This window comes from Nonomuraea sp. NPDC051298 (genome assembly GCF_055586305.1).
The window spans coordinates 57,110-112,956 of the sequence record NZ_JBVJIM010000023.1 but is presented as its reverse complement, the minus strand read 5'-3'; the positions used below and the strand labels follow the sequence as shown (position 1 = coordinate 112,956).

The 55,847-nt window shown below is 72.1% G+C and carries 52 protein-coding genes (2 of these 52 running past the window's edge); 30 read left to right on the top strand and 22 right to left on the bottom strand.

The features are described 5' to 3' along the window. The 4 genes from ACZ6S0_RS41895 to ACZ6S0_RS41880 form a co-directional block, all read right to left on the bottom strand. Positions 1–5,525 carry the 5' portion of a SpvB/TcaC N-terminal domain-containing protein gene (locus ACZ6S0_RS41895; RefSeq protein ID WP_465924892.1) on the bottom strand. The gene continues 3,700 nt to the left of window position 1, outside the view, so the window shows 5,525 of its 9,225 coding nt (coding positions 1–5,525); the start codon lies at positions 5,523–5,525; its stop codon lies beyond the left edge, outside the window. Positions 5,526–6,095: 570 nt separating this feature from the next. Beyond that, positions 6,096–6,491: a MerR family transcriptional regulator gene (locus ACZ6S0_RS41890; protein ID WP_465924891.1), complete on the bottom strand. Its 396-nt coding sequence runs from the start codon at positions 6,489–6,491 to the stop codon at positions 6,096–6,098. After that, on the bottom strand, positions 6,488–7,960 hold the full coding sequence (locus tag ACZ6S0_RS41885) for a DHA2 family efflux MFS transporter permease subunit (RefSeq protein WP_465924890.1): 1,473 nt from the start codon (positions 7,958–7,960) through the stop codon (positions 6,488–6,490). The genes ACZ6S0_RS41890 and ACZ6S0_RS41885 overlap by 4 nt, the downstream gene beginning before the upstream one ends. Continuing rightward, complete coding sequence (locus ACZ6S0_RS41880) at positions 7,957–8,541, bottom strand: NADPH-dependent FMN reductase (RefSeq protein WP_465924889.1); 585 nt, start codon at positions 8,539–8,541, stop codon at positions 7,957–7,959. Before ACZ6S0_RS41880 ends, ACZ6S0_RS41885 begins: the two co-directional genes overlap by 4 nt. Positions 8,542–8,899: 358 nt before the next feature. On the opposite strand from ACZ6S0_RS41880, the gene ACZ6S0_RS41875 reads away from it, so the two are divergent. Then, positions 8,900–9,634, top strand: coding sequence for a hypothetical protein (locus ACZ6S0_RS41875; protein WP_465924888.1), 735 nt, complete (start codon positions 8,900–8,902; stop codon positions 9,632–9,634). A 591-nt stretch (positions 9,635–10,225) separates the two neighbouring features. Here the strand turns inward: ACZ6S0_RS41875 and sigJ are convergent. Next, positions 10,226–11,146 carry an RNA polymerase sigma factor SigJ gene (sigJ, locus tag ACZ6S0_RS41870; RefSeq protein ID WP_465924887.1) on the bottom strand — a complete coding sequence of 307 codons (921 nt, stop codon included), beginning with the start codon at positions 11,144–11,146 and terminating at the stop codon, positions 10,226–10,228. A gap of 154 nt (positions 11,147–11,300) precedes the next feature. Between sigJ and ACZ6S0_RS41865 the strand changes: the two genes are divergently transcribed. The 3 genes from ACZ6S0_RS41865 to ACZ6S0_RS41855 all read left to right on the top strand — a co-directional run bounded on the left by ACZ6S0_RS41865 (position 11,301) and on the right by ACZ6S0_RS41855 (position 16,434). Next, the gene (locus ACZ6S0_RS41865) at positions 11,301–12,482 is read left to right on the top strand and encodes an NAD(P)/FAD-dependent oxidoreductase (RefSeq protein ID WP_465924886.1); all 1,182 of its coding nucleotides are present in this window, start codon (positions 11,301–11,303) and stop codon (positions 12,480–12,482) included. Between the two features lie 86 nt (positions 12,483–12,568). Continuing rightward, positions 12,569–13,096 (top strand): DUF6939 family protein, encoded by a 528-nt coding sequence (locus ACZ6S0_RS41860; protein ID WP_465924885.1) that lies wholly within the window; start codon positions 12,569–12,571, stop codon positions 13,094–13,096. Positions 13,097–13,461: 365 nt separating this feature from the next. Then, positions 13,462–16,434, top strand: coding sequence for an AfsR/SARP family transcriptional regulator (locus tag ACZ6S0_RS41855; RefSeq protein ID WP_465924884.1), 2,973 nt, complete (start codon positions 13,462–13,464; stop codon positions 16,432–16,434). Here ACZ6S0_RS41855 and ACZ6S0_RS41850 read toward each other — a convergent pair. Further along, the gene (locus tag ACZ6S0_RS41850) at positions 16,391–17,347 is read right to left on the bottom strand and encodes a helix-turn-helix transcriptional regulator (RefSeq protein ID WP_465924932.1); all 957 of its coding nucleotides are present in this window, start codon (positions 17,345–17,347) and stop codon (positions 16,391–16,393) included. The genes ACZ6S0_RS41855 and ACZ6S0_RS41850 overlap by 44 nt on opposite strands. A gap of 96 nt (positions 17,348–17,443) precedes the next feature. Between ACZ6S0_RS41850 and ACZ6S0_RS41845 the strand changes: the two genes are divergently transcribed. Both ACZ6S0_RS41845 and ACZ6S0_RS41840 read left to right on the top strand, forming a co-directional pair. Further along, positions 17,444–18,805 carry an FAD-binding oxidoreductase gene (locus ACZ6S0_RS41845; protein ID WP_465924883.1) on the top strand — a complete coding sequence of 454 codons (1,362 nt, stop codon included), beginning with the start codon at positions 17,444–17,446 and terminating at the stop codon, positions 18,803–18,805. A gap of 141 nt (positions 18,806–18,946) precedes the next feature. Continuing rightward, the gene (locus ACZ6S0_RS41840) at positions 18,947–19,387 is read left to right on the top strand and encodes a DUF1707 SHOCT-like domain-containing protein (protein WP_465924882.1); all 441 of its coding nucleotides are present in this window, start codon (positions 18,947–18,949) and stop codon (positions 19,385–19,387) included. Between the two features lie 29 nt (positions 19,388–19,416). Here ACZ6S0_RS41840 and ACZ6S0_RS41835 read toward each other — a convergent pair whose 3' ends face one another. Beyond that, positions 19,417–20,358 (bottom strand): phage baseplate protein, encoded by a 942-nt coding sequence (locus tag ACZ6S0_RS41835; protein ID WP_465924881.1) that lies wholly within the window; start codon positions 20,356–20,358, stop codon positions 19,417–19,419. Positions 20,359–20,485: 127 nt separating this feature from the next. Between ACZ6S0_RS41835 and ACZ6S0_RS41830 the strand changes: the two genes are divergently transcribed. Continuing rightward, positions 20,486–21,091, top strand: coding sequence for a nucleotidyltransferase domain-containing protein (locus tag ACZ6S0_RS41830; protein WP_465924880.1), 606 nt, complete (start codon positions 20,486–20,488; stop codon positions 21,089–21,091). Positions 21,092–21,097: 6 nt separating this feature from the next. Here the strand turns inward: ACZ6S0_RS41830 and ACZ6S0_RS41825 are convergent, their stop codons facing one another. Further along, the gene (locus tag ACZ6S0_RS41825) at positions 21,098–22,204 is read right to left on the bottom strand and encodes a quinone oxidoreductase family protein (RefSeq protein WP_465924879.1); all 1,107 of its coding nucleotides are present in this window, start codon (positions 22,202–22,204) and stop codon (positions 21,098–21,100) included. 185 nt (positions 22,205–22,389) lie between these two features. Here ACZ6S0_RS41825 and ACZ6S0_RS41820 point away from each other — a divergent pair, with 185 nt between their 5' ends. After that, positions 22,390–22,674, top strand: coding sequence for a hypothetical protein (locus ACZ6S0_RS41820; RefSeq protein ID WP_465924878.1), 285 nt, complete (start codon positions 22,390–22,392; stop codon positions 22,672–22,674). A gap of 34 nt (positions 22,675–22,708) precedes the next feature. On the opposite strand, the gene ACZ6S0_RS41815 is transcribed toward ACZ6S0_RS41820, so the two are convergent. From ACZ6S0_RS41815 to ACZ6S0_RS41805, 3 genes are read right to left on the bottom strand one after another with little or no spacing between them, the layout of a single operon-like run. Beyond that, positions 22,709–23,947, bottom strand: a complete 1,239-nt coding sequence (locus tag ACZ6S0_RS41815; RefSeq protein WP_465924877.1) for an FAD-dependent oxidoreductase — start codon at positions 23,945–23,947, stop codon at positions 22,709–22,711. Continuing rightward, positions 23,944–24,321, bottom strand: a complete 378-nt coding sequence (locus tag ACZ6S0_RS41810; RefSeq protein ID WP_465924876.1) for a hypothetical protein — start codon at positions 24,319–24,321, stop codon at positions 23,944–23,946. Before ACZ6S0_RS41810 ends, ACZ6S0_RS41815 begins: the two co-directional genes overlap by 4 nt. Then, positions 24,318–24,965: a sulfotransferase family protein gene (locus ACZ6S0_RS41805; RefSeq protein ID WP_465924875.1), complete on the bottom strand. Its 648-nt coding sequence runs from the start codon at positions 24,963–24,965 to the stop codon at positions 24,318–24,320. Before ACZ6S0_RS41805 ends, ACZ6S0_RS41810 begins: the two co-directional genes overlap by 4 nt. Positions 24,966–25,070: 105 nt before the next feature. Between ACZ6S0_RS41805 and ACZ6S0_RS41800 the strand changes: the two genes are divergently transcribed. Further along, the gene (locus ACZ6S0_RS41800) at positions 25,071–25,844 is read left to right on the top strand and encodes a TetR/AcrR family transcriptional regulator (RefSeq protein WP_465924874.1); all 774 of its coding nucleotides are present in this window, start codon (positions 25,071–25,073) and stop codon (positions 25,842–25,844) included. A 151-nt stretch (positions 25,845–25,995) separates the two neighbouring features. On the opposite strand, the gene ACZ6S0_RS41795 is transcribed toward ACZ6S0_RS41800, so the two are convergent. Beyond that, positions 25,996–26,598, bottom strand: a complete 603-nt coding sequence (locus ACZ6S0_RS41795; protein ID WP_465924873.1) for a hypothetical protein — start codon at positions 26,596–26,598, stop codon at positions 25,996–25,998. Positions 26,599–26,647: 49 nt separating this feature from the next. Here ACZ6S0_RS41795 and ACZ6S0_RS41790 point away from each other — a divergent pair, with 49 nt between their 5' ends. Then, complete coding sequence (locus ACZ6S0_RS41790) at positions 26,648–26,941, top strand: hypothetical protein (protein ID WP_465924872.1); 294 nt, start codon at positions 26,648–26,650, stop codon at positions 26,939–26,941. A 398-nt stretch (positions 26,942–27,339) separates the two neighbouring features. Continuing rightward, a complete protein-coding gene (locus ACZ6S0_RS41785; RefSeq protein WP_465924871.1) occupies positions 27,340–27,528 on the top strand; it encodes a hypothetical protein in 189 nt (62 codons plus the stop codon). 69 nt (positions 27,529–27,597) lie between these two features. Here the strand turns inward: ACZ6S0_RS41785 and ACZ6S0_RS41780 are convergent, their stop codons facing one another. Continuing rightward, on the bottom strand, positions 27,598–28,392 hold the full coding sequence (locus tag ACZ6S0_RS41780; RefSeq protein WP_465924870.1) for an IclR family transcriptional regulator: 795 nt from the start codon (positions 28,390–28,392) through the stop codon (positions 27,598–27,600). Between the two features lie 87 nt (positions 28,393–28,479). On the opposite strand from ACZ6S0_RS41780, the gene ACZ6S0_RS41775 reads away from it, so the two are divergent. The 10 genes from ACZ6S0_RS41775 (at position 28,480) to ACZ6S0_RS41730 (ending at position 38,201) form a co-directional block, all read left to right on the top strand. Beyond that, positions 28,480–29,127, top strand: a complete 648-nt coding sequence (locus ACZ6S0_RS41775) for an ABC transporter permease (RefSeq protein WP_465924869.1) — start codon at positions 28,480–28,482, stop codon at positions 29,125–29,127. Beyond that, positions 29,120–30,112 (top strand): ABC transporter ATP-binding protein, encoded by a 993-nt coding sequence (locus ACZ6S0_RS41770; protein ID WP_465924868.1) that lies wholly within the window; start codon positions 29,120–29,122, stop codon positions 30,110–30,112. The genes ACZ6S0_RS41775 and ACZ6S0_RS41770 overlap by 8 nt, the downstream gene beginning before the upstream one ends. Continuing rightward, positions 30,102–30,821, top strand: coding sequence for an ABC transporter permease (locus ACZ6S0_RS41765; RefSeq protein ID WP_465924867.1), 720 nt, complete (start codon positions 30,102–30,104; stop codon positions 30,819–30,821). The genes ACZ6S0_RS41770 and ACZ6S0_RS41765 overlap by 11 nt, the downstream gene beginning before the upstream one ends. Before the next feature lie 11 nt (positions 30,822–30,832). Continuing rightward, positions 30,833–31,750 (top strand): glycine betaine ABC transporter substrate-binding protein, encoded by a 918-nt coding sequence (locus ACZ6S0_RS41760; RefSeq protein ID WP_465924866.1) that lies wholly within the window; start codon positions 30,833–30,835, stop codon positions 31,748–31,750. Further along, positions 31,750–32,235 (top strand): formaldehyde-activating enzyme, encoded by a 486-nt coding sequence (gene fae, locus ACZ6S0_RS41755; RefSeq protein WP_344882887.1) that lies wholly within the window; start codon positions 31,750–31,752, stop codon positions 32,233–32,235. The genes ACZ6S0_RS41760 and fae overlap by 1 nt, the downstream gene beginning before the upstream one ends. Beyond that, positions 32,232–33,338, top strand: coding sequence for a mandelate racemase/muconate lactonizing enzyme family protein (locus tag ACZ6S0_RS41750; protein ID WP_465924865.1), 1,107 nt, complete (start codon positions 32,232–32,234; stop codon positions 33,336–33,338). Before fae ends, ACZ6S0_RS41750 begins: the two co-directional genes overlap by 4 nt. Continuing rightward, positions 33,326–34,747: an aldehyde dehydrogenase gene (locus ACZ6S0_RS41745; protein ID WP_465924864.1), complete on the top strand. Its 1,422-nt coding sequence runs from the start codon at positions 33,326–33,328 to the stop codon at positions 34,745–34,747. Before ACZ6S0_RS41750 ends, ACZ6S0_RS41745 begins: the two co-directional genes overlap by 13 nt. Beyond that, positions 34,744–35,643 (top strand): NAD(P)-dependent oxidoreductase, encoded by a 900-nt coding sequence (locus ACZ6S0_RS41740; protein WP_465924863.1) that lies wholly within the window; start codon positions 34,744–34,746, stop codon positions 35,641–35,643. Before ACZ6S0_RS41745 ends, ACZ6S0_RS41740 begins: the two co-directional genes overlap by 4 nt. A gap of 25 nt (positions 35,644–35,668) precedes the next feature. Continuing rightward, complete coding sequence (locus ACZ6S0_RS41735) at positions 35,669–36,736, top strand: iron-containing alcohol dehydrogenase family protein (RefSeq protein WP_465924931.1); 1,068 nt, start codon at positions 35,669–35,671, stop codon at positions 36,734–36,736. 85 nt (positions 36,737–36,821) lie between these two features. Continuing rightward, entirely contained in the window at positions 36,822–38,201 is a 1,380-nt protein-coding gene (locus tag ACZ6S0_RS41730; protein ID WP_465924862.1) for an NAD-dependent succinate-semialdehyde dehydrogenase, read from the top strand. Positions 38,202–38,349: 148 nt separating this feature from the next. On the opposite strand, the gene ACZ6S0_RS41725 is transcribed toward ACZ6S0_RS41730, so the two are convergent. Then, positions 38,350–38,721: a DoxX family protein gene (locus ACZ6S0_RS41725; protein WP_465924861.1), complete on the bottom strand. Its 372-nt coding sequence runs from the start codon at positions 38,719–38,721 to the stop codon at positions 38,350–38,352. Between the two features lie 47 nt (positions 38,722–38,768). Next, a complete protein-coding gene (locus ACZ6S0_RS41720) occupies positions 38,769–39,476 on the bottom strand; it encodes a class I SAM-dependent methyltransferase (protein ID WP_465924860.1) in 708 nt (235 codons plus the stop codon). A gap of 257 nt (positions 39,477–39,733) precedes the next feature. On the opposite strand from ACZ6S0_RS41720, the gene ACZ6S0_RS41715 reads away from it, so the two are divergent. After that, entirely contained in the window at positions 39,734–39,922 is a 189-nt protein-coding gene (locus tag ACZ6S0_RS41715) for a hypothetical protein (RefSeq protein WP_465924859.1), read from the top strand. 176 nt (positions 39,923–40,098) lie between these two features. On the opposite strand, the gene ACZ6S0_RS41710 is transcribed toward ACZ6S0_RS41715, so the two are convergent. Next, positions 40,099–40,695 carry a YciI family protein gene (locus ACZ6S0_RS41710; RefSeq protein ID WP_465924858.1) on the bottom strand — a complete coding sequence of 199 codons (597 nt, stop codon included), beginning with the start codon at positions 40,693–40,695 and terminating at the stop codon, positions 40,099–40,101. Positions 40,696–40,846: 151 nt separating this feature from the next. Here ACZ6S0_RS41710 and ACZ6S0_RS41705 point away from each other — a divergent pair, with 151 nt between their 5' ends. Further along, positions 40,847–41,962, top strand: a complete 1,116-nt coding sequence (locus ACZ6S0_RS41705; protein ID WP_465924857.1) for a MerR family transcriptional regulator — start codon at positions 40,847–40,849, stop codon at positions 41,960–41,962. A 39-nt stretch (positions 41,963–42,001) separates the two neighbouring features. Here the strand turns inward: ACZ6S0_RS41705 and ACZ6S0_RS41700 are convergent, their stop codons facing one another. Further along, positions 42,002–42,478: a MarR family winged helix-turn-helix transcriptional regulator gene (locus tag ACZ6S0_RS41700; protein ID WP_465924856.1), complete on the bottom strand. Its 477-nt coding sequence runs from the start codon at positions 42,476–42,478 to the stop codon at positions 42,002–42,004. A 109-nt stretch (positions 42,479–42,587) separates the two neighbouring features. On the opposite strand from ACZ6S0_RS41700, the gene ACZ6S0_RS41695 reads away from it, so the two are divergent. Continuing rightward, positions 42,588–44,012, top strand: coding sequence for an FAD-binding oxidoreductase (locus ACZ6S0_RS41695; protein WP_465924855.1), 1,425 nt, complete (start codon positions 42,588–42,590; stop codon positions 44,010–44,012). Here ACZ6S0_RS41695 and ACZ6S0_RS41690 read toward each other — a convergent pair. Together ACZ6S0_RS41690 and ACZ6S0_RS41685 are read right to left on the bottom strand one after the other, a co-directional pair. Then, positions 44,007–44,786: an aminoglycoside phosphotransferase/kinase family protein gene (locus tag ACZ6S0_RS41690; RefSeq protein WP_465924854.1), complete on the bottom strand. Its 780-nt coding sequence runs from the start codon at positions 44,784–44,786 to the stop codon at positions 44,007–44,009. The two genes, ACZ6S0_RS41695 and ACZ6S0_RS41690, sit on opposite strands and share 6 nt — an antisense overlap. Before the next feature lie 66 nt (positions 44,787–44,852). Continuing rightward, entirely contained in the window at positions 44,853–45,890 is a 1,038-nt protein-coding gene (locus ACZ6S0_RS41685) for a M14 family zinc carboxypeptidase (protein ID WP_465924853.1), read from the bottom strand. 480 nt (positions 45,891–46,370) lie between these two features. Here ACZ6S0_RS41685 and ACZ6S0_RS41680 point away from each other — a divergent pair, with 480 nt between their 5' ends. Further along, positions 46,371–47,543 (top strand): M14 family zinc carboxypeptidase, encoded by a 1,173-nt coding sequence (locus tag ACZ6S0_RS41680; protein ID WP_465924852.1) that lies wholly within the window; start codon positions 46,371–46,373, stop codon positions 47,541–47,543. 21 nt (positions 47,544–47,564) lie between these two features. Here ACZ6S0_RS41680 and ACZ6S0_RS41675 read toward each other — a convergent pair whose 3' ends face one another. After that, positions 47,565–48,209, bottom strand: coding sequence for a response regulator (locus tag ACZ6S0_RS41675; RefSeq protein WP_465924851.1), 645 nt, complete (start codon positions 48,207–48,209; stop codon positions 47,565–47,567). Between the two features lie 11 nt (positions 48,210–48,220). Next, the gene (locus ACZ6S0_RS41670; RefSeq protein WP_465924850.1) at positions 48,221–49,489 is read right to left on the bottom strand and encodes a sensor histidine kinase; all 1,269 of its coding nucleotides are present in this window, start codon (positions 49,487–49,489) and stop codon (positions 48,221–48,223) included. A gap of 166 nt (positions 49,490–49,655) precedes the next feature. On the opposite strand from ACZ6S0_RS41670, the gene ACZ6S0_RS41665 reads away from it, so the two are divergent. Beyond that, positions 49,656–51,137, top strand: coding sequence for an alpha/beta fold hydrolase (locus tag ACZ6S0_RS41665; protein WP_465924849.1), 1,482 nt, complete (start codon positions 49,656–49,658; stop codon positions 51,135–51,137). Positions 51,138–51,159: 22 nt separating this feature from the next. On the opposite strand, the gene ACZ6S0_RS41660 is transcribed toward ACZ6S0_RS41665, so the two are convergent. Further along, positions 51,160–52,086, bottom strand: coding sequence for a hypothetical protein (locus tag ACZ6S0_RS41660; RefSeq protein WP_465924848.1), 927 nt, complete (start codon positions 52,084–52,086; stop codon positions 51,160–51,162). A gap of 179 nt (positions 52,087–52,265) precedes the next feature. Between ACZ6S0_RS41660 and ACZ6S0_RS41655 the strand changes: the two genes are divergently transcribed. The 4 genes from ACZ6S0_RS41655 to ACZ6S0_RS41640 all read left to right on the top strand — a co-directional run. Continuing rightward, positions 52,266–53,483, top strand: coding sequence for an FAD-dependent monooxygenase (locus tag ACZ6S0_RS41655; RefSeq protein WP_465924847.1), 1,218 nt, complete (start codon positions 52,266–52,268; stop codon positions 53,481–53,483). Between the two features lie 38 nt (positions 53,484–53,521). Continuing rightward, positions 53,522–54,232 carry a TetR/AcrR family transcriptional regulator gene (locus tag ACZ6S0_RS41650; RefSeq protein ID WP_465924846.1) on the top strand — a complete coding sequence of 237 codons (711 nt, stop codon included), beginning with the start codon at positions 53,522–53,524 and terminating at the stop codon, positions 54,230–54,232. Positions 54,233–54,244: 12 nt separating this feature from the next. Continuing rightward, positions 54,245–55,159 (top strand): alpha/beta fold hydrolase, encoded by a 915-nt coding sequence (locus tag ACZ6S0_RS41645; RefSeq protein WP_465924845.1) that lies wholly within the window; start codon positions 54,245–54,247, stop codon positions 55,157–55,159. Positions 55,160–55,390: 231 nt separating this feature from the next. Next, positions 55,391–55,847, top strand: the 5' portion of a protein-coding gene (locus tag ACZ6S0_RS41640; RefSeq protein WP_465924844.1) for a phospholipase D-like domain-containing protein. It continues 815 nt past the right edge of the window; only the first 457 of its 1,272 coding nucleotides appear in the window; its start codon is at positions 55,391–55,393; the stop codon falls past the right edge of the window.

Sequence of the window (55,847 nt, the reverse complement as noted above, 5' to 3'; positions counted from 1 at the left end):
AAGCTGTCGAGGACCGAGGTGACGTACGTGCCGGTCACGTCGTCGTAGCCGTAGGTCAGCTTGTAGCGCTGCCCCCGGTGGTTGGCCGGCTGGGTCAGCGTGCTGATCATGCCGTCGGCGTTGTACGTCGCGTCGGTCACCGCGTCCGACCCGTCGGCGAGTTCGGCGCGGTGCCGGGTCGCGGTGCCGGTGGCGCAGTCGACGTCGGACGCGCTGCGCCGCATCACCGCGCCGCCGCCGCGCACCTCGGAGGAGTTCGCCGTGCCGATCACGTGGGTGGCGCCGCAGTCGGCGTAGCCCACGGTGGTGACCACGTCGTCGGCCTCGCCGCTCTCGCCGCGGTCGACCGTCCTGGTCACGTTGCCGAACCGGTCGTAGGCCATTTCGGTGCGGGTCTGCTTGCCGGGCTCGGCCTGGCCCTCGTACCAGCGCTGATCGGTGCGGACCAGCATCGGGAAGATGGCCGCGCCGGTGCTGTCGCCGTCGCCGGGTCCGCCGGTGGCGACGTCGCGCAGCTCGTACGCGCTGACCGTCTCGGTGAACAGCCGGTTCTCGGCGTCCGCGGTGGCCGTACGGGTGAGCAGGCCCCGCGTGTAGTGGCCGCCGGTGTCGAACTCGTGGGTGAGCGTCCTGAACACCTGACCGGCGCGGTCGCGGTGCTGGGTGACGACCTTGCCGTAGCCGAGGAACTCCCGCTCCAGCCGGTCGTAGACGCCGCCGGAGTAGGCGAACGTGCTGTGCTGGACGTCCGGCCCGTCCCCGGCCAGGCCGTCGTCCGTCTTGACCGAGCTGAGCACGAACCGCGAGCCCGGCTGGTCGTAGGTGTTGCCGTCGCGGGCGTAGTCCAGCTCGATCGTGGAGCCCAGCGGCCGGGTGACGGTCTTGAGCAGGTTGGTGCGGCCGGTCTGGTTGGCGGCCACCGTGAGCTGGTCGTCCGAGGTGGAGGCCAGGTGGTCGGCGAAGCCGTCGCCGTTGAGGTCGCGCAGCATCTGCTCGGCGCGCGAGGCCCCCGTGGAGGTGTCCGCGCCGGGGTTGATGATGAGGTATCCGCCGATGCCGAACAGCCCGATGCCGATCGCGACCGTGAAGTACGCCCCGCCGCCCAGCTTGGCGTTGGCGTCGCCGTTCAGTCCCGGCAGGCTGCCGCCGAACTCGACCGGCGCGGCGAACCCGTTGCCGGTGTTGACCGCCACCTTGATCGGCGTGCCCGCGAAGACCCGGTCGGCCAGGCCGTCGCCGTTGACGTCCGCCAGCGTGGCGGAGCTGGAGCTGTCGCCCTGGTTGAACGACGCGCCTCCGGCGAAGCCGTAGAAGTCGGTGTTGAAGCCGATGTTCACCCCGGCGTTGTCGTTGCCGGCGTCGTTCAGCGGACCGCCCGGCCACGGCTCCGGCGCGGCGAACCGGTAGCCCAGGTTCAGCGCCGCGCGCCCGTCCTCGTAGACCCGGTCCGGCAGCCCGTCGCCGTTGATGTCGAGCAGGTCCGACCTGGCGTCGGAGGAGCCGGAGCCGAGGTTGCCGCCCACGCCGAGCGGCGGCATGTCGTTGCCCGCCGCCGAGGTGTTGGCCGAAGTGTCCCCGTTCGGGGCGGCCTGGCCGCGGCCGGTGGTGATCGTACGGGCGGGGCTGCCCGCGTTGGCGTTGCCCGCGACGTTGCGCGCCGACCGTACGGCCCCGTCGGGCATGTCGCCGCGGGTCGCGCCCAGCACCCCGGTCGGGTCGGTGTACTGGATGCCGCCCGCGCCGACCACGTCGGGGAACCCGTCGGCGTTCATGTCGAGGTAGTCCAGCTCGCCGCTGGAGGTGCCGGTGGCGACGCTGCCGCCGGCGCTGCCGACCTCCCCGCCGACGCCGCCGGTCAGAGAGATCTGCTGGGAGCGCGACATGCGCGGCACCGCCCGCACGCCGGACACGTCGGCGGCGGTGGGCAGCCCGATCGACTGGCCGCCGAGCCGCGAGCTGGCCGCCGTCCCGGCCGCGATCCAGGACTCCTCGCCCGAGCCCCACCGCCGCTGCGCCGGGTCCGGCGAGAACAGGATCGCGTTGGGCGGGGCGATCCGCGGGTCCCGCTCGAACGCCTCCCGGTCGGCCGCCGGGTCGACCCGCTCCGGCAGTTGCGCCTTGACGTCCTCCAGCCGCTCCAGGTCGGCCTCGCGGACCGGCTGCGTGGCCCGGTCGCCGTTGGCGTTGTAGCCGACCGTCGCCCAGCCGCGGTAGGGCCGCCCGTACACGCCCTCGGCCACCGGGCTGTGCACGGTCGCCGCCGCCTCGGCCCCGTTCACCAGGACCGACGCCCCGGCGACCGCGTCGGGGGCGGCGGCGGTGACGTCGAAGTACAGCTCGTCGCCCGCCGCGGCCTCGACCTGCACCGGCACGGGCTCGGCGCCCAGTTCGACCACGTGCTTGGCCAGCAGGGCGCCCCGCTTCTTGACGGTGAACACCGCCTGGCCGCTGCCGCCCTCCGCCACGCTCACCTGGGGCGTGACCGTGAGGGTCCCGCCCTCGGCCACGGTGTACGGCCGCGGCGGCGCGGTCGCGTTCGAGACCGGGTAGGTGTCGATGTCGTACGGCGCGCTGATCTGCTGCTCGAACCGCTCGTCGGCCGCGGCGGGACCGGCCATCGCGCCCGCCGTCGCGTAGCTCGCCGTGGGGGTCCACTCCACGCCGGCCACGTCGATCGGCGAGTCCACCTTGATCCGCCACGACAGCTCCTGGCCCCGGGTGACCGGCAGCGCCAGGTCCACCGGCACCTCACCGGTGAACGCCGCCGCCACCCGCCGCTCCAGGACCGGCTGCCCGGCCCGGGTGACGACGACGGTGAGGTCGTCGGTGGTGGCGGCCTTCTTGGTGAGCGGGCCGGTCAGGGTGAGGGTGCCGTCCGCCGGGGCGGTCACCTTGGACGTGCGCCCGGCCAGGGTGAAGTCCGCCGAGGCGGTGTAGGAGGTCAGCGACAGGCCGTTGGCGTCGGCCGCCTCCGCCACGTCGGTGTAGGCGATGCTCGGGTCCCAGGCCACCTGGTCGGCCGCGCCGTCCAGGACCGAGCCGACCCGGAAGTACAGGTGCTCGCCCCGCCGGACCCGTACCGCGTCGGTCCCCTCCGGGGTGTGCTCGCCGTGGTCGCCGGCCTGGATCCGGGCCGACCACAGCTCGGTGTCCTCGTGCTGGATCGCCACCCGCACCCCGTCGGGCCTGGCGAAGGCGGGCAGGTCGCCGCCGGGCTCGGCCAGGCGTACCGCGCCGCTGACGCGGACCGTGCCGTCGTACGGCGCGGTCCACCTGCGCAGGCTGTCCACCAGCGGGAACGAGGCGATCCGCCGCTCCCGGTCGGCCGCGTAGTCCGGCAGCAGGCCGTCGCCGTCCACCTCGCTGTCGCCCACGGGGACCGGCGTGTCCGACGCCGCCCCGTACACCGGCGTCCCGTCGGGGCCGACCCGGCCGAACAGCACGCTCTCGCCGTTCACCAGGTCGGTGACGCCGTCGGAGTTGACGTCGCTGAAGTACCGCTCGGTGGTGCTGATCATGTCGACGTAGTCCAGTTGCACCGCGCCGGCCCCGGGGTACGCCTCGGTGCCGACCGTACGGGTGCTCGCGGTCTCACCGAAGATCCCCGGCAGGTTCCGCAGCGGGGTGGTCTGCTCGGCGAACCTGGGCTGGCCGCCCGGCCGCGACAGGTTCTTGCGGAAGACGTGGCCGTCGCCGTCGCTGAAGACCTTGTCCGGCAGGTTGTCGCCGTCCACGTCCACCAGGGCCAGCAGCCCCTCGTCCGAGCTGCGGCTGAAGCCCGCCTTCACGCCGACGGAGCCCGTCTTGCGGGAATTGGGGCCGAAGCCGACGTACAGGTGCCCGCCCGCGCTCGTGGAGGTGTTGGCGTTGAGCGCGCCGGCCTCGCCGGCGCCCGGACGTACGCCGTTGACCAGGCCGTTGCCCAGCCCGTCGTCGGGGGAGGTCCAGTCGAGCCTGGTGAACGCCTCGTACCGGCCGGCGGCGTCGCGGATGTCGTCGAAGTAGCCGAACTCGTGGTCGGCGAACAGCTTCCCGGCGGCGTCGTACTGCTGGATCGTCCTCAGCAGCGTCTTGTGGAACGCCCCTTGCGTGTAGCCGAAGTCGTAGCGGCGGATCAGCTCGTCGTTCAGCCGGACCTCGACCCGGCGCAGCAGGTCGGCCAGCACGTGCTTGAACCCGCCCCGTGCGTCGATCGTCACGTCGCCGCGCCGCTGCTCGCCCAGCTCCCGGTCCCGCACGAACGTCACCGAGTACGGCCCGTCGGTCTCCCCGCGGCCGGTGTAGGTGATCTTCTTGGGGTACAGGGCGCGGCCGGTCACGGAGCCGCCGTTCACCCCGGCGTCCTCGACCAGCGTGTGCTGGTAGCGCATCGTGTTGCCGTTGAGGTCGCGCACCTCGCGCAGCGCCCACTGGTAGACGTTGCCCGCGTCGTCGGCGAGCGTGGCGCCCTCGCCGCCGTACCGCCAGGTCGTGCCGGACTTGTCGGTGACCTCCCAGGTGTAGGTCTTCGGCGAGTCGCCGCGCCGGACGATCCGGGTGAACGCGCCCTCCACCCGGCGGTGGAACACCTTGTCCTCGGCGCGGGCCCGTGGCGCCGCCCGGTGCGCCACCGGGGTGAGCTGCTCCCCGGCCATCAGGTATGTCTCGGTCTCCCGCGCGGCGTCGTACCGCGGCACGCCCCACCGCGTGTCGATGCCGATCGACGGCACGGCCAGGTCCCAGCCCAGCCCCATCCAGCCGCCCGCGGCGGAGGAGGTGTAGCCGACGGCCAGCGACGGCTGCAGGCCCGCCCGGCCCTGCGGCAGCTCGATCGGGTACGCCAGCCGGGCCGCGCCCTGCTCGTTGGCAGTCGGCGTGGCGATCTGGCTCACCCCGGTCGACGGGTCGGCGGACTGGATGCCCTTGATCCGCGTCGGGTCGAACGACGCCTGTTCGGGCGCCTCCGGCGTGCTCAGCACCGCGTTGACCATGATGGTGAAGTGGTCGGTGCGGGAGACGACGACGCCGGTCTGCTCGTCCACGGAGACCCGCTCCAGGGCCCGCCAGCAGGCATTCTGGTCGTCGTAGTAGAAGGTGCGCACGTCCTGCGGGGTGAGCCCGGTGGCGGTCACCTCGTTCGAGTCGTACGGGAGGCTGACCGTGATGTCCTGCTCGAACTCGAACGGCGTCGGGGTGAACCGGTAACCGCTGCGCGGCCCTTCGGTCACGTTCTCCATCCCGGCTCCGAGCGCGGGCAGCTCCGCCTCGGTGAGCGGGGTGATGCCGATCTCGGTCTGCTCGTCCAGCGCGCGGGCGCCGAGGTTCAGCCGCGCCTCGTCATGCGTGATCGTCTTGGGCGCCTCGTCGGCGGCGACCTCGAAGGCGGGCTGCTCGTCCTGCGGCTCCTGGGGCGGGGGACCGGGGACGCAGACGGAGGCCGGCTCGGACGCCTCCGCGGGACTCGGCTGCGTGCCGGAGACGACGAGCGGGATCACCAGGGAGATGGATGCGGCCAGGCATAACCAGGGCATGCGTTTACTGATCACGACGGACTCCGGGGCGAGGGGGTGCACGCGGGGACGTAAAGGCGGCATAAGTGATCAGCAGCCGCGCCCTATGAGTAACATGCGCGATCTTTCGTGTCCAGACTCAAATCCGCGCGATCGGCGGCGGGCCGGGACCGTAATTCTTCTTTTCTCCTGCCGCGTTCCCGGAATGCGCCCGTCCCGAACGAATAGCGGCGGCCACGGAATTCTCTTTCGGATTTACCGGAAGGCGGGACGCCTGCGGGACGCCGCTTACTCGATTTCCTCATATCCGAAAGTGTTCCTTTCGGATATACCGTGACCGGGCCGTGGTGGGGTGTTCGCGGCCCCGCGAGACTCTCGTGCCGTGGCGGTTCCGCGCGGTACACGCGACGTTCACCAGGCGAGAGGGCGGTGCCTGGTGGATCGGCGTACGATTCCGCCAGATTCAGCGAGATTTCGGCCCCATGGCAGTCGGCCACCGGGCCCGCGGGATTCGGCCGGGGCGATGATTTCTCCCAGCACCGCCCAGGAGGAGAACGCGCCCCGCAGGTGCTCGAACGCGATCACGGCCGAGCACCCGAGCCCAGCTCACCCCCGCGGGCGGCCCTCCGAGACCTCCGACTGGAGGAAGTCGAGCGTGGCCAGCTCGTTCACGGTCGCCTGCAGCTCGCTGATACGGGTACGGCCGATCCGGACCAGCTCTTCACCCGCCTCCGCCCACTGGCCCAGATCGCGTGAGAGCTGCGGGATGCCGGACAGGATGCCGGCGCTCTCCTTGAGCGTGATGCCCACGCGCTGCGCGGCGAGCGCGAGCCTGATCCTGCAGACCGCGTCGACGGTGAAGCGGCGGGCGTTGCCGCTGCTCCGGTGACCGCTGATCACCCCGTAGCGCTCGTAGAAGCGGACGGCGTTGGCCGTCACCCCGGCGGCCCTGGCCACCTCCCCGACCGTGAGTGAGGGGGCCAGGTGTTCGGTGGTGGTCATGGTGTACGTCCCGCGTTCGCCGATGGTTCGTTCCGGTCCAGTATCGCCGGGGTCCGGCGTGGCGAGCGCAGCCGTACTACCAGGGCGAGCGCCATCACCATGAGGGCCGCCACCTGGGTCAGCCGCAGGGAGTCCACGATGGTGGCCGCGTCGGCGGCCCTGGCCGCCGCCCCCAGGCCGTCCAGGGCCGCGAGCGAACCGCCGCCGGTCATCACGGCGGCCAGGAACGTGAACAGCGCGCTGACCGCCGCCGTGCCCATGCCGTTGGAGATCGTACTCACCAGCGACAGGAGCGCGGAGCCCGAGGCCAGGTCCGGGCCGGTGAGATCGCGGCTGGAACCGGACATCGTCGGCATCATGATCGCGCCCGTGCCCGCTCCCTGGAGGAACGCGAGCAGGCCGAGCACCAGGTAGGGAGTGTCCGGCCGGAGGACGACCACCTGGAGCAGACCCGAGCCGATGGCCAGGCCGAGCCCGGTTCCGACGACCAGCCGGGGCCCGAGCCGTTCCAGGAGCCGGGCGGCGATCTGCAGGCTGACGCCCATGCCGACCGCGCCGGGGATCATCAGCGCGGCCGTGACCGCCGCGCTGTCCGAACGCAGGATCTGCACGTAGGCGGGCATCAACACGGCCGAGCCGAAGTAGGGGGCCGCGTACAGGGCCAGGACCGCCGTGCCCCGGCCGAACGTCGGGTTGCGCAGAAGGCCGATCCGCAACAAGGGTTCCTGATGGGTCAGCGCCCGCACCGAGAACACCGCGACCAGCACCGCGCCGACGGCGACCGCGGCGATCCGCGCCCAGGACGGGCCGTCCTGGGCGCTGATGCCGTAGGCCACCGCGACGATGCCCGGGACCAGCAGCATCGCCCCGGCCAGGTCGAGCCGCACCCGCCGCCCGCCCGCGGAATCGGCCGGCAGCCAGGCCACCGTCCCGGCCGCGCCCAGCAGCGCCAGCGGCACCGTGATGAAGAACAGCGCCCGCCACGACCCGGTGCCCAGGAGCAGCGCGCCGAGCACCGGCCCCAGGATCGGCCCGATCAGCAGCGGCACGCCGGCGATCGCCATCATCCGGGCGCGGCGTTCCGGCGCGACCGCGCCGAACCCGATCGCCATCCCGAGCGGCGTCATCAGGCCACCGCTGAGGCCCTGCGCCGCGCGCGCCGCGATCAGCCAGCCCAGGCCGTCGGCCGCGCCCGCGAGAGCGGAGGCGACCGCGAAGCCGACCAGCGCCCCCAGGTACACGCGCCGGGCTCCCCAACGGGCGGCGAGACCGGCCGCGAGCGGCATCGTCGCGACCATCGCGAGCGTGTACGCGGTGATGATCCACTGCGCGGCGGTCAACGACGTGCCGAACGTCGCCATCAGGTGCGGCAGCGCCACCGCGACGATCGTGGCGTCCAGCACCGCCATCAACCCGCCGAACACCAGCACGACCGCGGCGCGCAGCTCCGGCCCCGTCAGCTTGCTCATGTCCGGCCGACCAGGTCGGGGACCCGGATGGAGCGCAGGGCGCCCGCCCACGTGCGCAACTCGGCCATCATCGCGTGCAGCGCCTGCACCGTGCCCGGCGGAGGAACGAACCGGCCGGCGGCGTCGAGGTGCTCCCACGCCATCGGGATCAGCACCGACTCCCGGATAGTGGTGGCCCGCAGCTCCGGGAAGACCGTGCGCAGGTGCTCGACGGCCCTGATGCCGCCGGAGGCGCCGTACCCGACGAACGCGACCGGCTTGTACGCCCACTCGACGAAGTGCCAGTCGATCACGTTCTTCACCGGAGCGGGGAAGCTGTGGTTGTACTCCGGCACGAGGAACACGAATCCGTCCGCGTCCGCGAGCCGTCCCGCGATCGGCGACCCCGGCCCGCCGCCCGGCTGCAGGTCGTGCATCGGCAGCGAGACCGCGGCCAGGTCGATCAGGTCGCGGTCGAGCCAGTCGATCTCGGCGAGTTCGCGCTCCAGCCACGCGGCGAGCGGATCGGCCAGTCTGGGCCTGCGCACGCTCCCGATCACCACGGCGACGCGGACCCGGCCAGTGAGGTTGTTCTCTGTCATGGGACCGACGCTAGGTATTCGCCTATAGGCGAACTCAAGTCGATCGGAGACACCGCGCCTCACCTGCGGGTGTCCGGCGAGATCGGCAGAGAACGGGGGAGGGGCAGAGAACGGGGGAGCGGTCGAGAACGGGGAGGGCGCCGTCCTGGCCGGACACCGGGGGATGCCGCCCGCCGTCCCTGTCATCCTTCGCGGTCATCCCTCGCGGTCATCCCTCGTGGTCGCCGAGTCCGCCCGGGAGCCGATGGATGAGAGCTTTCTCATCGTCGGCTCACACTGATCCAACCACCGGCCGCCACAGTGGGACGCAGCCGAGAGGTAAGGGAGGCGGGGGTTGAGGCGACGATTGAGGTGGCGTTTGCTCACCGCCGCAGCCGCCTTCCTGTATGCCGCAGCGCCGATGCCTCCCGCTTGGCAGACGTCCGATCAGGTGTCCGTCCCCGGCTTCGCGAGCGTCGCGGCGGCCGACGACGACGGTGATGACGATGACGACGGGGGTGACGACGGGGGCGACGACGGGGGCGACGACGATGACGGGGGCGAAGACGGGGGCGGGGGCGATGACGGGGACGGCGGCGTGCGCTGGGTGCGCCCGCATCCCGATCGCGCGCCAGCCGGGGTGCAGGGGCGGACAGGCAGGAGTTCGCGGCGCGGTGAGCGGCCGAGGCGAAAGGCGGACGAGGGCGCCGACACCGCGGGCAGGGCGCGAGGAGCGGAGTCAGGCCCGGTCGGCGGCGATGACGTCACCGTCACCCGGCAGTCGGACGAGTGCGAAGACTGTGAGGCCCTCGAGACGGAGATGGGCGTCCCGTCGACCCGCGACGGTCCCACCAGGGGGCAACGGCAGCGCGCGCTGATCGCGCTGACGGCCATCGCCGGCACGGCCGCCATCCTGGGCGCGGTCTACTGGCTGGCGACCAGGCTCGACCTGCGCGATCCGCTCCCGTCGCGGGGGCACCCGTTCAGCGACGCCGCTACCGGGAAGGGCGACGCGGACCGGCCTCCGGCCTTCCGATCGAGGGTGACCTTCGACCGGGCCCAGCGGTCCGAGGCGCGATGGCGGCGATCACCAGGAGAGCGAAGACCACCATGACCCCGCCCCCTCCCGACCGCCGACCCCCGCCCGACCTCCGCCCGACCCTCGCCCGACCGCCGACCTCCGCCCGACCTCCGCGCGGCCCTCGCCCGGCGTCCGCCTGCCGCCCGTCCGCCTGGCGTCCGACGCGCGACCCCCGCCCGCCACTCGGCCGTCGTCTGACGCTCGCCTGCCGCCTGCCGCTCGCCGCTTGCCCGGGGCAGGCGCGAGCGGGACGGTTGTCTGGCCGTGTTCCGAAGACGGCCCACCCGCGCTGCGCGGTGTTCGCGCACACTGGAGATACCGCCTCGGGGCCGAGGAGAGGGTCGTGGTGTCGGGTGTCTGACGGTTGGTCAGGGCGAAGGGCGGCCGAGATTCAGGCCGTCCTGTTGTGGCTGCTGGTCTGGGTGCTGAACCTGTACGAGTTCCTGCTGGCGATCTGAGCGCGCAGGCAGCGCACAGGCAACGGACCGGCAGCGTGATCGTCGGCGGCGTAACCGGCGCTCGCCCAACCGCCCCCGCCCCCTCGATGCGTATCGGTGAAGGAACGCCAGTTCGTACGGGACGGGCGGCGACGCCACTTCACCGATCCTGGAAATGACCCCCTTCCTACGTCCACGGCCGGAGCTTGTCGGGGTTGCGTACCGCCCAGATGTGCTTGATCCGGTCACCCGCGAACGCGAACGCGTACACCGACACGGTGACGCCGTCCTCCTGGGCGATCAGGCCGGGCTGGCCGTTGACGGTCCGCTCCAGCATCGTCAGGCTGCTCAGCCTGCCTTCGAGGTGGACCAGCGAGCGCACGATCCGCTCGACGCCCTCGACCGGGTGGAGCAGGGTGCTGACCAGGCCGCCGCCGTCGCTGGTCGCCGTGGCGCCGGGGTCGAGCAGGCCGATGAGGGCGTCGATGTCCCCGGCTTCCAGGGCCAGTTTGAAGTCCTTGACGATCCGGGCCCGCTGGGCCGCCGGGGTCGCGGGCGCCTGCGCGTCGCGGAGGCGGCGGCGGGCCGAGGAGGCGAGCTGGCGGCAGGCCGCCGGGGTACGGCCGACGATCTCGGCCACCTCGGTGAAGGAGTAGCGGAAGACGTCGTGCAGGATGAACGCGACCCGCTCGGCCGGGGTCATCGACTCCAGCACGACGAGGAACGCCATGTTGACCGACTCGTCCAGGGTGATGCGGTCGGCCGGATCGTCTCCCGCCCGCCCGCTCGTCCACTCCGCGGGCTCGGGCAGCGGCTCGGGGATCCACTCGCCCACGTACGTCTCGCGCCGGACGCGTGCCGAGGAGAGCACGTTGAGGCAGACGCGGCCGGCGACCCTGGTCAGCCAGGCCCCCGGAGAGTCGATGGCGTCGCGCTGCCGCCGGGACATGGCGTACCAGCGCGCGTAGGTCTCCTGGACGACGTCCTCGGCGTCGGCCAGCGAGCCGAGCAGCCGATACGCCAGATTGATCAGTTGACGCCGCTCGCTCATGATCACGGTCAGGCTCGGGTCGGGCCCGCCGTCCCCGGGCTCGGACTGAAAGGTCATGGTGTGTCCCCGCTCCCTCGCTCGCGTCTTCCCTACCGGTTCGACCAGGTAGCACCGCGAACTGTCAGGTCGGCCTTACATTCCGGCGCGCTGTCTTGTCGGACCGGACGCAGGCCCAGAACGCCCTCCAAGACCCGAGAAGGGAAACCTCACCATGTCCGGACGCCCCACACCCCACAAGGTCGTCGTCATCGGCGGCGGTTACGCCGGAACACTCGCGGCCAACCGGCTGCGCAGGCGCGACGACGTCGACATCACCCTGGTCAATCCCCGCCCGGAGTTCGTCGACCGGATTCGGCTGCACCAGTTCCTCGCCGGGACAGGACAGGCCACGGCGGACTACGGCACGCTGCTGGGCGAGGGCATCCACCTGGTCGTCGACGACGCCACGCGCATCGACACCGCCGCCCGCGCGGTGCGCCTCGCCTCCGGCCGCACGCTGGACTACGACCACGTCGTCTACGCGGTCGGCAGCACCGGGGCGATTCCGCCCTCGGTGCCCGGCGCGGCCGAGTTCGCCGTCCCCGTCGCCGAGTACGAGTCCGCGCTGCGACTGCGCGCCAAGCTGGACGAGCTGCGTCCCGACGCTCCCGTCACCGTGGTCGGCGCCGGGCTCACCGGCATCGAGACGGCCGCCGAGCTGGCCGAGCGGGGCCGCAGGGTCACGCTGGTGTGTGGCGGAGCGCTGGCTCCCTCGATGAGCGCGCCGGGCCGCCGGTATGCCGCCAGGTGGCTGTCCCGGCACGGGGTCGCCGTCCTCGAGGCCACCGCGGTGACCGAGGTCCGGCCGGACGCGGTCGTCCTCGCTGACGGCACGGTGCGCGCGAGCGCGGTGACCATCTGGGCGGCCGGGTTCGGCGTGCCGGAGCTGGCGGCGGCGAGCGGGCTGCGTACCGACGAGGTCGGCCGGTTGCTCACTGACGAGACGCTGACCAGCGTCGACGACGACCGCATCGTCGCGGCCGGGGACGCCGCCGCACCGTCGGGACGGCCGCTGCGGATGAGCTGCTACGCCGCCGGGCCGCTCGGGGCGCAGGCCGCCGACACCGTGCTGAGCCGCCTCGCGGGCACCGAGCCCGCGAGGCTCGGCCTGGCCTTCAGCGGGGCTTGTGTCAGCCTCGGCCGGCACGCCGCCCTGCGACAGCTCGCCCGCAAGGACGACACCCCGGTGAACGTCTACGTCGGTGGGCGCGTGGGCGCGGCGTACAAGGAGCTGGCGTGCAGGCTCGGGGTGTTCAAGATCCGCCGCGAGGCCCGCAGGCCGGGCTCCCTGTTCTGGCCCAAGGGCGACCCACGCCCCGAACAGCCGGTCCCCGGCTCGGCGACGGCGGGCTGAGGCCGACCTCGCGACGGCGGTCCGCACCGACCGGACGGGCCCGGCCGGAGGGTGAAACCGTCACACCCGCGTGACAGGCTCCCCCCATGCCCGTTCTCGTCGCGAACCGCCGCCGCACCACACTCCACCGGGACTTCCCTGACGCGGTGATTCTCGACGTGACGTCCCGGGCGGCCGAGCCGTGGGTCCGCCTCAGCCCGTTCTTCCCGCACGGCGGCATCCCGGTCTCTGGCCATCCGGGACGGACGTCACAGTCCGTCGAAGGCGTCTGGCAGGCGTTGAAGGTGTTCACCACCGAACAGGAAGACTTCACCAAGCTGGACATCACCACGATGAAGGGACTCAAGCGAACGGTCCGGCGGCTCGGCCCGCCGCTCGGCCACCGGCTCGACGGGCGTCTGCTCGGCTACGAGGAGGCCAGGCGGGTGCTCTACCTCCCGACCTATCGCTGGGTGCTCGACCACCGGGCCGCCGAGCTGATCGGAGAGCTTCGCGAGCTCAGCGACCGCCGAACCGTCGTCCTGCTCGACTACACGACCAACGGAGACGTGGCAGACCTCTCGGCACCGTTGTCCCACGCGGCGCTCGTCGCGCGACGCGTGCGAGAGCGCTGACCGGGCGCACGGACCGGGTGGCCGGGTGGTGCCACAGCGACCGGCCCCCGCTCGGTCGCCGGTAGCGCCGTGCACGCCCGCGTGGCGCCGTCGCCGGCGCGACGCACGTCGGCGACGTGCTCCATCGCCTCAGCGCTCTTTCCCGCACCACGTCGTCCGGTCGAAGGCGTCCACCTTTACGGACCGGATCAGATACAGCGTGACAAAGGCGGTTGATGAAGTGGCTACGGATTCGCTATGGAACGGGGCCGCCGGTTTCGACCGAGCGGAAAGACGCTGATCGTTCCCGCCTCTAAGATCGAAACGATCGTTCGAGCCGCCCACGACCGAACGGAGCAGTTCCGATTCTCCCTGAAGCGGACGACGTGAGATTCCTGATGCTCGGCGAGCTGCACCTGCTCGTCGGCGGCACGCCGGTCCCTCTCGGCCCGCCCAAGCAGCGGGCGCTGCTGGCCCTGCTGCTCCTGCGCCGCAACCAGCCGATGCTCATGAGCCGGATCGTCAGCGGCATCTGGGGTCCGACGCCGCCCGCCACCGCCCGCGCCCAGGTCCACACGCATGTCGCGGGGCTGCGCGGGCTGCTGGACACCGCCGGCGTCGGGCGTGACCTGCTGCGCACCGTTCCCGCCGGCTACCTCCTGCGACCGCCGCCCGGCAGCGTCGACCTGGACGACTTCGAGGAACAGGTCGGCTCCGCCCGGCGGCTCCTCGACGGCGGCAGGCCCGACGCCGCCGTCACCACGCTGCGCCGGGCCCTGCGCCTGTGGCGGGGCTCCGGGCTCGACGGCCTGCGGGCCGCGTTCGCCGCCGAGGCGGCCGAGCAGCTCGACCATCGGCGGCTGGCCGCGTTCGAGCTGCTGGCCGACGCCTACCACGCCGCGCACCGCGACGCCGAGCTGATCCCCGAGCTGCACGAGCTGTCCGCCGACCACCCCCTGCACGAGGGACTGCGCCACCGGCTGATGCTGGCGCTGCACCGCAACGGCCGCACCGCCGACGCGCTGCGCGTCTACCGGGAGGGCTGGCACGTCACCACCCGCGAGCTGGGCATCGAGCCAGGCGCCCGCCTGCGCGAGCTGGAGGCGGCCATCCTGCAGGGCGAGCAGCCCGTCAGGCGCGCCACGGCGGCTCAGGCGGCGCCGTCGGCCGGTTTCCAGCTCCCGCCCGACGCGCCCGCCTTCGTCGGCCGAGCCACGGAACGCGACCGCGTGCTGTCCTGGCTCGGCACCCCGGACGAGGGCCCTGCCGCGGTCGTGGTGAGCGGGCCCCCCGGCGTCGGCAAGACCACGTTCGCGGTGCACGTCGGCCGGGCCGTACGCGGGCGGTACCCCGACGGACAGCTCTTCCTGCCGATGCACGGCTCCTCGGGCACGCCGATGCCCGCCGCCGAGGCCGCCGCCACCCTGCTGCGCGGCCTCGGCTTCGCCGGCGCGGCCATCCCGGACAGGGAGACCGAGCGGCTGGCCCTGTACCGGACGGCGCTGGCCGAGCGCAGGGTGCTGATCGTGCTGGACGACGTGGCCGGCGCCGCCGACGTGCGCGGGCTGCTGCCCGGTGCGCCGGGGTGCGCCCTGCTGGTGACCAGCCGCAGCACGCTGGCCGGGATCGACGCCGACCGGGTGCGGCTCGGACCGCTGTCGGCGCAGGAGGCGCTGGCCCTGCTGGCTTCCATGACGGGCGACGACCGGATCGCCGACGACCCCGCCTCCGCCGCGCGGCTCGTCCGCCGCTGCGGATACCTGCCGCTGGCCGTCCGCATCGCCGGCGCTCGGCTGACCGGCAACAGCCAGCGTCGCCTGGCCGAGCTGAACGCCGCGCTGCGCGACCAGCGCCGCCGCCTCGACGAGCTGACGGTGGAGGACCTGGCGGTCAGGACCGTGCTCGCCTCCGCCGACCGGCGTCTGTCCGCTCCGGCGCGGGAGGCGTTCCACCTGCTCAGCTCTTCGCTGCCGGCTCATGACGTGGCCGGTTGGACGGTCGCCGCCGTGCTGGACGTACCCCCGTCGCGGGGGGAGCGGATCGTGGACGAGCTGGCCGACACGAACCTGCTGCTCCCCGCGGGCCGCGGCCGCTACCGGCTGCACGACCTGGTCCGCCTCTACGGCAGGGAGCGGGCCCTGCTCGACGTGCCGCCCGAGCGGCGCGAGGCCGCCGCGGGACGGCTCCGCGGCGCGTACTTGGACCTGGCGATCCGTGCCGAGCGGCAGTTCGGCGGCGGGTTCGTGGGCGCCGCGCCGCTCACGGCGCCCACCTGGAGCCTGCCCGAGCCGGTGGCCCGCAGGCTGGTGGCCGACCCGGTGGCGTGGTTCGAGGCGGAACGCGTCCTGCTCGGCGCCGTCGCGCGCCGGGCGGTGCGTGACGGCGCGATCGGCACCGCCGCGGGCCTGGCCGCCGCGCTCGCGGTCTTCTACGAGTCCCGCACCTACTTCGACGACTGGCGGGCCACGCACGAGCCCGTGCTGGAGGCCGCCCGGCGAACCGGCGACGACGCGGCCGCGATGGTGATGCTGCGCAACCTCGGCGAACTCCACACCATCCAGGACCGCTACACCATCGCCGTCACCTGCTTCGACGAGGCCCTCGCCTACGCCCGGCACCTGTGCGACCTCGGCTACGAGGCCGCCGCCCTGTCCGGGCTCGGCTACGTGCACCGCCTGACCGGCGAGTACGACCGGGCCGCCGTCTGCCTGTCGGCGGCCGGACGGCTGTCGCGGCGGATCGGCAACGTCCCCGGCCAGGTGTACGCCGGGTACGTCCTCGGCCTCGTGCGCCTCGAAACCCGCCGCTGGGCCGAGGCCCGCGAGCACTTCACGACCTGCCTGCGCCTGAGCCGCGGCGCCGGATATCTGCCTGGCGAGGCGCAGGCCCTGCGCTGCCTGGGCCGGGCCGACCAGCGCGAAGGCCGCTACGCCAGCGCCGAACGGAACTTCAGCAAGGCCAAGGAGGTCGGCGAACGGCTCGGCGACCGGCTGGTCGAGACCTACGCCGTCCAGTGGCTGGGCGACCTGCGCATCCGGCTCGGCGACCACGACGAGGGGGTGCGGCTGCTGCACGGGTGCCTGGCCGTCTACCGCGAGTGCGGGCAGCGGTTCGGTCAGGCCATGACCCTGCTCAGCCTCGCCGACGCCGCCACGGCCACCGGGCGCACCGGGCCCGCGCGGCACTACCTCATCCAGGCGCTGCACATCTGGGAGCGGATCGGCTCGCCGTACTGGCTGGAACGGGCCCGCGCCACGCTCGCCGTCCTCGACGGACGCGGCCCGCCCGCCCACGAGGCCGCCCCGCCCGGATCGGTCACCCGGGAAGGCGCTCCCGGAGGCCGCGAAGCCGGGCCATGACCTCCTCCGAGGCGTCCACCAGCGTGACGGCGGCGTCGAGCGCCGCGAGCGCGGCGACGTACTGGGTGACCAGTTCGGCGGACTCCGCGCTGAGGCGGACCACGCACGAGTCCGGCCCCTGCGGCTCGATCTCGCCCGGTACGTGCGCGAACAGCCGCGACCGCACCGCGTCGGCCCCGAGCGCCACCCTGAGCCGGGCGGTGTGCCGGTACGTGGCTCGGGCGAACGACCGGGTCAGGTGGGTGACCGGGTCCGGCGCGGGCAGCGCGCGCGGCGGGAAGCGGCCGGGCGGCGCGGGCCGCGCCCGCACGATCCGGTCGACGCGGAACGTACGCCAGCCGGCCCGTTCCGGGTCGTAGGCGATCAGGTACCAGCGGCCTCTGACGGTCACCAGGTGGTGCGGCTCGACGCGGCGATCGCTGCCCGCGCCCGCACGGTCGAGGTAGCCGAACGTCATCACCTGGCCGTCGCGGCAGCACGAGGCGAGCACGGCCAGCACCACCGGGTCGACGGGGGGAGCGTCGTGCGCGGGCACGGCCACGGCGCTGCGGCCCAGGGCCGACAGCCGCGACCGCAGCCGGGGCGGCAGCACCCGTTCCAGCTTCGCCAGCGCGCCCATCGAGCTGTCCCCGATCCCGGCCACGCTGCCCGCCGCCGCCGTGACCAGCCCGTACGCGACCGCGATCGCCTCGTCGTCGGCCAGCAGCAGCGGCGGCAGGTTGCGGCCGTACGCCAGCCGGTAGCCGCCGGCGGTGCCCGTGGTGCTCTCCACCGGGTAGTCGAGCGCGCGAAGCCGGTCGATGTCACGGCGCACGGTGCGGATGTTGACGCCGAGCCGTTCGGCCAGCTCGGCGCCCGGCCATTCGCGCCTGCTCTGCAACAGCGACAGCAGCCGCAGCAGCCGTCCCGGCATGTCCTTGCGCGTCGATCCCGATTCCGTGCTCACAGATACCAGAATGACGGACGTTGCGGACAAGATGTGTCCTCAAGGGCTCCTAGCGTGGGCCGCATGAACGACGTGACGAAGCAACTCGCCGCCCGCGCGCACGGTCCCGTGTACGCGCCCGGCGACGAGGGATACGACGAGCACCGGGCCGGCTTCCAGCTCCTCGACCCCCACCGGCCCTCGGTGATCGTGGCCGCGACCGGCCCCCAGGACGTGCTGGCCGCGGTCGAGTTCGCCGCGGGGACCCGCTCCCGGCTGGCGGTGCAGGCCGGTGGCCACGGCCTCGCCGCCCCCGTCGAGGGCGTGCTGATCGACACGCGCCGCATGTCCGGCGTACGCGTCGACCCGCGGGCCCGTACCGCCTGGGTGGCGGCGGGGGCGACCTGGCGGCAGGTGATCGAGGCGGTGGCGCCGTACGGTCTGGCGCCGCTGTCGGGCAGCTTCCCCGGCGTGGGCGCGGTCTCCTACACGCTGGGCGGCGGCGTGGGCCTGCTGGCCCGGCGGTACGGCTTCGCCGCCGACCACGTACGCCGCCTCGACCTGGTCACCCCCGACGCGCGCCGCCACGAGGTCACCGCGGGCTCCGACCCCGACCTGTTCTGGGCGCTGCGCGGCGGCGGCGGCAACTTCGGCGTGGTCACCGGCATGGAGATCGACCTCTTCCCGGTCGCCCGCCTCTACGGCGGCAGCCTGTCCTTCGACCTCGAACAGGCCCCCGACCTGCTGGACGCCTGGCGCCGCTGGACCGCCACCGTGCCCGAGGAGCTGACCTCGGCGGTGACCGCCCTGCCGTACCCGGACCTGCCGTTCCTCCCCGAACCCCTGCGCGGACGCCACATCGCCCAGATCCAGGTCTCCTACGTCGGCCCGCCCGAGGAGGGACGCCGCCTGGTGGAACCGTTGCGCCCCATCGGGCCCGTCCTGCTCGACACGCTGCGCGAGCTGCCCTTCACCGACTCCGGCGCGGTGTTCGACGAGCCCGGCGAGCCCCACGCCTACCGGTCGCGCAACCTCCTGGTGAACGACCTCACCCCGCAGGCCCTGGCCGAGCTGACGAAGGCCGGCGGCCCGTCCGCGCCCGTCATGACCGTGGTCGGGCTGCGGCACCTGGGCGGCGCGCTCGCACGTGAGCCCGGCACCGCCAACGCCGTCGGCCACCGGGACGCCGCCTATTCGGTGTCGGTCCTGTCACCGGTGCGAGCGGGCGAGCTGGAAGTGGTGCGCGAGACCCACCGCGACGCACTCGCGCCGTTCGCCGGGAACGCGGTCGGCCGCTCACTCAACTTCTCCTTCGGCCCGCTCACCGAGGGCGAGATCCGCTCCGCGTTCGCGCCCGCCGACTACGACCGCCTCACCCGGATCAAGGCCCGGCACGACCCGCACGCCCTGCTTCACACCAACCACCCCATCCCACCCGCCCGTTAGCGTCCCGTCGGGCACGGGACGAGGGGCCGCCGGATCGCTACCCGCGTGCCGAGTTCATCGGGCAGGATGAAAGGGGCACCCTTACGGATTCCGGCCAAGAGCGGGGTGATCAGAGTGGGCTCATCATTACCTCCTGAGCGGATGCGCGTCGGCGACCGCGATCGCGAGGTGGTCATCGACGGTCTGCGCACGGCGTTCGAGGAGGGGCGGCTGGACCTGGCCGAGTTCGACGACCGGCTGAGCCGGGCCGGTGCGGCCGGTACGTTCGGCGAGCTGAACGAGCTGGTCGCCGACCTGCCCGCGACCGAGGCGGCCCGGCCCCGGCCCCGGCCCGCCCGACGCCCGGCTCCTTCGGGAACGACCAGGGCGAACGTGTACCGGGCCGGGGCCCTCATCGTGCTCGCGAACCTCGGCTTCTGGCTGGTGCTCGCCATGGACCAGGGCTTCGACCAGGTTCATCCCTGGTGGGTGTGGGTCGTGGCCCTCTGGGGCCTCAGCCTGCTCGGGACGGAGCTGTACACGAAGCAGTGCGAGGATCAGCGGGGCATGCGCGCGCTCGACGACGGTCAGCCGTCGACGTAGAGAGCACACCTCGGCCGCTCGCGCCGGGTTCAGACGATCTCGGTCTTGTAGAAGATGCTCGCCAGGCGGGCCCCCGCCACGCCGGAGGCCAGGCCGAGGCACAGGCGCGGCGCGCCCGAGACGATCTGGATGCCCATGCCCTCGGGCTCGCGGAAGTCCAGCGACTTGCCCGCCACACTCTGGGCTCGCTGCACCTGCGCGCCCGTGCGCAGGTCGAGGCAGGTGATGTAGGTGTTGCCCGGCGCGGGGTTGGTGTCGGAGTAGGCGTTGCCGGTCAGCAGGTAGACGTAGTCGCCGTAGGCCGCGTACCCCTGGAAGGTGCCCAGGCCCGACGGCTGGGCGATGTCGTGCAGCCTCTCGGGAGAGCCGGACTTGAGCGAGGCCAGCGGGAACACCGCGTAGCGGAACGAGCTGCCGTCCGTGTAACGCGTGATCAGCCGCTCGGTGGAGGGGTCGATCGCGCACGTGGTGTTCTGCGCCCCGGCGACCGGTGCGTACTTGGTGAGCGCGGACGACGACGTGGTGAGCGTCTGGCCGTTGACGAACCTGAACCGGGCGAGCCGGGAACCCCGGGAGGTCTGCCCGTCGCTCACGCCGTCGGTCTCCGTCCACAGGTACGCGGACGTGCCCGACGGCTCGACCCCGATCTGCACGCCGTGGCCGAAACCCGTGAGGTACATGTGGCCGAGCACCGTGCCGGTCAGGCTCAGCTTGGTCAGGCACAGGTTTCCCGCGGCGTCCGATCCGGCGCCGTTCCTGACCTGGATCGTGTAGATGTGGCCGTTCTGGTTGTCGAAGGCGAACGACTGCAGGACGGTCTCGTCGTACAGGGGTTTCTTCCAGATCAGCGAGGTCGACGGGGCGGTGAGCTGGAACCGTCCTTCGACGCGGGCGGCGGACGCGGGCCCGGCGGTGGCTCCGAGCGCGGCGGTGGCGGCGACGCCGAGTTTCAGCAGTCCTCTGCGGCTCATCGGTACGTGAGGGGGCATGTCTCGTCCGTTTCACCTGGGCGGCGTTTCCCGATCACGAGACCACGGCGGGCGGGGTGTTCGCAAGATCTGCCGTCCGCCTGGGCGGGATGGTGGGCATGATGTCCGGATGGCGAGGATCGAGACACCTTGGGGTCCCTGGGACGCCGCGCCGCTCGGTGACGTGGTCGCGCTGATGCGCGGGCTGACGGCCCCGTGGTGGGTGGCTGGCGGGTACGCGATCGAGCTGGCCGTGGGGCGCGCGTACCGGGAGCACGGGGACGTTGACGTCGGGCTGCTGCGCCGCGACCGCCTCGCGGTGCGGCGGCTGCTGGCCGGCTGGGACGTTCACCTGGCCGTGGCCGGGACCCTGACGCCGTGGCCGCTGGACGAGGACCTGCCCGGCGACGTGCACGACATCTGGGTACGCGAGCACCCCGGCGGACCGTGGCGGTTCCAGCTCATGCTGGACGAGGCCGACGGCGACGAGTGGGTCTACCGGCGCGACGCCAGGATCCGCCGCCCGCTGGCCGGGCTGACCGTCGAGGAGGACGGCTTGCGCCGGCTCGCCCCTGAGGTGCAACTGCTCTACAAGGCCACGGGCACCCGGCCGAAGGACGAGGCGGACCTCGAGGTGGTGCTGCCGCTGCTGAGCCCGGCGCAACGGCGCTGGCTGGACGAGGCGCTGCGTACCGAGCACACCGTCCACCCCTGGTGCGCGGTGGTCGCCGCCTGAACGGGGTCAGCCCTCCCCGGCCAGGTCGCGGTCCACGATCACCGCCACCTTTCCCGGTGCCGCCCCGCCCGCCTTCAGCGACTCCAGCCCTTCGCTGATCGCCTCGACGGTGCTGCCGATGGTCCGGCCGACGTGCGGGACCACGAGCCCGCCGGCCGCCCATTCCATCGCCAGGTCCCTCCCGCGCCGCAGGAAGCCGCGCGCCTCGCCGTCCAGCGTGGCGGGTTCGGAGAAGTACCGCAGCAGGTTGACGTTGACGTACGTGGCTCCGCGCTCGGCCAGGACGGCGGCCACCGGGCTGTGCGTCTCCGCCAGGCGGGTCGTCCTGCCGGGGCCGACGCCGAGCACGGTCCAACGGCCGCCCCGCCGTACGGTCCTCGCGGTCTCGACGAAGCTCCGCTCGCTGTAGGTGGCGTCGAAGACGAGGTCTACGCCCCGGCCGCCCGTCAGCTTCGCGATCTCGGCGGCGAGGTCGTCGCGCCTGTAGTCGAAGACGTGGTGGGCGCCGCACCGCCGGGCGAGCGCGATCGACTCCGGCCTGCTGCCGCTGCTGATGACCGTCCCGGCCGCCAGCACCCGCGCCGCCATCTGCACGGCCAGATGCCCGACGCCGCCCCCGCCACCCGGGATGTAGACCGTGTCGCCTGCGCGGACGGCTCCGTAGAGACCCGCGAAGGCGGACAGGAAGGCCATGGGGAGCACCCCGGCGTCACGGAAGCTCAGCGACGGCGGCTTGCGGACGGTGAGGAACTGGCGTGCCACGGCGTACCCGCCCTCACCGCCGTCCGCCGCGACCCAGCCCCCGTCGCCGTTCAGGTCGGCCATGGCGGCCACCGCGTCTCCCGCTGCCACGCGATCGACGTCCGGGCCCGCGGCGACCACCACACCGGAGAGGTCGAGACCGAGAACGACGGGAGGCGTCCGCCCCATGAAGTTGAGGTCGGCCAGCTTGTACTCCAGCGGGTTCAGCGACGAGGCCGCGACGCGGACCAGCACCTGGTCGGCCGCCGGCCGCGGGACGGGCACGCGTACCGCTTCGAGCGGCAGCCCGGCCCGGTCCCTCGTGTAACCGACGCCGACGAACGTCTCCGGGGTCGTGTGGGTCTGCTTCATGCCGCGCTTCCCTCTGGACGACGTGCCCGGCCGCTATGCTGCGCGTGCCACCGGGCGGACCGGCAACCACCTGCCCAGGCCGCCCGACCGCGAACCAGGCGCCACGACCGGGGAGCCGACGCGCTACTCCGGCTGCGGTCCGGAAAGAGCCTGCCGGCCACGGAGATCGTGGCTACCATGGCCACATGACCGTTCCCCAACATCGCGTTCACCTTGTCGACCGCGTCCAGCGACTTGAGGCGGCTGCCTTCGCGCTCGGTGTCGACGTGGCGGACATCCGGCAGGAGATTCTCGAATACACCGAGCCTGTCTTCGGGGAAATCATGGCCGGCAACGCTTCGCCGGCGACAAAGGAGCACCTGGACCAGGTTGAGGGACGTCTGCAGGGCCTGATCGACGCACGCTTCGACGAAGTCGATGGCAAGCTCGACCAGCTTCTTGCTGCTCTGCAGAAAGCCCCCTCACGCTGACCTCCGGTCCAGACTGGATCGCTTCTGGGAGCCGCTAGGAGGGTCTGCGGGCGAAGGCCGGGGCGTGTTCGGGGCGGGGGCCGAAGCCTACGAAACGGGCGGGGAGCATCCGGAGCCGGGGGAAGGTCCGGGTGAGGAAGAGGAGGGCGGGAGGCGGCCCCGAGCGCTTGCCCGCGAACTGCTTCTCGAACATGACGCGCTGGAGGATTCGCTGCCCGGTCTGGACGACGACGGTCGGGCGGCGCCTGCGCCGTTGCACGGCCGCCAGGTCGGCGACGGTGACGGCGTGCCGCCGCAGGGGTTCGGCGAGGATGGTGGCGGCGGCCACGGCGTCCTGGATGGCGAGGTTGATGCCCACTCCGCCGGCGGGTGACATGGCGTGCGCGGCGTCACCGATGAGCAGCAGCCCGTCGAGGTACCAGCGGTCGAGCCGGTTGAGCCGGACGTCCAGCACGTGGACGTCGTCCATGCTCGCCAGGTGGCGCACCTGGTGGGCGAAGTCGGGGCGCAGGCGGGCGACGCGTTCGCGGAAGCGGTCGATCCCCTCGGCGCGCAGCCGGGCGTCGGAGCCCTTGGCGGTGAAGTAGGCCACCTGGTAGAAGCCGTCGCGGGCCAGGGAGATCATCGCCTCGGGGCCCCGCGCGACCGGCGTCACCCCGGCGGGCACGTCCTGGTCTCCCGCCGAGCGGGGCAGGCGGAACCACCAGACGTCGAACGGCACGCGGAACTCCTTGGGCGTCAGCCCCGCGTCCCGGCGCAGGGTGGAGTGCCTGCCGTCGCAGCCCACGGTCAGCTCGGCGCGGATCTCCCCGGTACGGCCGTCCACCGTGCGGTACCGTACCCCGGTGATCTTCTCGCCGTCTCTGACCAGCGCGGTCGCTTCGGTGTCCATGCGCAGGGAGAACCCGGGCTCCTGCCCGGCCGCCCCGGCGAGGAAGGACAGCAGGTCCCACTGCGGCACCATCGCGATGTAGTTGTACGGCTCGGGCAGTGCCTCGAAGTCGCCCAGCGTCACCAGGCTCCCGTCGGGGGCGGGCAGCGACAGGTTGCCCAGGCGGCTTTGCGGCAGAGCGCGGAAGCCGTCGCCGAGGCCGAGTTCGTCCATGAGGCGGACGGTGGCGGGGTGCACGGTGTCGCCACGGAAGTCGCGCAGGAAGTCGGCGTGCTTCTCCAGCACGGTGACCTTGATCCCCGCGCGGGCCAGCAGCAGGCCCAGCATCATGCCGGCCGGGCCGCCGCCGCACACCAGCACGCCGGTGTTCTCGATGGTCATGACAACGCCTTCCCGCGCAGGCCGTAGTGGGTGAACAGGGCGATGACCGCCAGGCGCAGGGCCACGTTCGCCCAGATCCCGGCGGGCAGGCCGCGGGCGAACGCGTACACCTCGACGGCCGCCGTGCAGCCGTGGAAGACGATCAACGTCCAGGCGACCAGGCGCGTCCCCTCGGAGTGCCGCAGGTTCCTGGCCGCGAACGACAGGAACGACACGGCCAGTTCGGCGGCGCCCAGCAGGTAGCACACGAGGTAGGCGTCCTCGGGGACGCCGACGCCGACGGTGCCGGGCACCAGGCCGGGCGCGGCGACGAGCACCACGCCCGCCGCGAGCGTGACCAGGCCGTGCAGGGTGAGCAGGAGGCGGAGACTCACCGTCCCGCCGCCCCGCGCAGGCGGTCCTGGGCGGACCGCCGGTCGTTGAGCCGCGGGTAGGGCTCATCCGGTACGGGCACGCCGAGGAACTCGCACAACGGCTCCCACCCCTGCCCGGTCTCGTACGTCAGGATCCGGCCGGCGGGCAGGGCGCCGGTGACGTCGGCCGTGTGCCGCAGGAACACCTCCACGGCGTGGCTCTCCCCGGGCATCGGCTCGTCCAGCGAGACGCCGAACGTGTCGCGCCACATGCGCGCCAGCAGCGGGCGCAGGCCGGTGACCACGGGCTGGAGTTCGCGGGGCGCCGCGCCGGGGTCGCGCAGCAGCGCGAAGACGGTGTCGCGGAGGCTGGCGTACCAGGCGTGGGGGTCGCGTACGGTGAGGATGATCTTGGCGGTGGGGTACGCGAGCGCGAGCGGGCGCCAGAAGTGGGCGCTCGGCCAGTCCACCGCGGCCCGGTAGCCCCGCAGCACGGCGTCCCAGTCGGCGGTCCCGTCGATGGCGGGCCGCCACAGCTCGATTTGCCCTGGATGGGCGCCGATCTCCCGCATGTGGTGACAGGGGCCGAAGCCGAGCCGTTCCAGCGCCGCCTTCAGCGACGTGGTCCCGGTGCGCGGGAGTCCCGCGCCGATGACCTCGATCATGTGCTCGCCCGTTCTTTGGGGGTCAGTTAATTCATCACTCGATGAACCTCTGATGGGGACGATACACAGATGAGGTTCAATTTGGAAGCGGTACCATCCGGGTTCATGGACAGCTCCCTCGTCGAGGCCGCGCTGGCAGCCGCCGAGCAGCACGGCAAAGACGTGGCAGAAGTGCCCCTGGGCGCGATCGCGGCGGCCGCGGGCATCTCCCGCAGCACCCTGCTCAGAAGGCTCGGCGGGTCACGGGCCAAGCTGGACGAGGCCGTGCGGCAGGCCGGCGTCGACCCCGGCGGACGCCCGCCGGTCCGGGAACGCGCCATCGAGGCGGCGGCCGTACTGATCGCCCGCGACGGGCTCGGCCCGGTCACGATGGAGGCCGTCGCGGTGGCCGCGCAGTGCTCCCCGACCAGCCTGCACGCCGTCTTCGGCAGCCGTGACGGCCTGCTCGCCACCATGTTCGACCGGTACGTCCCCGTGCCCGACCTCGAAGCGCTGGCCGCCGACCCGCCGGACCGGATCGAGGACACGGTCCATGCCGTCTACCACGCGCTGGCCGAGGCGTTCGCCCGGGAGCCGCGGGTGCTGCCGGCCATCTTCGGCGACCTGTTCACCCGCCCCGACGGCACCGCCGCCCGGATGCTGAAGGCCAACCTGCCCAGGATGTTCGCCGGACTCGGCGGCCTGCTGACCGCGCAGGTCCAGGCCGGGCGGCTACGGCCACTCCCGCTGCCGCTGCTCATCCAGCTCATGATCGGGCCGATGGCGGGCCACATGCTGTTGCGCCCGGTCCTGCAAGAGTCGCTGGGAAACGTGCTTCCACCGGTCGACGAGGTCGCGCGGGCGTTCGCCGAGGCGTTCATCCGCGCCGCCGCCCCATGAACTCACCAGGCCCGGCAACGCCCGCGGATCAGACGCGTCCGTCCAATGTGGAGGCGCGGCCTCCCGCCTCCGCCGCCCTGCCAGGATGAGCCCTCGAAGACATGGAAGCCGTACACCTGGCCCCCTGAACTTCCGCGCGGGACACCAATGATCACCCGAGCACCACCTGCCGCGCGAACGGGTCCCACTGCGCCGCCACGCGCCCGCCGTACCGCTCGGCCAGTCTGTGGCGCAGGTCCTGGTCGAAGGTGTTCGTCCTGACGACGACCCGGTTGGTCTCCGCGTCGATCCACATCGCGACGGCGCCGGGCTCGTCGAGCGGCTCGTCCTGGTCGAACGCCCGGCGCAGCGCCGCCTGGCTGTTCGCCACCCGCCGTACCTCCGGCACGATGTCGTACCTGACCTGTTCCCCCTCGGACCAGTAGGTACCCGAGAGCACCGGAGCGGCCAGCGCGCGCCCCCGCGCCGTGACGTACGGGGCCACCAGCCGGTACGTCGCGCCGTGGGCGATGTACGGAGGAGCCAGGTCCTCCGGGTACGCCTCGGCCCGCTGCTCCGCGAGCGACTGCGCCCGGTTGAAGGGCTCGATGCCCTCGTACGACCGCAGCATCACGGGCGAGACGGCCTCGTAGTACACCTCGGCCGCGTCCTCGGTGCCCGGCTGGACGACCACCCGCAGCTCACCGGGCAGGAACAGGGGCGCGGCCGTGACGGCGTAGACCACGAGCAGCACGAAGACGATCTTCAACGGCATGCGCGCAGAGTCTAACGGGGAACGGGACAGCGCAGCGACAGGTGATCGGATGGACCTCCTGCACAACCGCGTCTCGTCGGCCGAGCGCGCCACCGCGCTCTCCATGGACTCCCTGATCCAGCAGTTGGGCAACGTGGGCGGCGCCGTCCTGTTCGGCTGGCCGGCCGTCGCCTCCGGCACCTCGACGGCCTGGTACGCCGCGGCGGGGCTGGTGCTGGCCGCGGCCCTGCTCTATCCGAGGGGCCGCGGCGCGCGCGGTCGTGCTTCGCCGGAGCGCAGGAACGCCGGTGACAAAGGCGCACTCATTCGCGGCAACTATTTCGAGCATTTCGCTCGCATTTAGCCGGTATTTTCACTTGGTCCGGCGGAGGTCGGGTAAAAGGCTTGACGAAGCTCTGACTCCGGACCGGTGGAAACTTGACGAGATCTTCGGATTCCTGCGGATGCGGAGCGGCGGCGCGCCAATTACGCTTGGTTATGCGACGGCAAAGAGGGATCTCCCTCCGCACCCCCGCGAAAAAGAACAAGGGCCGCCGTTGCCGCGGCGACCCCTGTTCCCGCATGAAACTGACTCCGCAAGAGAGGAACCAGCGCTAAGTACCTGCAAAACTTCCTCTACACCGTACTTAGTGCGGGCGTGGGCACGCAACAGTGGGTGTGAACCGCCACACGAGTTGCGCGCCCCATTCTTCTCCCGGGACTGGCCGCCTCATAAGGGCTGAGCTCAAAGGAGAGTTCTGCGTGCAGCACGACACCCCCTCCGGGCAACCGGAGAAGAAGACCGAGGCCACTCAGATCGTGGTCCCGAACGAGGCCCTGCGAACGCTCGTCAAACTGGTCGCGTTCCTCGCATTCCTGGCAGCACTGGTCTTCCTCACCGTCAACGGTTTCGACCCCATGACGCTCGTGCCCTTCGCCCCGCGTCTTTGACCCGCCCGCCCTCGCCGCCCCGGTGAGGGCCGGTCATTCAGCCCGGCCCTCACCCGACCACTCAGGGGATCACCGTCCGCGTTCCTGGGTGGGTTGGGCGGGTGGGCTGGAGAGGCGGGCGGTCAGCTCGTCGGCGATCTTCGCGGTGATGCGGCCCGCGAGGTCGAGCTTGTCGCCGAGGCGGCCCTTGGGCGCCGCGATGTTGAGGGCCGCCACGACGCGGCCCCGGAAATCGCGTACGGGTGCGGAGCAGCCCACGACGCCCACCTCGAACTCCTCGTCCACGGTCGCGTAACCGCGGATCCTGATCCTGGCCAGCTCCTCCAGCAGCGCCTCCGTGCCGCCGAGTCGCAGGTCGCCCGCCGCGGCCAGTCGTTCGGGGGTGAACCAGTCGCGTACGGCGTCCGGCTCCCAGTCGGAGATCAGCACCCGGCCGGCGGAGGTGGCCGGTACGGCGACGCTGATCCCCTCCCAGCCCACCCCGCGGAAGGCGTGCGAGGGCGACTCGCTGAGCAGGGTGAGCACGTCACCACCGCGCAGCACGCACAGGTGGACGGTCTCGTGGATCTGCGTGACCAGCCGCCGCAGGTAGGGCCCGGCGATGGCGACGAGCCGGGTCTCGCTGGTGCGGGCGGCCAGCGCGTACAGCCGCCACCCTAATCTGTAGCCCAGGGTGTCGGGGTCGCGCTCGACCAGGCCCTCCTCGGCCAGGGAGGCCAGCGCCCTGGAGACCTGCGTCTTCTCCCGCCCGACCAGTTCGGCCACGCGCACGACCCCGACCCCGCCCCCGGTCTCGCCGTACGTGGCGAGGACGTCGAGCAGTTCGAGGTCTCGGCGCAGGCCCGCGGCGTTGGTCCGGACCATCCGTCCTCCAGGTGCCATATGAACAACAGGTGTTGCGCCCTAGGCTTACACACATTTAACGTCTTCGTCACCTGAAACGGAGGAGATATGGACTTCTCCAGATATCTGGAACGTCGTTGGGACGACCTGCTGGAGCTGGCCGTTCAGCATGCGGCGGTGGTGACGCTTTCCGTCCTGCTCGCCACCGCGATCGGTGTCGCGGTCGGAGTGCTGACCTGGCGCAGCGACCGCGCCGGGACGATCGCCGTGTCCACGGCGGCGACCCTGCTGACCATTCCGTCGCTGGCGCTGCTGGCGCTGCTGATCCCGCTGCTGGGGCTGGGCTGGGCGCCGACGGTGGTGGCGCTGGTCATCTACAGCCTGCTGCCGATCGTCCGCAACACCATCGCCGGGCTGCGCAGCGTGGACCCGGCCATCCTGGAGTCGGCCAGGGGCATGGGGCTGACCGACCGGCAGGTGGTGGCCAGGATCCAGCTACCGCTGGCCTGGCCGGTGATCATCACGGGGGTCCGGGTCTCGACCCAGATGCTGTTCGCGATCGCCACGATCGCCGCCTACGTGGCGGGTCCCGGCCTAGGCAACGAGATCCTGTCCGGGCTGGCCAGGCTCGGCTCCGCCAACGCGCTCAACCAGGCGGTAGCGGGCACCCTCGGCGTGGTGCTGCTGGCGCTCCTCTTCGACCTGGCCTTCGTCGGCCTCCGCCGCGCCACCACCCCCAGGGGGCTCCGTGTCTGACATCAAGCTCATCCAGGTGACCAAGCAGTACGACGGCCAGCCGCAGCCCGCCGTCGACTCCGTCAGCCTCGACATCCCGGCGGGCGAACTGGTGGTCTTCGTCGGCCCGTCGGGGTGCGGCAAGACCACCACGATGAAGATGATCAACCGGCTGATCGAGCCGACCAGCGGGCAGATCCTGCTGGGCGGCGAGGACGTGCTGGCCAGGGAGCCCAACGAGCTGCGCCGCCACATCGGCTACGTGATCCAGCAGATCGGGCTGTTCCCGCACCTGACGATCGCGGAGAACATCGCGCTCGTGCCCGGCCTGCTCGGCTGGAGCGCGGAACGCTCGCGCAAGCGCTCCGACGAGCTGCTCGACCTGGTCGGGCTCGACCCGTCGAGCTACCGCGACCGCTATCCCCGGCAGTTGTCCGGAGGCCAGCAGCAGCGGGTGGGCGTGGCCAGGGCGCTGGCGGCCGACCCGCCGGTGATGCTGATGGACGAGCCGTTCGGCGCGACCGACCCGATCACCAGGGAACGGCTGCAGAACGAGTTCCTGCGGCTGCAGGCCGAGCTGCGCAAGACCATCGTCTTCGTCACCCACGACTTCGACGAGGCCGTCAAGCTGGGCGACCGGATCGCCGTGCTGAGGGAGCGCTCGCGCATCGCGCAGTACGACACGCCGGAGGCGATCCTGGCCAACCCGGTCGACGACTACGTGGCCGGATTCGTCGGCTCCGCGGCGGCGCTCAAGCGGCTGGCGCTCATCCCGGTCGCCAAGCTGACCGCCATGCCGACCACAGAGCTGACCACAGGGCTGACCACAGAGCTGATCACTGGGCCGGGCTCGGCGGACGGCCTGCCCGCCGTGCCGCCGGACGCGACGGCTCGCGACGCGCTGGACCTGATGATCCGCCACGGCACCTCCCGCGTGCGGATCGGCGACGGGACCGTGGACTTCGCGGCGATCAGCGCCCTGCTCGGAGGCGGGCATGACCGTTAGGAGACAGCTCGGCCTGCCCCTGCTGCTGGTGGCGGCGCTGGCCGCGACCTACCTGTGGGTGTCGTCGCGGCAGCTCGACAGCATGGAGGCGCGCGTGCTGAACGCCGACTTCATCCGCGACGCCGCCCTGTCGCACCTGCTGCTGACCGCGGTGGCGACGACGCTGGTCGTGCTGGTCTCGATCCCGCTCGGCGTGCTGCTCACCCGGCCCTTCGCCCGCCCGTTCACACCGGTGGTCATGGCGATCGCCAACGTGGGCCAGGCCGCCCCGGCGCTCGGCGTGATGGTGCTGCTGTCGATCCTGTACGGCATCGGCACCACGATCGCGATAGTCACCCTGGTCTTCAGCGCCGCGCTGCCCGTGCTGCGCAACACCATCGTGGGCATCCAGCAGGTGGATCCCGCGCTGCTGGAGGCCGGGCGCGGCATGGGCATGAGCCGCGGGCAGATCCTGCGCAGGCTGGAGCTGCCGATGGCGGTGCCGATCGTGATGGCCGGGCTGCGCACCACGATCGTCATCTGCGTCGGCCTGGCCACCGTCGCCACGTTCATCAACGCGGGCGGCCTCGGCGACATCATCGTCGCCGGGATCAAGCTGCAACGCACCCCCATCCTCGTCACCGGCGGCGTGCTGACCGCCGTGATCGCCCTCGGCCTGGACTGGCTGGCCGGGCTGGCCGAGAAGTACGTCCGCCCCCACGGCATCTGATGGAGCACCTCATGTTCAAACCACTCGTCCTCGCGGCCGCCACGCTGCTGACCCTCACCGCCTGCGGCGGCGGCCCGGAACCGGCCTCCGGCACGGGAGGCGGGCTGGAGGGCGCCACGCTGGTGGTGGGCGCCAAGGACTTCGCCGAACAGAACATCCTGGCCAACCTCACCGCCGAACTGCTCAGGGCGCACGGCGCCGACGCGGAGGCGAAGGAGATCAAGGGCTCGGCCAACACCCGCAAGGCCCTGGAGGCCGGCGAGATCCAGTTGTACTGGGAGTACACCGGCACCGCCTGGATCACCTACCTGGGCAACGACAAGCCGATCCCCGACCCCGCCCAGCAGTACGACGCCGTGGCCAAGGCCGACAAGGACAAGAACGGCGTCACCTGGCTGCCCGCCTCCGGCTTCAACAACACGTACGCGCTCGCCCTGGCCAGCGAGAAGGCCACCCAGCTCGGCGTCACCAAGCTGTCGGACCTGACCGGCGTCGACAAGCCGACGATCTGCGTGGAGAGCGAGTTCGCCAACCGCAACGACGGCCTGCCGGGCCTGCTGTCCGCCTACGGCCTGACCGTTCCCAAGGACGACGTCAAGCTCCTGGACACCGGCGTCATCTACACCGAGACCGACAAGGGCCAGACCTGCACGTTCGGCGAGGTGTTCACCACCGACGGCCGGATCAAGGCGCTCGGCCTGACCGTCCTGCAGGACGACAAGAAGTTCTTCCCCGTCTACCAGGGCGCCCCCACGCTCAAGACGGAGACGTTGACCAAGTATCCGCAGATCGCCCAGATCCTCGCCCCGCTCGGCCAGAAGCTCACCACCGAGGTCATGCAGGGGCTCAACGCCCAGGTGGACGTCGACGGCGAGGACGCGGCCGACGTGGCCAAGGACTGGCTGGAAAAGGAAGGGCTGCTCAAGTGATGCAGATCGGGGAGAGCTTCGTCGGAGAGGGGGCGGAGGCCGCGCACGTCAACACCGTGCTCGGCGCCCGCTCCGGCCCGGTGGGCACTGCCTGGGCCACCGCGCTGGCCACGCCGAGCCAGGGGCACGCGCCGTTCGTGGCCGTGCTGAGGCCGTCGCTGCCCGTCCAGCCGATGACCCTGTTCGTCAACAAGGCGGCCATCGCCGGACCCTCGCACGGCAATCTCACCTGGGGCCCGGCACAGGCCGGAGTGGCCGCGGGAGTGGCCGACGCGGTGGCGGACGGAGTCATCGACGACCCCCAGGGACTCGTCCTGATCGCCGCGGTGTGGGTGAACCCCGACGCCGAGGACGCCGACGCCGTCTACGCCAACAACCGGACCGCCACCCGCCGGGCCCTGGCCGCCGGAGCCTCCGGCGCGCCCGCCCTGGACGAGGTGCTCGCCGCCCGGCACAACCCGGCCAACCCCTTCTACACCGCATGAAGATCACCGCCATCCGGCTCGACCGGCTCAGGCTCCGGCTCGACCCGCCGTTCCGCGCGGCCTGGGACCCCGTGCCGCGCCGGCACTTCGACGCCACCATCGTGCGCGTCGAGACCGACGAGGGCGTGACCGGCATCGGCTCGGGCGACACGATGGACGGCTTCGAGGCGTTCGAGCATCTCTTCCTCGGCACCGACCCGCTCGACATCACCCGCCACGTGCGCGCCATCGAGACGATGAACTTCCACGCCGGCCGCTACTGGCCGCTGGAGGTCGCCCTCTGGGACATCGTCGGCAAGGTCGCCGGGCTGCCCGTGGCCACCATCTTCGGCAACGTGCACAAGCGGCTGCGCGCCTACGCCTCCAGCGGCGAACTCCAGTCTCCCGGTCAGCGCGTGGAGTCGGCGCTGGCCGCCCGGGAGCGCGGGTTCTCCGCCATGAAGATCCGTATCGACCGCAACGGCATCGAGGAGGGCGTCCAGACCGTCCGCCGGGTGCGGGAGGCGCTCGGCGACGGCTTCGAGATCATGGTGGACCTCAACCAGGCGTGGCGCATGGCCGGGGACGTCGAGCCCGCCCTCGACTTCGCCGCCGTCCGCTCCGTCGTGGAGAGGCTGCGCGACCTGGGCGTCTTCTGGGTGGAGGAGCCGCTGCCGTACCAGGACATGGCCGGGCTGCGGACGCTGCGGGCCGAGACGGGGATGCGGATCGCGGCGGGGGAGATGCTGCCCTCCACCAGCGACCTGCTGTCCTACCTGGAGCACGACGCGCTCGACGTCTATCAGATGGACGTGGTGCTGGCCGTCGGCATGCAGCGCGCGCGTACCATCGCCGAGGTCGCCCAACTGCGGCACCGCATGTTCACCCCGCACAGTTGGACCAACGGCATCGGCGTGCTGGCCAACCTGCACGTCGCGGCGGGGGTGGGGGGCGGGCCGTACTTCGAGTTCCCGTACGACCCGCCCGGCTGGACACCCGAGCGGCGGGACTTCATGCTCGCCGAGCCCGTGAACGTGACCGCCGACGGCTACGTCGAGGTGCCGCAGGTGCCCGGCATCGGCGCCGTGCTGGACGAGGGAGAAGTGGAACGTTGGAGAATCTGATGTTCGTCGACGGCGCGTTCGTCGAGGCGGCCGACGGGAAGACGTTCGAGGACCGCACGCCGCGCGACGGGTCCGTGCTGGCCCACGTCGCCGCGGGTGACGCGCCCGACGTCGACCGGGCGGTGGCCGCGGCGCGGCGCGCCTTCGACGACGGACGCTGGCGCGACCTGCCGCCCCGCGAGCGCAAGCGGGTCCTGCTGCGCTTCGCCGACCTGCTGCGCGAGCACCGCGAGGAACTGGCACAGCTCGAGACCCTCGACGTCGGCAAGCCCATCGGCGAGTCGCGCCGGGTGGACGTCGAGGGCGCCGCGACCTGTCTCCAGTGGTACGGCGAGGCCGTCGACAAGACCTACGACGAGATCGCCCCCACGGGACGGGACGCGCTCGCCCTGGTCACCAGGGAACCCCTGGGCGTGGTGGGCGCGGTGGTGCCGTGGAACTACCCGATGATCATCAGCTCGTGGAAGATCGCGCCCGCGCTGGCCATGGGCAACAGCGTCGTGCTCAAGCCCGCCGAGCAGTCGCCGCTGTCGGCGCTGCTGATGGCCAGGCTGGCCGCCGAGGCGGGGCTCCCGGACGGCGTGTTCAACGTGGTCACCGGCTTCGGCGAGACCGCCGGGGCCGCCCTGGGCCGCCATCCGGACGTGGACAAGATCGCCTTCACCGGCTCGCCGGAGGTGGCCCGCCACTTCCTCAGGTACTCGGCCGAGTCGAACGGCAAGAGCGTGTCGATCGAGGCCGGCGGCAAGTCCCCGCAGGTCGTCCTGGACGACGTCGGCGACCTGGATGCCGCCGCCTCGGCCATCGCCTGGGGCATCTTCTACAACGCGGGCCAGACCTGCAACGCCGGATCCCGCGTGATCGTGTCCGAGCGGATCAAGGACGAGCTGGTGGAGGCGATCCTGAAGGTCACCTTCACCGTCGGAGACCCGCTCGACCCCGCCACCACCATGGGCCCCCTCGTCGACCGGGCCCAGGCCGACCGCGTGCTCGGCTACATCGACCTCGGGCTGGCCGAAGGCGCCCGCCTGGTCGCGGGCGGCCAGGCCGACGGCCTCTACGTCCAGCCGACGATCTTCGACGGCGTCCGCAACGACATGCGCATCGCCCAGGAGGAGATCTTCGGCCCGGTCCTGTCCGTGATTACCTGCTCCTCCGAGGCCGAGGCCGTACAACTGGCCAACGACACCCGCTATGGCCTGGCCGCGAGCGTGTGGACCAGCGACGTCGGCCGCGCCCACCGCGTCGCCCGGCAGTTGCGCGCGGGCACCGTCTGGGTCAACACCTTCGACGCCAGCGACGTCATCACTCCGTTCGGCGGGTTCAAGGACACCGGCACCGGCCGCGACAAGAGCCTGCACGCCCTGGACGCCTACTCAGCTCTCAAGACCACCTGGATCGCCCTGTGAACACCACCGAGGACACCACCGCGAACGACGCCGTGAACATCGCGTTCGTCGGACTGGGCCACATGGGCGGGCCCATGGCCCGCAACCTCCTCAGAGCCGGACATCACCTGACCGTGCACGACCTGCAGCGCGAGTCCGCCGCCGAGCACCTCGACCTGGGGGCGCGCTGGGCGGACTCGGCAGGCGAGGCCGCCGCGGACGCCGACGTGCTGATCACCATGCTCCCCGGCCCCAAGCAGGTCACCGCCGTGCTGAGCCGGGTGACGCTCAAGCCCGGCGCGACCTGGATCGACATGTCCACCTCCACGCCGGAGGCCGCCAGGCCCTTCACCCAGGACCGGCTGGACGCGCCGGTCAGCGGCATGGCCAAGGGCGCCAGGAACGGCACGCTGCAGATCTTCGTCGGCGGCCCGCCCGAACTCCACGAGCGGCACCTGCCGGTGCTCCAGGCCATGGGGTCGACGATCCTGCACGTCGGCCCGCACGGCGCCGGATACACCGTCAAGCTCATGCTCAACCTCCTCTGGTTCGCCCACCTCGTGGCCACGACCGAGGTGCTCACCATGGGCGCGAAGGCCGGAGTGGACCTGGGCGTCCTGCGCGACGCCCTGGTCGCCAGCCCCGCCAACAGCACGTTCCTGGAGCGCGACGTGCTCAGCGTGCTGCGCGACGGCGACTACGACGAGTCCTTCGCCATGGCGCTGGCCTGCAAGGACCTCGGCCTGGCCGTCGATCTCGGCCGCGATGTCGGGGTCCCGGTGGAGCTGTCGGCGCTGGTGGAGCAGATCTTCCGGCGGGCCAGGGCCCGCTACGGCGACCTCGCGGGCGAGATGACGCCCATGCGGCTGTACGAGGAACTGGCCGGACTCGACCTGCGCATCGGAGACGCGGCATGACGTTCACGCTCACCCCACGGGCACCCTGCACTTCGGGCCCGGATCCCTGGCCAGGCTCCCCGAGGCGGCCGGTTCCGCCCGGGTCCTCGTGGTCACCGACCCGGGCATCGTCGCCGCGGGCCTCCTCGACCGGGTACGCGCCGTGCTGCCGGACGCGCGGGCGTTCACCGAGGTCGAGCCGAACCCGTCGGTGGACACCGTCGCCAAGGCCATCGCCGCCGCAGGAGGGGCCGAGCTGATCGTGGCGCTCGGCGGCGGCTCCAGCCTCGACGCGGCCAAGGCCGTGGCGCTCGGCGCGACCAACCCCGGCGTGCCCGCCTCCGCCCTCGACTACCGTGCCGAGGGGCTGCGTCCCGGCCTGCCGATCGTCGCGATCCCCACGACCGCGGGCACCGGCGCGGAGACCAACGGCTTCGGCGTGATCGAGGAGGCCGGTCGCAAGATCTACCTGGGCAACTCCACCACCCAGCCGATCGTCTCCATCCTCGACCCCGAGCTGACCGTCGGCCTGCCCGCCCGGGTCACCGCGGCCACCGGCGTGGACGCGCTCGTGCACGGCATCGAGTCGCTCACCTCCCGCAGCCGCAACCCGATCTCCGAGGCGTACGCCCACCACGCGGTCCGCCTCGTCCACCGGTGGCTGCCCGTGGCCGTCAAGGACGGCTCCGACCTGGAGGCGCGCGGGCAACTGCTGCTCGGCGCCCACCTGGCGGGGCTCGCGCTGAGCATCTCCGGGCTGGGGCTCGTCCACGGCCTTGCCCATGCGATCACCGCGCGGACGGGGGCGGCGCACGGGCTCGCGCTGTCCTCCGTCCTGGGCGAGGTGCTGGAGTTCAACCTGCCCGCCTGCGGGGAGGCGTACGGGGAGGTCGCGCTGGACCTGGGGCTGGGACGGGCCGACGGGCGCGCGACCGTGGCGGCCGTCCGTGACTTCGTCGAGGCGGTCGGCGTCGCGACGACCCCGGCCGCGCTCGGGTGCACGCCCGGCATGACCGGGGAGATCGCCGCCGCCGCGCTCGCCGACCCCGTCACCGCCAACACCCCCCGCCTGCCGACCGAGGACGAGCTGCGAAACCTGCTGGAGGCACGATGACCACCCGATCAAGCCGTCGACCCGGCTCTGCGCCAGGACCCGACGCAAGACCCGGCGCGGGCCTCGCGGCACGGGCGGTGACCCGGTGACCGGCCGCTTTCCCGTGCTGGACCCGGCGACCGGCGAGGTGATCGAGGAGGTCCACGACGCGGGCCCCGAGGACGCGGTCGCCGCGCTCGACGCCGCCGTGGCCGCCCAGGCGGCCTGGGCCGCCGCCCCGCCGCGGGAACGAGCCGAGGTCCTGCGTGCCGCGCGGGCCGGGCTGCTCGCCCGGATCGAGGAGTTCGCGCTGCTCATCACCCGCGAGATGGGCAAGCCGCTGGCCGAGTCACGGGCGGAGGTGAACTACGCGGCGGACTTCCTGCTGTGGTTCGCGGAGGAGGCCGTACGCGTCTCGGGGGAGTACCGGGCCAGCCCCGGCGGCGACTTCCGCATCGTCACCACCCGCCAGCCGGTCGGCCCCTGCCTGCTCATCTCGCCGTGGAACTTCCCCCTCGCGATGATCACCAGGAAGGTCGGGCCCGCGCTGGCCGCCGGATGCGCGGCCGTGCTGAAACCGGCCGAGGACACACCCCTGTCGTGCCTGCTCCTGGCCCGGGTGTTCGCCGACGCCGGGCTCCCGCCCGGGGTGCTGAACGTGGTCACCACCAGTCGCCCGGCGCCGGTCGTCGAACGCCTGCTGGCCGACGGGCGGCTGCGCAAGCTCTCGTTCACCGGCTCCACCCAGGTCGGCCGCCTGCTGCTGGCACAGGCCGCGGACGGCGTGCTGCGCACCTCGATGGAGCTGGGGGGCAACGCCCCCTTCCTGGTCTTCGCCGACGCCGACCTGGAGGCGGCGGTCGACGGCGCCGTGCTGGCCAAGCTCCGCAACGGCGGCCAGTCCTGCGTGGCCGCCAACCGGTTCCTGGTCGAGGCGCCGGTGGCCGACGAGTTCGCCGCCCGGCTCGCCGAACGCATGGAGTCGGTACGGCTCGGCCCAGGCGACGACCCCAGCTCCCAGCTCGGCCCGCTGATCAACCGGCGGCAACTGGACCGGGTCGCCGCCCTCGTCGACGACGCGGTGGCCCACGGCGCCCGCGTGCTGGCCGGGGGCAAGGCCACGGGGCCGTACTATCCGGCCACGGTCCTGGCCGACGTGCCCGCGGCAGCCCGCCTCCACCGCGAGGAGATCTTCGGCCCGGTCGCGCCGATCAGCGTCTTCGAGGACGAGCCGACCGCGCTGGCCATGGCCAACGACACCCCCTACGGCCTCGTCGCCTACCTCTACACCCGGGACCTGGCCCGCGCCGTACGCGTCGGCGAGCGCCTGGAGACCGGGATGGTGGGGATCAACCGCGGCCTGGTGTCCAACGCCGCGGCCCCCTTCGGCGGCGTCAAGCAGTCGGGCCTGGGCAGGGAGGGCGGCTTCGAGGGGATCGAGGAGTACCTGTCGACCAAATACCTCGCGGTCGACCTCCATCCGTAGGCGCACGCCGCCGCGGCCGATCCGGCGTGAGTACGTCAACCCGCCTGCGTCGAAGCGCGCCCAGGTGCTGGTGGCGCTCTTGGCCGCACGCTCCGGTCGGCTGCGGGAAGGTGACTCCGGTCAGCTCCTCGCAGACCGACCGCAGCGGTCAGAAGGCGTAAGGGCCGAAGCGGCCCCAGGCGATGACACCGGACAGCGCGAGCAGGGCCACGCAGACGGCGATGCCCGACGACTCCTTGCGGCGGGCGTGGGTGACGGCCGCACCGAGCATGGTGACGGCCAGGCCGGTGGCGGCCAGCGGAGTGAGGGTTGGGGCGATGCCGGTGACGGCGGGCAGGATCAGGCCGAGGGCACCGAGAAACTCGACCACGCCGATCAGGCGGACCTGGGTGGCGGTGAAGTCCTCCACCCAAGGCATCGCTGGGCGCAGCTTCTCCTTGGACCGGATGGACTTCATCACCCCGACCAAGCCGAAAGCGGCGGCCAGGATGCCCTGCAGTATCCACAGGAATACGTTCATATCAGTAGCTCTCTTCATTGGACGATGCAGAGGCGCGTGACCAGGTGCTAGGCGTCGCGGCGCAGCGTGAACCAGAAGGTCGGCACCGAGTTGGTGCCCGGTGTGACGTCGAGTAGTTCCCAGCCGGCGAACCTGGCGCGGAGTTCGTCGGCGGTGACGCCCGCCGCCCACGACGTGACCTCGGGGATCGGATTGCCGGCCGGCTCGGGGCCGTATCCGAACATCAGCAACCGTGCTCCGGGAGCGGCGCGGTGGGTGAGCCCGGCGGCGTAGGCGTCGCGGCGGTGCAGCGGGATCCCGCAGTAGCAGCTCAGGTCGAAGAACAGGTCGAACGGACCGGGCACGTCCAGTTCGTCGAGGCGGGTGGCGTCCCCGTCCAGCAGCCGTACCGCCACTCCCGCCGCCTCGGCCTTCTCCCTGGCCTGGTCGACGGCGCGGTCGATCAGGTCGACGGCCGCCACCTCCCAGCCGTGCCGTGCGAGGTAGATGGCGTTGGTCCCGGTGCCGCAGCCGAGTTCGAGGGCGCGGCCGGGCTGCGGCGCGTCGTGCCCCTCAACCAGGGCGACCAGTTCGGGCGGCGTCACGCCGGTGTCCCACGGCGGCTTGCCGGTGCGGTAGTAGCCCTGCAGTGCGCGGTGGACGGACTCCTCCTCCTGGTCTCGCTGCGTTGAGGTCAGGTCCGGGTCCGGCTGCTGGGTGGGGTCGAGCTGGGCCATCGTCTCCTCCAAGAATCTGTAGTCGAACTCTAGTGACAAACTCTAGAGTTATACTCGCATTATGGATGGAGTCAAGCGGCCGGACAAACGAGCCGAGCGCTCACGCCGCACCCGTGAAAAGGTCGTCGAGGCGGCTCGCGAACTGGTTACGGGACGACGAGCCTGCGGGAGGTCGCGGACCGGGCGGGCGTGGCCGTCCACGGTCCACTTCGCCTTCCGCAACAGGTGCACGCTGTTCAAGGACGTTGTCGACACGTCCATCGCCGGGGACGCCGAGCCTGTCGCCACCATGGATCGTGAGTGGTTTCGCGCCGCGTGCGCCGAGCCCACCGCGGCCGGGCAAGCGCGCGCACGTGCGCGGCACCCGCGAGATCCTGGGCCGGGTCGCCCCGATCATGCCGCTGATCGCCGCGGCCACAGGCCCCGAGATCGCCGCGCAGTGGCCGGACGGCCCCGACCCGCGTCACATCGCGCAGCGGCCTTGATCTCCCAACTCTGCGCCGATCCCGGCTGAGCGGACGGACGTCACGCTCGTCCTCCGGCCCGCGATGCCGGTGGCCATCCACCTGGCCGGCCTCCTGCGTACCGGGCCGGACGACCTGGCCGACACCCAGACCGGGCTGCCGCGTGCCGACCGCTGGGGGACGGGGGAGGGGGCTCGCTACCGTCGCCCGCCGAACTCCCAGTCGTGGACCTCGACGTCGGCGTACCGGTCAAGGGTCAGGACGGCACGCGCCGCATCCGGGTCCGGCGCCCGGACCAGCAGCGCCGTACCCAGCCAGGCGGTGCCGTCGTCGGACAGCAGCGGCCCGTACGCGATCAGCTCGTCCCGGTCGGGTGGCGGGACGAGGTCGGCCGGCTGCCCCGAGCCGAAGCCCAGCACCAGATACCGGTTGCCGCCCTCTCGCCCGCCCGGGAAATCCCACATGGTGCGTCCCAGCACGTTGCGCCATCGCCGCAACATCACGTCCCGGTACACACCGGCCTGGTAGTTGGGCTCGTCGAAGGCGAAAGCGCGCGCGGTGGCGGGATCCGGCAGGTCGACGATGTGGACACTGCCGCTGGCCGTGTCACCGCCGCGAACGAGGGTCGGGCCACGGGCGATCAGTTCGGCCGCGTACCGGTCCATGTAGGTCCAGTGCGCTTCGACCAGCTTGCCGCGCAGCCCCGCCGAGTCGGGCCGATCACGGTGATAGCAGAAGAACTCCATGCCGAGAGTTCCTACCACGCGGTGCAGCGACAGCTCCCTTCGAGCCATCGATCATCTTATGAATCTACAATGTAAAGGGCGCGGGTCTGGGTGAAGTCCCCCTTTCGAAGCCCAAGGACACGGGCTTCGCCCGTCCATCTTCCGATGCGGGCAGAGAGCTGTTGACCCTCACGTGGCGTCAGGCCGCATAGTCGGTGGGGTGGAGGATCACTGGACCGTGGGGCACGTGGCCGGGTTGGCCGGTGTGAGCGTCCGCACGCTGCATCACTATGACGAGATCGGGCTCGTCCGGCCGTCGGCGCGGACGGCGGCCGGGTACCGGGCCTATTCGGCGGGTGACGTGGAGCGGTTGCGGGAGGTGCTGGCCTATCGGCGGTTGGGTTTCGGGCTGCGGGAGGTCGCGGAGCTGGTCGGCGACCCGTCCGCCGACGCGGTCGCGCATCTGCGCCGGCTGCGCGGTCTGCTGCTGGAGCGGCGTGATCGTGCTGACGCCATGGTGGCGGCCATCGACAGGGAGCTTGAGGCGCGGGCGAAGGGAGTCGAGGTGACGCCGGAGGAGCAACTGGAGATGCTCGGTGCGCGGCTGTACGACGTGATCGGCGGTGCCTACCCCGCGACGCGGCGTACCGAGCCGCGGATCGCGGCGCAGATCTGGGGCGCGCTCGGGGACGCGCGGACGGTGCTGAACGTGGGGGCCGGCACCGGCTCCTACGAGCCCGCGGACCGGGACGTGACCGCGGTGGAGCCGTCGGCGGTGATGCGGGGGCAGCGGCCTGCGGGGTCGGCGCCGTGTGTGGCGGCCGCCGCGGAGAGTCTGCCGTTCGGGGATCGGTCTTTCGATGTCGCGATGGCCGTCTCGACCGTTCACCATTGGGGGGATCCGATTGCGGGGCTGCGCGAGATGCGGCGGGTGGCTCGCCGGGTGGTGGTGCTGACGTTCGATACCGACGAGTCCGGTTGGCAGGACCGGTTCTGGCTCACGCGCGATTATCTGCCCGAGTTCGCCGTCGTCCTCGCCGAGTTTCCCTCGCTTGCCGGGATGGCCGACGCGATCGGTGCCCGTGTCGAGGAGGTGCCCGTTCCGTGGGATTGCGCTGATGGCTTGTTCGAGGCGTACTGGCGTCGACCGGCGGCGTATCTGGAGGATCGGGTGCGGCGTGGGATGTCGGTGTGGACGCGGGTGGGGCCGGAGGCCGAGCGGCGGGCGGTTCGAAGCCTGGGCGACGATCTCGACTCCGGTCGGTGGGGCGAGCGCAATGGTGACCTCGCCGGCCTCGAGGCGGCTGATCTCGGCCTTCGCCTGCTCATTGCTTGAACCGCGGCGCAATGTCGATCGGTGGGTTCGCGCTCGGGGTCATGAGGGGGTGGTGTGTTGTCGGCTGTCGTCGTGGTGGTTGGTGATGCGGACGAGGAGGTCGATCAGGTGCTGCCGGTCGGTCGGGGGGAGTGGGGCGAGGTATTCGTCCTGGGCGGTGGCGAGTAGCTGGTCGAGGTGGGTGAGTTGGGTGCGGCCCGCCGGGGTGATGGTGATGACGTTGCGTCGGCGGTCTTGTGGGTCGGGTGTGCGTTGGAGGAGTTGTCGTTCGGCGAGGTCGTTGACGATGGCGACCATGTCGCTGCGGTCGATGCCGGTGCGGCGGCCGAGGGTGGCTTGGCTGGCTGGGCCGTACTCCTCCAGTGTGGCGAGCAGGAAGTAGTGGTAGCGGCGTAGGCCGGCTTGGGCGAGTGCTCGGTCGACGATTCGGTTGGCGATGTGGGCTGCCTGGTTGGTCAGTCTGCTGGGCAGTGTGCGCATGCGCTGTGGCGGTGGTGTGCGGTCCGTGGTGGGCATGGGGGCAATTTAGCAAGTTGTTGGCCGTGCCCACGGTTGAGTGTATTGTTGGTTGTGCCAACGTTGGTTGGTCCAACATTATTGTTCGTGCAGAACTGAGGTGACTGAGATGACGGACACGGGCTCCGCCGCGGCCGACGATGTGGCGGGTCTGGGCGCGGTGGTTCGGGGGCGCACGCTGTATCCGGGTGAGGAGGGCTTCGCGGCGGCGTGCTCCGGGTGGTTGCTGACGGTCGAGCACCGGCCGGCGGTGGTCGTGGTCGCCGCGGACGCCGAGGACGTGGTCGCCGCCGTCCGGTTCGCGGCGCGGGTGGGACGTCCGGTCGCGGTGCAGTCGACCGGGCACGGCAAGTCGGTGCCCGCGGATGGGGCCGTGTTCATCGCCACCGGGGGGCTGCGCGAGTTGTCGGTGGACGCGCGGGCCGGTACCGCGAGGATCGGGGCCGGGCTGCGGTGGGGTGAGGTGCTCGCGGCGGCGGCCGAGCACGGCCTTGCGCCTTTGTGCGGCTCCTCCGATCAGGTGGGGGTGATGGGCTTCCTGACCGGTGGCGGGCTTCCGCTGGTCTGCCGTACGTACGGTTTCGCCGCCGGGCACGTCCGCTCGCTGGACGTCGTCACCGCCGATGGCGTGCTTCGTACTGTTTCGCCTGATCGGGAGCCTGATCTGTTCTGGGCGGTGCGGGGTGGCAAGGGCAACTTCGGGGTCGTGGTGGCGGCCGAGATCGAGCTGCTGCCGCTGCGTACGGTCTACGGGGGTGAGCTCCTCTTTCCGGGTGAGGACCCCGGGCGGGCGGCCCGTGTGCTGGGCTCCTATCTGGCCTGGGCCAAGGGGCTGCCGGAGGAGATGTCGTCGTCCGTGACGCTGGTGCGCTTTCCTGACGTGCCGCAACTGCCCGGGGAGTTCCGTGGGCGGGCGTTCGTGCAGGTGCGGGTGGTCTATGTGGGGGAGGAGGAGCAGGGCGCGCGGCTGGTGGCGCCGTTGCGTGCGCTCGGCCCGGAGAGGGACACCTGCGGCGTCGTGCCGTACGCGGGGATCACCGAGATCTACCCGGATCCCAAGAACCCGGTCAGTACGCACCTTCGCAGCGCGTTGCTGGGCGAGCTGGATGAGGAGGCGGTGGCGGAGCTGGTCTCGTTCATCGATCCTTCGGTGTCGGAGGGGCCGTTCCCGGGTATCGAGCTGCGTCACCTGGGCGGGGCGCTGGACCGGTTGCCCGGTCGCCCGCACGCGGTCAGTACGCAGGGGGCGGCCTTCCTGCTGTGGATGCGGTTGCCGGCTCCGGCCGAGGGCGCCGACGTGGTGCGCGGGGTCGCCGACGGGGTGCTGGAGCGGCTGGGGCGGTGGGACACCGGCGCCCTGCTGCCGGGGTTCCTGTTCGACCACGACTCGGCGCCCGAGCGGGTTCGGCGGGCCTATGGGGAGGCGGATTACCGGCGGCTGGGCGCGCTGAAGGCGGCCTACGATCCGGGCCGGCTGTTCCGGGTCAACCACAACATCCCGCCGCTCGGCGAGGGTGAGCGCGCCCGGTCATGAAGGCGGTGGGCGCGGGCGGGCGTTCGGCGGGCCGGTGTCAGGCGTTCGCCCGGCGCAGGCGTTCGGGCGCCTGCGCCCGCAGCGCGTCGCCGCGCCGGCCAGTGCTGCCTCGGGTTGCCAGGCCAGGCTGTCCCAGTCGTGCACGGTCCACACCTCCCGGCCGTGCCATCGGAGGTTCTGGGCCTCGAAGTCGGCGTGGCCCAGTACGCACGGCAGGCCGGCGGCCAGTATCCGTTCGCGGGCCCGGCGGGCCGTGTCGACGACGTACGCGGGTACGGCGCTCTGGTCCCGCTCGTCGAGGAGCCGGATCCCCGGCCACACGCCGGGGCCGGGGTGGTCCCAGCGGACCCAGCGCGGGTTCGGCAGCGGTGGTGCGACGGTCACGTCGTCGGCCAGTGCGGTCATCAGCCGGGCGAACACCTCCGCGTAGCGTACGGCGACGTCCGGCGAGTCCCCGTGCAACACGTGGCCGCCGGGGCGGTGCTCCTCGGCGTGCACGGCCAGCGAGCCGACGCCGGCCACCGGTGTGAGCGGCCGGGCGCACGAGAACCCGCGTTCGGCCAGCCGGGCCTGCGCCGCGACGCATGACGTGGCGCGGCCGTCGTCGGTGCGGGCCTTGACGACGGCTTCCCTGCCGTCGGTCAGCCGGAGACCGTACACGGTCGAGGTCTGTCGCAGCAGGAACAGCACGTGGGCGGGCTCGACGCCCAGGTGGTCGAGGCACCAGGCGGTCAGCCAGTCCGGCACCTCGTTCGTCGGCTCGTTCGTCGGCACAGTGAGGACTGTGTCATGTGTGTGGCGATTCCTCACGTGTGTCGACTCCGGGCGTGGTTCGCCGGGTCACTCCTCGTCGTCCGGGCCGACCGGCTCGCCGCGCTCGGGGATGGTGTCGGCCAGCGCCGGGTCCACGGTGGCGAGGCTGCCGTCGGCGACGGCCTGGAGCAGCGCGGACATGGAGGCGTAGGCGGTGCGGATCAGGTACCCGCCGGACTTCTGGCCGAGGTCGCCGCGCAGCTCGACCAGCAGGCTGGCGCTGCCCTGCAGGGCGAAGGAGTTGCGGGCGATGCCGGGGAGGGAGTCGCCGGGGTAGAGGCTGACGTTGGCGAAGCCGTACTGCTCCAGCGAGGTGTGCATCAGGGCCGCGACCCGCTTGCTGTCGGCGAGGACCTGCGGCGTCACGCCGGGGTTGGTGGGCCACAGGACCGAGGTGGTGTCCAGGGAGCCGTCGGGCTGGCGGTAGCTGCCCTGGTGGTGGTAGTCCACGGTGATGTCGGGCCGCCACGAGCGCACCATCCGCTGGATCGCGGCCGACTCCGGCACCGGGTTGGCCTCGGGGGACATCGCGGGGTCGTGGTAGCGGTTGATGTCGAAGCCCACTCCGGTCCGGCAGAAGGGGCCGGAGCAGTCCGGGTCGACGTTCTGCCGCTGGAACCGTTCGGTGCCGTCGGGGTTCGCGCGTACGACGACGCGCAGGGTCACGTCGTCGAGCACGTCGGTCGCCCACCCGGCCTGGGACGCGCCGATCCGCTGCAGGAGTTGCAGGGCGGCCTCCGTGCCCAGGGGCTCGTTGCCGTGCTGCTGCGTGATGTAGAGCACCTTGGCCGGTCCGGTGCCGACGGTCGCGGCCCAGATGTCGCGGCCCTCGTGCGTTCTCCCGATCGACTCGACCTCGATCGCGCCCTTGGAGCGATGCTCCAGGCGCTGGAGCGCGGCGGTCAGCTCGTCGTAGGTGTGCAGGCGCTGGAGCGAGACCTGCTGCGCGTCCTGGACCCAGGGGCCTCCTGGCGTCGGACGATCGGCCGACGCCGGGGCCGTGCCCCAGGTCGTGAGGCCGAGGACGGTGGCCAGGACAATCGCTGCCCGTCGTTTCGAGAACAAGACCAGTCTCCTTTCGATTTACCCGGCGAAGCGTTTCAGGGCGCGCGTCACCGCCATATGAGGCCGCGGTTTTCCCGATCCCGATATGGCGTCGAAGAGGGCGGGTTGGTGAATGAATGCCGGCGCGCCGTGGCCGGTGGCCGCCCAGCGGAATGGGTCGTCGTTCCTGCGTGCTTCGCCATGACCCTTTTAACAAACCCGTACGAGGCTGGCAAGTGTCCCGCAAGAGCCTGCCGAACACTCAGGAAACTGTCAGCATTCCGGACTTGTTCCGCGCCGATCACCGTGGAAACGTCGATGGTGACTTTTCGTCAGGGAGCTCCCGGCCTCCCTTGGCGGGCGTCCGGCTCATTTATGCGAGGAGCGGCAGTGCGTCTGCGTGAACAGTTTCCAGGAAAAGCCGAAGCGAACGCGGGAAACCCGTCACCGAGATTATTCGGCCGCCGGACGGGCATGGCCGCCGCCGCCGTCATGATGGCCTTGACCGCGTCGACCGCCGTCACGTCGCCCGCGCGGGCGCTCGACCGGGAGGGGCCGGGAAGCTGCCAGACGCAGGAGGATCCCTCCTGGTCCGGCTGGTCCGATCACGAGCAGGTGGGGAAGGCGCTGGCGCAGATCGAGCAGACCAGCGGCGGGCGGGTCGACGTCGAGGTCGCGGGGCGTTCCCCGCAGGGACGGCCGCTGTGGGCGGCCCGTGCCGGGACCGGTGACCGGGTGCTGCTGGTGACCTCGGCGATCCACGGCAACGAGCGCACCGGCACCGAGGCGCTGCTGGCCATACTCAAGGACCTCGGCAGCGGTGGCGATGCGCGGACACGTCAGCTCCTCGAGGACATCACGCTGGTCGCCATGCCGATGGTCAACCCCGACGGCGGCGAGCTCAACCGGCGTGCCAACGTACTGTCGTGGGCCGACACCGTGGCCGCGTTCCCGCAACTGCGGGACGCCCCGCGGGCCTGGTACCACAGCCTGAGCGGTGACGGCATCGACCTGCCGGGCTACGACCTCAACCGCGACTTCAACCCCGACCTCGGGTACGTGCCGCGGGCGGCGGACCTGCCGGGCGAGCAGACCGGCGCCGGTTTCTTCCTGTCCCCTGAGTCGCGCGCGATCCGCGACGTGTACGTCGGCCTGCGCCAGGAGAAGGGCGCCGTGGACGCCTACGTCGACCTGCACCACATGGGCCCGTGCGACCGCGTCACCGGCGGGCCCCAGGACGGCGACCTCATCACGTTCTCGCTGGACTACCCGCCCCTCGGGGTTCAGGACGGCGCCGCCTACCAGGCGCGATGGCCGGCCCTCGACCAGGACAAGTCCCGCCGGTACGCGCTGTCCGTCTTCAACGGGCTGGTCGAGAAGTACGGCGCGCAGTCGCCGCTCGCCGCCGTCGGCCGTTACTTCCACCCGGACGCGCGCGAGTACGCCGGGCAGGGCAGATCGGCGTTCGCCCTGAACGGCACCGGCACCGTCCTGTTCGAGGTCCGCGGCCAGCAGGACGATCTGGGCCAGCGGCACAAGGGCATGTTCGTCAACGCGGTGCGGACCGGGATCGAGTCGCTGATGACCGGACTGGCCTCCGGTAGCGTCGACTCCCTGGACGGTGACGCCTTCTTCGACCTGCCCGACTACGGCTGGGACACCGCCGCCGACTGATCCGGGCTCGGGCTGCCGCGCTCAGCCCTGCAGGTAGGCGAGGACGGCGAGTACCCGGCGGTGGTCGTTGTCGGACGGGGACAGGCCGAGCTTGGTGAAGATCTGCGTCACGTGCTTCTCCACCGAGCCGTACGACAGGAACAGCGCCTCGGCGATCGCGCTGTTGGAGCGTCCCTCGGCCATCATGGCGAGCACTTCGCGTTCCCTGGGGGTGAGCGTGCCCAGGGCCTGGGTCCGCCTGCTGGCGCCCATGATCTGGGTGACGACCTCGGGGTCGAGGACGGTCTGCCCGGCCGCGATCCGGTCGAGCGCGGCCAGGAAGTCCTTGACGTCGGCGACGCGTTCCTTCAGCAGGTATCCCACCCCCTGGGCGCCGCCGGCGAGCAACTGGGCGGCGTAGCGCGTCTCGATGTACTGGGAGAACACGAGCACGCCGACCTCGGGATGGTCACGGCGGAGCTGGATCGCCGCGCGCAGGCCCTCGTCGGTGTGCGTGGGCGGCATGCGCACGTCGACCACGGCGAGATCGGGGCGGTGTTCGGCGACGGCCGCCCGCAGCGCGTCGCCGTCGCCGACGGCGGCCGCCACCTCCTGGCCGCGGGCGGTGAGCAGCATGCGCAGGCCCTCCCTGAGCAGCACGGCGTCTTCGGCTATCACGATGCGCATGCGGGGTCCGTTCACAGGTGCAGGGGAAGCTCGACAGTGATCACGGTAGGCCCTCCAGCCGGGCTGTGGACGCCGATCGTGCCGTCCACGGTGCGGATCCGGTCGGCCAGGCCGTGCAGCCCGGATCCGGCCCTGATCGCCGCGCCGCCGACGCCGTCGTCGCGCACCAGCAGGGACAGCCGCCCGTCCGTCACCCGCGCGCCGACCGTGGCCTGGCCGGCGCCGCTGTGCCTGATCACGTTGGCGAGCAGTTCCGCCGTGCAGTAGTAGGCGATGGCCTCGATGGCGGGCGTGGGCCGCTCGGGCAGGTCGGCGTGGAACCGGGCGGGGATCGGGCTTCGTGCGGCGAGCGTGGCCAGGGCGGTCTCCAGCCCCTGGTCGAGCGCGGGCGGGTGGATGCCGCGGATCAGGTCGCGCAGTTCGGCCACCGTCTCCTTGGTGCCGCGGTGCGCGGTGTCGACGAGAGTGCGGGCGCGTTCGAGCCGTTCGGGGTCGTGGGCGTGCTCGAGTTCCTCCTTGGCCAGGCCCAGGCTCATGGCGAGCGTCACCAGCCGGGCCGCGGTGCCGTCGTGCAGGTCGCGCTCGATCCGGCGGAGCCGGGCGACGGCGTCGTCGACGGCCAGGGCCCGTGCCTGTTCCAGACGGCGGATCCGTACGTCGCCCGGCCCCGGCCCGAGCAGTGCCCGGGCGAGCAGCCGTTCGGGAGCCAGGGCGAGGTGCAGGCCCCACGGGGCGAGCAGCAGCAGCGCCAGCCCGGCCACGCTCATCAGCGCCGCCCCAGGAAAGCCGGAAGGGGACAGGGACGCCAGGACGGAGGACTGCCCCCACCAGGGGTGGCCGAGCAGGAGCAGGCCGCCTCCCCACGATCCGGCGGCAGCGGCGCAGGCGGCCCCGGCCGCCGGCAGCCGGAGCAGGCCGTGGATGACGGCACGCCATCCCGTCACGTCGCCGAGCGCCGCGACGAGCCAGTTCGCCGGACCAGGGCCGGAGCGGAACGCGGGGGGATCGGCCACCCGGACCCCCGCCAGCGTGCGCGCCAGCCGCCGGTTGGCCGCGCCGACGCCTCTGGCCGCCCGCACGCTCAGGGCCAGCATCGGCACGCCGACGAGGTTGGCCGTCAGGAGAACGCTCAGCAGCACGAGGACGAGATGGGCCAGGCCGATCACCGCCATCGCCGGCAGCAGCAGCGTGTAGGCGATCTCACGCCGGGCCCGCCGCTCCCACGGGGCCGTGATCAGCGCACGCCACCGGCCGAAGCCGCCCTCCGACCGTCCGCCCATGTTCCTCCTCGCCCGGCGGCGCCTGACACCGATCATGGTCACCTGCCGACAGCCTGACGGACGCTCACCCGCGGGTACAGCCGGACAGCCCCCGGGGGACATCCCGAAGCGACACGGAGGACGTCCCCGTGGTGTGTGCGCGGGCGGTGCCGCCACAGTGGTCGCCATGACGACGAACAAGCAGCGGCGCGGGCGAGGCAGGGCCGGATGGCTGGTCGGCGGTGTGGCGGTGGCGGCGCTGGCGGGCCTGACCCCGGCGGCGACCGCCGACAGCACCACAGGCACAGACGCGCGAGTGGCCTGGCGGGACTGTACGGGCCAGGAGATCCCCGAGGGCATGCGGTGCGCGGCCATCGAGGTGCCCGTGAACTGGGCGGAGCCGGACGGCCCCAAGGTGCGGCTGGACCTGGCCCGGCTGCCCGCCACCGAGCCCGCGCGCCGGATCGGCAGCGTGCTGGGCGTCCCCGGCGGCCCCGGCGCCAAGGGGATCGACGACCTGAAGCACGCCGCCGGCGACCTCACCGAGCTGCGGCGCAGGTTCGACCTGGTCGCCTACAACCCCAGGAACACCGTGTGGCGGGACACGATGCCCGCGTCCTGCATGCGGCCGGGGACGACACTGTCCGAGCCGCGCACCCAGAAGGACTACCGGACGCTGGTCGCGGCGATGACCAAGGCGTTCAACGCGTGCCAGGCCGCGGACACGACCGGCCTGTTCGCCCACCTGGACTCGCTGTCGGTGGCCAGGGACATGGACGCGGTCCGCGAGGCCCTGGGCGAGGAACGGCTGAGCATCATGGCCAACTCCTACGGCGGGGTGCCCGCCGCCGCCTACGCCCGGCTGTTCCCGCAGCGCATCCGCGCCGCGTACCTCGACGGAACGCTCAACCAGGCCGACGGCTGGCCGGATCAGGGGCTGCGGACCCTGCCCGTCGTGGAGCAGGTCTTCACCAGGTTCACCACCTGGTGCGCGGCCACCCCCGCCTGCGCGTTGTACGGTGAGGACGCCGGGGCGATCTGGCGCGAGCTCCTGCGTGACGCCGATCGCACGCCGATCCCGGTCACGACGCCCGAGTTCGGCGAGGGGAAGCTGACCGGGTGGCACCTGCGGAGCTTCGGCTTCGGCGTCGACCCCGGGCCGGGCAACGCGCGCTGGCTGTCCTTCGCCGAGTCGGTGGACAAGGCCCGTAACGGCGACGGGTCCGGTTTCGCCTACTTCGCCCTCGGCAACGCGCGCGTCTGGGCCGCGCCTGGGGCGCTGGCGATGACGTGCGCGGATGATCGCGGCTACACCGGCTACGCCCAGCTCGACAAGGTACGCCGTCAGGCGCGCGAGGTCTCGCCGACTTTCGGGACGGCCGCCTTCGACGCGCTCGGATGCGCCGCTTGGCCGCTGCCGGTCGCCAACCCGTCGCGCCCGCTGCCCGCTCGCGGGCTGCCGCCGTTCCTGGGGGCCGGCAGCACGTGGGGCGACTACGTATGGACCGAGAGCTTCACCAGGATGATCCCGGGATCGGTGACCGTCGCCTACGACGGGCCCGGCCATGTCCTGTACCTGTCGGGCAAGAAGTGCCCCATCGAGCACGCCACCACGTACCTGACCGAGCTGAGGCTCCCCGAGCCGGGCACCACCTGCCCCGCCGAATGACCACCCCACCGGCGGCCAGGCGCTACGAGGATTTCTCCGGCTCCCAGGTCAGGCGGGCGATCTCGGGAACCTTCGGCAGCTCGCTCGTGCCGACCGGGCCGTCGAAGGCGTACTGCACCCGGTGCATGGCCCATCCGGGGGCGGTCTCCTCCATCTGGGAGTAGACGGGAAGCAGCGTGTCCGGGTCGACGAGGCGGACGATCTTCAGCGCGGGGTCGCCGCCGAGCCAGCCGTACGGATGGGCGGCCACGTCCACGTCGGCGGTCTTGACCGCGTCGCCGAACAGGGCCGCGCCGACCTCCGAGCCGCCCAGCTCTATCTGCCGCACCGTGACGTCCAGGCGGAGGTACGGCCTGCCGTCGCGCCGTACGGTGGTCAGGGCGTCGCCGCGGATCAGCCCCTTGTACGCGGCGAGCGTCTCGACCATGATGTCGGCCTGCTCCTCGGTGAGCCCGCCGACGCCGAGCCCGTCGTTGATCCACACCGGGTCGATGAGGCTGGGGCACTTGCTGCCCCTGTCCTCCCAGGGACTTTTCGCGTCGGTCCAGAACCGCTCCGTGCCCTCGGCGCAGCGGGTGGCCCAGGCCACCCGGGAGCGCCCGCCGGTCTCCGTGACCGAGGTCTCCTCCAGCTTGATGGCCTTGGACCGGTAGTCGAAGGCCGAGACGACCACCTGCCTGCTGCCGCCCGGGTAGAAGTCCTCGCGCTTGTAGTGCTCCTGGACCGTGGCGATCACCGGCTGGACGGCCTGGCGGCGCAGCGACTCCAGGAAGACGCTCCTCGGGTCCTGGCCAGGGGTTGGTCCCGGCTCAGACGGACTGGGCCCGCTCTCGGGCCCGGTCTGGGCGGCCGAAGGGCTGGGGGAGGCGGCGGGCGTGGGCCGGAGGGCCGCGCAGGCCGTGCTCCCGGCGAGAAGGACACAACCCAGGACCGCGCTCCCGCGCCTCAAGGCTCGCCGAAGAATCGTGCGTTGCAGCATGTTCTCCATCAGTTCCGTGGATCTAGGGGTCTTGACACGTGTGGGCAATTATGCCGACACCCGTGTGCCGTTCATCAGGCCGCGGTGAGTGACGCACCTCACTGAATAGACGAAATGACGAATCTGGTCAGTGCGTCTAGCATCGTGGCATGACCACCAAGACGGAACGAGGCCGCCGGGCGCTTGTCGTCGGGCTCGGCGTGAGCGGCATCTCGGCGGCACTGGGGCTCAAGCGCGCCGGCTGGACTCCGGTCCTGATCGAGAAGGCGGCGCGGCGCCGCTCCGGCGGCTACTTCGTCGGCCTGTTCGGCGCGGGCAAGTCCGCCGCCCAACGGCTCGGCATCCTTGACGGACTGCACGACAGGACCGCGTTCGACGGAGTCACCCACGACATCGACCGCTTCGGCGCGTGGCGGCGCGGCCTCGGATTCCGCGACATCCCGGGCGAGCCGTGGCTGATGCTGCGCGGCGACGTCGAGCAGGCCGCGTTCCAGGCGCTGCCCGGCGACGTGGAGATCCGCTACTCGACCGTGCCCGCCAAGATCGAGCAGGACGCCGGCGGCGTGGACGTCACGCTGACGAACACCGCTGACGGCGGCACCGTCACCGAGCGGTTCGACCTGGTCGTCGGCGCCGACGGCCTGCGGTCCACGGTGCGCAGGCTGGCGTTCGGCCCGGACGAACGCTATCTGCACCGGCTGAACTACATGATCGCCGCGTTCCAGCCGCCCGGCCGGGTCGGCGACCTCGCCCTGCGCGACGGCTGCACGCTGCTGGAGCCCGATCGGTCGCTGTGGGTGTTCTCGTTCGCCGACCACCCGCCGACGGTGTTGATGGGGTACCGGACCGGCGACGTGGACGCCGAGTTCACCGAGCCGCCGGCCGTCCGGGTGCGCAAGGCGTTCGGCCCCGGGCCCACCGGCGACCTGCTCGGCGCGGCGCTGGAAGCGCTGGAGGCCACCGACGAGGTGCTGTTCGACTCGGTGGAGCAGGTGCACATGGACCGCTGGCACAAGGGACGGGTCGTGCTGGTCGGCGACTCGGCCTGGTGCGTCACCCTGTACGCGGGCATGGGCGTGTCCGCCGGGCTGGCCGGGGCCGACCTGCTGGGCACGATGCTCGGCCGTCACGGCGACGTCGGGCGCGCGCTGGCCGAGTGGGAGCGCCGGCTGCGGCCGTACCTGGACTACTACCAGCGGATGGGCGTACGGCAGACCGCGATCTTCACGCCCAACCGCAAGCAGATCAGGATGCGCCGGGTGATGATGCGGGGCAGCACGATGCCGGTGACCTCGACGCTGCTGCGGTTGCTGCAAACCCACAACAAGTCCGGCCGAATGAAGGAAACAGACATCGCGCGGGCATAATCTCAGGCTGGCGCGGGCGCGCCGACGAAGGGATGATCATGGCGGCACTGGCTGAACAGGACTCCGGCAGCGCGGCACGCATCCTCGCCGCGGCGAGGGAGCTGGTGCTCAAGCGCGGCATCAAAGGGCTGACCGTCGCGGAGATCGCCGAACGGGCCCACGTCGCCAAGGGCACCGTGTACCTGCACTGGAGCACCCGTGAAGACCTGCTGGTCGGCATGTTCGCCCGCGACTTCCTCGCCATGCTCGACGGCCTCACCGAGCTGATCACCGCCGACCCCGACGTGGCTCGTCCCAGCCGCCTGCTGCCGCTGCTGGTCCGGAACACGGTCGAGCACCCGTTCGTCCGCGCGCTGCAGATCGAGGACGCCGACCTGCTGGGCGCGCTCACCCGGCACCCCCGTACCACCGGGCTCCGCGAGGACCTCGGCCCGGCCGCGCTGATGTACATCGCGCTACCGGTGTGGCGCGAGCACCGTCTCGCCCGCACCGACTGGACGCTCGACGACCAGGCGTACGCGATGGACGCCCTGCTGTCGGGGCTGCTCATCGCGGCCACCGGGGAGCGGGCGCTGGCCGCGGTGTCCGTGGCCGACCCGGCCGGGGTGAGCGCCGCGGCGGTGACCGCGCTGCTCGGGCCGGAGACGCCCGGCCCCGGCGACGTCCAGGCCACCGCCGACGCGGCCCTGACCGCGATAGCGGCCAAGCGGGACGTACTGCTCGACTCCATCGGCAAACGTGAGGACTAGAGGAGACACGTCGTGCCGCAACACCGTCACGTCCGACTCAACGGCATCGACCTGCACGTCGCCGAGCAGGGCGAGGGACCGCTCGTCCTGCTGCTGCACGGCTTTCCCGAGACGTGGTACGCCTGGCGGCACCAGCTCGGCGCGCTCGCGGACGCCGGCTACCGCGTGGTCGCGCCCGACCAGCGCGGTTACGGCGCCAGCGACCGTCCCGGCGGCATCGACCAGTACTCGATCCTCCATCTCGTCGGCGACGTCGTCGCGCTCATCCGTGAGCTGGGCGAGGAGCGGGCCGTCGTCGTCGGCCACGACTGGGGAGCCATGGTCGCGTGGAACACCGCGCTGCTGCGCCCCGGGGTCGTGCGCGGCGTCGTCGGCATCAGCGTGCCACCGCTGCCGCGCGGGCCGCTGCCGCCGCTGACCGTCACCAGGCGGCGTTTCGGCGACGACTTCTACCAGAACCACTTCCAGCGGCCGGGGGTCGCGGAAGCCGAACTGGGCAGGGACGTCGCCGCCACCCTGCGCCTGACCTACGCCGGCGTCCGCAACCCCGAGCCCTCCGGCGGGTTCCTCGGCCTGTTCGCCGAGCCCGACACGCTGCCGGCCTGGCTCACCGAGGAGGACCTGGCGACCTTCGTCGAGCAGTTCACCGAGAGCGGCTTCACCGGCGGCCTGAACTGGTACCGCAACCTCGACCGCAACTGGGAGCTGACCGCCGCCTGGCAGGACGCCCCGATCACCCCGCCGTCGCTGTACATCAGCGGCGAGAACGACGTCGTACGCCACTTCTACGCGATGGACGACGCCGCGCGGGCGATCGTGCCCAACCTGCGCGCCGTCATCGACGTGCCGGGATGCGGCCACTGGACCCAGCAGGAGCGGCCCGAGGTCGTCACGGACGCGCTGCTGGACTTCCTGCGCGAACTGTGAGCACACCAGGGCGCGCCCTTGGCGGAGGCGCGGGAACCGGATTGTTCGGCGTGGCGCGGCGGGCTGCCAATCAATGACGGGTGCGTTAGACAGGGCTGGTCGGGGGTTCTGGGTCGGCCGCGTCGTGCGGGTGCCGCAAGCGGCGGACGCTTTCACGAGAGTTCACGCCGACGGCCACGGGGTCCGCGACCACTGCAACCGAAACAGACCCGCGGAAGAGGCCGTATGCCCATGACGATCCGACACCGTGTCCTCGCCTCCTTATGCCTGATCGCCGCGACGCTGGCCGTGCCCCGCCCGGCCGCGGCGGACGTCACCGGCCCGCCCGTGCTGAACGCGCCCGTGTTCAACGACCCGCTGGCCGAGTCGGGCGTGCCGGGCACGCCGAGCGCCGGGCAGTCGGCCATCCTCGACCAGTTGATCCGGCTGATCCGGGCCGCCGAGCCGGGCAGCGACATCCACTTCGCCTGGTACGCCTTCGCCAACGGCCAGCGTTCCACCGAGGTGGCGGAGCAGCTCGTCGCCGCGCACGCGCGAGGCGTACGGGTCAAGGTGATCCTCGACAGCATGGAGAAGCTCGGCGCCGACAAGCTGCCGTACAACGACGCGGTGACCGGCACGCTCAAGGCGGCGCTCGGCACGTCGGAGTCGGCGGGCTCCTGGGTGATCCGCTGCGAGTATCCGGACG

Bases quoted from the DNA above. Each gene is read 5' to 3' on its own strand.
- ACZ6S0_RS41835 (WP_465924881.1), bottom strand. From the start codon at position 20,358: ATGAGCCGCAGAGGACTGCTGAAACTCGGCGTCGCCGCCACCGCCGCG.
- ACZ6S0_RS41880 (WP_465924889.1), bottom strand. From the start codon at position 8,541: ATGACAGAGAACAACCTCACTGGCCGGGTCCGCGTCGCCGTGGTGATC.
- ACZ6S0_RS41825 (WP_465924879.1), bottom strand. From the start codon at position 22,204: ATGAAGCAGACCCACACGACCCCGGAGACGTTCGTCGGCGTCGGTTAC.
- ACZ6S0_RS41865 (WP_465924886.1), top strand. From the start codon at position 11,301: ATGTCCGGACGCCCCACACCCCACAAGGTCGTCGTCATCGGCGGCGGT.
- ACZ6S0_RS41780 (WP_465924870.1), bottom strand. From the start codon at position 28,392: ATGGTCCGGACCAACGCCGCGGGCCTGCGCCGAGACCTCGAACTGCTC.
- ACZ6S0_RS41850 (WP_465924932.1), bottom strand. From the start codon at position 17,347: ATGCCGGGACGGCTGCTGCGGCTGCTGTCGCTGTTGCAGAGCAGGCGC.
- ACZ6S0_RS41700 (WP_465924856.1), bottom strand. From the start codon at position 42,478: ATGCCCACCACGGACCGCACACCACCGCCACAGCGCATGCGCACACTG.
- ACZ6S0_RS41815 (WP_465924877.1), bottom strand. From the start codon at position 23,947: ATGACCATCGAGAACACCGGCGTGCTGGTGTGCGGCGGCGGCCCGGCC.
- ACZ6S0_RS41725 (WP_465924861.1), bottom strand. From the start codon at position 38,721: ATGAACGTATTCCTGTGGATACTGCAGGGCATCCTGGCCGCCGCTTTC.
- ACZ6S0_RS41830 (WP_465924880.1), top strand. From the start codon at position 20,486: ATGGCGAGGATCGAGACACCTTGGGGTCCCTGGGACGCCGCGCCGCTC.
- ACZ6S0_RS41655 (WP_465924847.1), top strand. From the start codon at position 52,266: ATGACCACCAAGACGGAACGAGGCCGCCGGGCGCTTGTCGTCGGGCTC.
- ACZ6S0_RS41760 (WP_465924866.1), top strand. From the start codon at position 30,833: ATGTTCAAACCACTCGTCCTCGCGGCCGCCACGCTGCTGACCCTCACC.
- ACZ6S0_RS41800 (WP_465924874.1), top strand. From the start codon at position 25,071: ATGGACAGCTCCCTCGTCGAGGCCGCGCTGGCAGCCGCCGAGCAGCAC.
- ACZ6S0_RS41670 (WP_465924850.1), bottom strand. From the start codon at position 49,489: ATGGGCGGACGGTCGGAGGGCGGCTTCGGCCGGTGGCGTGCGCTGATC.
- ACZ6S0_RS41775 (WP_465924869.1), top strand. From the start codon at position 28,480: ATGGACTTCTCCAGATATCTGGAACGTCGTTGGGACGACCTGCTGGAG.
- ACZ6S0_RS41845 (WP_465924883.1), top strand. From the start codon at position 17,444: ATGAACGACGTGACGAAGCAACTCGCCGCCCGCGCGCACGGTCCCGTG.
- ACZ6S0_RS41805 (WP_465924875.1), bottom strand. From the start codon at position 24,965: ATGATCGAGGTCATCGGCGCGGGACTCCCGCGCACCGGGACCACGTCG.
- ACZ6S0_RS41695 (WP_465924855.1), top strand. From the start codon at position 42,588: ATGACGGACACGGGCTCCGCCGCGGCCGACGATGTGGCGGGTCTGGGC.
- ACZ6S0_RS41840 (WP_465924882.1), top strand. From the start codon at position 18,947: ATGCGCGTCGGCGACCGCGATCGCGAGGTGGTCATCGACGGTCTGCGC.
- ACZ6S0_RS41650 (WP_465924846.1), top strand. From the start codon at position 53,522: ATGGCGGCACTGGCTGAACAGGACTCCGGCAGCGCGGCACGCATCCTC.
- ACZ6S0_RS41750 (WP_465924865.1), top strand. From the start codon at position 32,232: ATGAAGATCACCGCCATCCGGCTCGACCGGCTCAGGCTCCGGCTCGAC.
- ACZ6S0_RS41665 (WP_465924849.1), top strand. From the start codon at position 49,656: ATGACGACGAACAAGCAGCGGCGCGGGCGAGGCAGGGCCGGATGGCTG.
- ACZ6S0_RS41795 (WP_465924873.1), bottom strand. From the start codon at position 26,598: ATGCCGTTGAAGATCGTCTTCGTGCTGCTCGTGGTCTACGCCGTCACG.
- ACZ6S0_RS41890 (WP_465924891.1), bottom strand. From the start codon at position 6,491: ATGACCACCACCGAACACCTGGCCCCCTCACTCACGGTCGGGGAGGTG.
- ACZ6S0_RS41710 (WP_465924858.1), bottom strand. From the start codon at position 40,695: ATGGCTCGAAGGGAGCTGTCGCTGCACCGCGTGGTAGGAACTCTCGGC.
- ACZ6S0_RS41790 (WP_465924872.1), top strand. From the start codon at position 26,648: ATGGACCTCCTGCACAACCGCGTCTCGTCGGCCGAGCGCGCCACCGCG.
- ACZ6S0_RS41675 (WP_465924851.1), bottom strand. From the start codon at position 48,209: ATGCGCATCGTGATAGCCGAAGACGCCGTGCTGCTCAGGGAGGGCCTG.
- ACZ6S0_RS41885 (WP_465924890.1), bottom strand. From the start codon at position 7,960: ATGAGCAAGCTGACGGGGCCGGAGCTGCGCGCCGCGGTCGTGCTGGTG.
- fae (WP_344882887.1), top strand. From the start codon at position 31,750: ATGCAGATCGGGGAGAGCTTCGTCGGAGAGGGGGCGGAGGCCGCGCAC.
- sigJ (WP_465924887.1), bottom strand. From the start codon at position 11,146: ATGACCTTTCAGTCCGAGCCCGGGGACGGCGGGCCCGACCCGAGCCTG.
- ACZ6S0_RS41765 (WP_465924867.1), top strand. From the start codon at position 30,102: ATGACCGTTAGGAGACAGCTCGGCCTGCCCCTGCTGCTGGTGGCGGCG.
- ACZ6S0_RS41860 (WP_465924885.1), top strand. From the start codon at position 12,569: ATGCCCGTTCTCGTCGCGAACCGCCGCCGCACCACACTCCACCGGGAC.
- ACZ6S0_RS41820 (WP_465924878.1), top strand. From the start codon at position 22,390: ATGACCGTTCCCCAACATCGCGTTCACCTTGTCGACCGCGTCCAGCGA.